General features: G+C 40.3%; 58 protein-coding genes and 1 tRNA gene (2 of these 59 only partly in view). 29 read left to right on the top strand and 30 right to left on the bottom strand.

The genetic code is table 11. The annotated features are described in order from the left end of the window. The 3 genes in view from K217_RS0105710 to K217_RS0105720 are tightly spaced (at most 1 nt apart) and all read right to left on the bottom strand, a layout consistent with a single transcriptional unit that may run on beyond the window. Positions 1-1,320, bottom strand: the 5' portion of a protein-coding gene (locus tag K217_RS0105710; RefSeq protein ID WP_038028129.1) for a DHA2 family efflux MFS transporter permease subunit. The gene continues 228 nt to the left of window position 1, outside the view; the window shows 1,320 of its 1,548 coding nt (coding positions 1-1,320); it begins with the start codon at positions 1,318-1,320; its stop codon lies beyond the left edge, outside the window. Further along, a complete protein-coding gene (locus tag K217_RS0105715) occupies positions 1,320-2,441 on the bottom strand; it encodes an HlyD family efflux transporter periplasmic adaptor subunit (protein ID WP_029552166.1) in 1,122 nt (373 codons plus the stop codon). Before K217_RS0105715 ends, K217_RS0105710 begins: the two co-directional genes overlap by 1 nt. A gap of 1 nt (position 2,442) precedes the next feature. Continuing rightward, positions 2,443-3,705 (bottom strand): TolC family protein, encoded by a 1,263-nt coding sequence (locus tag K217_RS0105720; RefSeq protein WP_029552167.1) that lies wholly within the window; start codon positions 3,703-3,705, stop codon positions 2,443-2,445. A 67-nt stretch (positions 3,706-3,772) separates the two neighbouring features. Between K217_RS0105720 and K217_RS0105725 the strand changes: the two genes are divergently transcribed. Next, positions 3,773-5,161, top strand: coding sequence for a deoxyribodipyrimidine photo-lyase (locus tag K217_RS0105725; protein ID WP_029552168.1), 1,389 nt, complete (start codon positions 3,773-3,775; stop codon positions 5,159-5,161). 72 nt (positions 5,162-5,233) lie between these two features. Here the strand turns inward: K217_RS0105725 and K217_RS0105730 are convergent, their stop codons facing one another. From K217_RS0105730 to K217_RS0105750, 5 genes are all read right to left on the bottom strand, one after another. Then, positions 5,234-6,454 carry a TolC family protein gene (locus tag K217_RS0105730; protein ID WP_197017598.1) on the bottom strand — a complete coding sequence of 407 codons (1,221 nt, stop codon included), beginning with the start codon at positions 6,452-6,454 and terminating at the stop codon, positions 5,234-5,236. An 8-nt stretch (positions 6,455-6,462) separates the two neighbouring features. After that, positions 6,463-7,515, bottom strand: a complete 1,053-nt coding sequence (locus tag K217_RS0105735) for an efflux RND transporter periplasmic adaptor subunit (RefSeq protein WP_029552170.1) — start codon at positions 7,513-7,515, stop codon at positions 6,463-6,465. A gap of 20 nt (positions 7,516-7,535) precedes the next feature. Continuing rightward, positions 7,536-8,162 (bottom strand): HAD family hydrolase, encoded by a 627-nt coding sequence (locus tag K217_RS0105740; RefSeq protein WP_029552171.1) that lies wholly within the window; start codon positions 8,160-8,162, stop codon positions 7,536-7,538. After that, positions 8,159-10,459 (bottom strand): ribonucleoside-diphosphate reductase subunit alpha, encoded by a 2,301-nt coding sequence (locus tag K217_RS0105745; RefSeq protein WP_029552172.1) that lies wholly within the window; start codon positions 10,457-10,459, stop codon positions 8,159-8,161. The genes K217_RS0105740 and K217_RS0105745 overlap by 4 nt, the downstream gene beginning before the upstream one ends. Positions 10,460-10,767: 308 nt before the next feature. After that, the gene (locus tag K217_RS0105750) at positions 10,768-10,989 is read right to left on the bottom strand and encodes a hypothetical protein (protein WP_029552173.1); all 222 of its coding nucleotides are present in this window, start codon (positions 10,987-10,989) and stop codon (positions 10,768-10,770) included. 140 nt (positions 10,990-11,129) lie between these two features. Between K217_RS0105750 and K217_RS0105755 the strand changes: the two genes are divergently transcribed. Then, positions 11,130-12,068: a DNA double-strand break repair nuclease NurA gene (locus tag K217_RS0105755; RefSeq protein ID WP_029552174.1), complete on the top strand. Its 939-nt coding sequence runs from the start codon at positions 11,130-11,132 to the stop codon at positions 12,066-12,068. Next, complete coding sequence (locus K217_RS0105760) at positions 12,061-12,930, top strand: AEC family transporter (protein WP_038028130.1); 870 nt, start codon at positions 12,061-12,063, stop codon at positions 12,928-12,930. The genes K217_RS0105755 and K217_RS0105760 overlap by 8 nt, the downstream gene beginning before the upstream one ends. A 2-nt stretch (positions 12,931-12,932) precedes the next feature. Here the strand turns inward: K217_RS0105760 and K217_RS0105765 are convergent. The 6 genes from K217_RS0105765 to secF form a co-directional block, all read right to left on the bottom strand. Continuing rightward, a tRNA-Met gene (locus K217_RS0105765) sits at positions 12,933-13,006 on the bottom strand. Positions 13,007-13,024: 18 nt separating this feature from the next. Continuing rightward, positions 13,025-14,107, bottom strand: coding sequence for a M24 family metallopeptidase (locus K217_RS0105770; RefSeq protein WP_029552176.1), 1,083 nt, complete (start codon positions 14,105-14,107; stop codon positions 13,025-13,027). Next, a complete protein-coding gene (locus K217_RS0105775; RefSeq protein WP_029552177.1) occupies positions 14,074-15,210 on the bottom strand; it encodes an RNA polymerase factor sigma-54 in 1,137 nt (378 codons plus the stop codon). Before K217_RS0105775 ends, K217_RS0105770 begins: the two co-directional genes overlap by 34 nt. Positions 15,211-15,220: 10 nt before the next feature. Then, positions 15,221-15,973, bottom strand: a complete 753-nt coding sequence (gene cdaA / locus K217_RS0105780; protein ID WP_029552178.1) for a diadenylate cyclase CdaA — start codon at positions 15,971-15,973, stop codon at positions 15,221-15,223. Next, on the bottom strand, positions 15,960-17,144 hold the full coding sequence (folP, locus tag K217_RS0105785; RefSeq protein ID WP_029552179.1) for a dihydropteroate synthase: 1,185 nt from the start codon (positions 17,142-17,144) through the stop codon (positions 15,960-15,962). Before folP ends, cdaA begins: the two co-directional genes overlap by 14 nt. Continuing rightward, a complete protein-coding gene (gene secF, locus K217_RS0105790; RefSeq protein WP_029552180.1) occupies positions 17,144-17,998 on the bottom strand; it encodes a protein translocase subunit SecF in 855 nt (284 codons plus the stop codon). Before secF ends, folP begins: the two co-directional genes overlap by 1 nt. Positions 17,999-18,028: 30 nt before the next feature. On the opposite strand from secF, the gene mobB reads away from it, so the two are divergent. Continuing rightward, a complete protein-coding gene (mobB, locus tag K217_RS0105795) occupies positions 18,029-18,445 on the top strand; it encodes a molybdopterin-guanine dinucleotide biosynthesis protein B (RefSeq protein WP_029552181.1) in 417 nt (138 codons plus the stop codon). Here the strand turns inward: mobB and K217_RS0105800 are convergent. Beyond that, the gene (locus tag K217_RS0105800; RefSeq protein ID WP_029552182.1) at positions 18,411-19,358 is read right to left on the bottom strand and encodes an SAM-dependent methyltransferase; all 948 of its coding nucleotides are present in this window, start codon (positions 19,356-19,358) and stop codon (positions 18,411-18,413) included. The genes mobB and K217_RS0105800 overlap by 35 nt on opposite strands. A 92-nt stretch (positions 19,359-19,450) precedes the next feature. Here K217_RS0105800 and K217_RS0105805 point away from each other — a divergent pair, with 92 nt between their 5' ends. From K217_RS0105805 to K217_RS0105895, 19 genes are all read left to right on the top strand, one after another. Beyond that, the gene (locus tag K217_RS0105805) at positions 19,451-19,687 is read left to right on the top strand and encodes a sulfurtransferase TusA family protein (protein ID WP_029552183.1); all 237 of its coding nucleotides are present in this window, start codon (positions 19,451-19,453) and stop codon (positions 19,685-19,687) included. Positions 19,688-19,699: 12 nt separating this feature from the next. Continuing rightward, positions 19,700-20,230: a DsrE/DsrF/DrsH-like family protein gene (locus K217_RS0105810; RefSeq protein ID WP_029552184.1), complete on the top strand. Its 531-nt coding sequence runs from the start codon at positions 19,700-19,702 to the stop codon at positions 20,228-20,230. 11 nt (positions 20,231-20,241) lie between these two features. Continuing rightward, on the top strand, positions 20,242-20,658 hold the full coding sequence (locus K217_RS0105815; RefSeq protein WP_029552185.1) for a DsrE family protein: 417 nt from the start codon (positions 20,242-20,244) through the stop codon (positions 20,656-20,658). Positions 20,659-20,762: 104 nt separating this feature from the next. Next, complete coding sequence (locus tag K217_RS0105820) at positions 20,763-21,491, top strand: 4Fe-4S dicluster domain-containing protein (RefSeq protein ID WP_038028131.1); 729 nt, start codon at positions 20,763-20,765, stop codon at positions 21,489-21,491. A 47-nt stretch (positions 21,492-21,538) separates the two neighbouring features. Then, on the top strand, positions 21,539-22,903 hold the full coding sequence (locus tag K217_RS0105825) for a heterodisulfide reductase-related iron-sulfur binding cluster (RefSeq protein ID WP_029552187.1): 1,365 nt from the start codon (positions 21,539-21,541) through the stop codon (positions 22,901-22,903). A 53-nt stretch (positions 22,904-22,956) separates the two neighbouring features. Continuing rightward, positions 22,957-24,015, top strand: a complete 1,059-nt coding sequence (locus tag K217_RS0105830) for an FAD-dependent oxidoreductase (RefSeq protein WP_029552188.1) — start codon at positions 22,957-22,959, stop codon at positions 24,013-24,015. Continuing rightward, positions 24,012-24,749 (top strand): hypothetical protein, encoded by a 738-nt coding sequence (locus K217_RS0105835; RefSeq protein WP_029552189.1) that lies wholly within the window; start codon positions 24,012-24,014, stop codon positions 24,747-24,749. The genes K217_RS0105830 and K217_RS0105835 overlap by 4 nt, the downstream gene beginning before the upstream one ends. 2 nt (positions 24,750-24,751) lie before the next feature. Further along, positions 24,752-25,510: a 4Fe-4S dicluster domain-containing protein gene (locus tag K217_RS0105840; protein ID WP_029552190.1), complete on the top strand. Its 759-nt coding sequence runs from the start codon at positions 24,752-24,754 to the stop codon at positions 25,508-25,510. Positions 25,511-25,523: 13 nt separating this feature from the next. After that, positions 25,524-26,483, top strand: a complete 960-nt coding sequence (locus tag K217_RS0105845; protein WP_029552191.1) for a CoB--CoM heterodisulfide reductase iron-sulfur subunit B family protein — start codon at positions 25,524-25,526, stop codon at positions 26,481-26,483. Positions 26,484-26,492: 9 nt separating this feature from the next. After that, complete coding sequence (gcvH, locus tag K217_RS0105850) at positions 26,493-26,948, top strand: glycine cleavage system protein H (RefSeq protein ID WP_029552192.1); 456 nt, start codon at positions 26,493-26,495, stop codon at positions 26,946-26,948. Further along, on the top strand, positions 26,949-27,206 hold the full coding sequence (locus tag K217_RS0105855) for a thioredoxin family protein (RefSeq protein ID WP_029552193.1): 258 nt from the start codon (positions 26,949-26,951) through the stop codon (positions 27,204-27,206). Then, positions 27,203-27,592 carry a DsrE family protein gene (locus K217_RS0105860; RefSeq protein ID WP_029552194.1) on the top strand — a complete coding sequence of 130 codons (390 nt, stop codon included), beginning with the start codon at positions 27,203-27,205 and terminating at the stop codon, positions 27,590-27,592. Before K217_RS0105855 ends, K217_RS0105860 begins: the two co-directional genes overlap by 4 nt. 24 nt (positions 27,593-27,616) lie before the next feature. Beyond that, positions 27,617-28,063, top strand: a complete 447-nt coding sequence (gene gcvH, locus K217_RS0105865; protein WP_029552195.1) for a glycine cleavage system protein H — start codon at positions 27,617-27,619, stop codon at positions 28,061-28,063. 5 nt (positions 28,064-28,068) lie between these two features. Then, complete coding sequence (locus K217_RS0105870; protein WP_029552196.1) at positions 28,069-29,076, top strand: radical SAM protein; 1,008 nt, start codon at positions 28,069-28,071, stop codon at positions 29,074-29,076. Positions 29,077-29,081: 5 nt separating this feature from the next. Beyond that, positions 29,082-29,477 (top strand): DUF2203 domain-containing protein, encoded by a 396-nt coding sequence (locus tag K217_RS0105875; protein ID WP_231476996.1) that lies wholly within the window; start codon positions 29,082-29,084, stop codon positions 29,475-29,477. Between the two features lie 39 nt (positions 29,478-29,516). Further along, on the top strand, positions 29,517-29,765 hold the full coding sequence (locus K217_RS0105880) for a hypothetical protein (RefSeq protein ID WP_029552198.1): 249 nt from the start codon (positions 29,517-29,519) through the stop codon (positions 29,763-29,765). Then, positions 29,755-30,492 carry an LOG family protein gene (locus tag K217_RS0105885; protein WP_029552199.1) on the top strand — a complete coding sequence of 246 codons (738 nt, stop codon included), beginning with the start codon at positions 29,755-29,757 and terminating at the stop codon, positions 30,490-30,492. Before K217_RS0105880 ends, K217_RS0105885 begins: the two co-directional genes overlap by 11 nt. After that, complete coding sequence (locus K217_RS0105890) at positions 30,485-31,639, top strand: metallophosphoesterase family protein (protein WP_029552200.1); 1,155 nt, start codon at positions 30,485-30,487, stop codon at positions 31,637-31,639. Before K217_RS0105885 ends, K217_RS0105890 begins: the two co-directional genes overlap by 8 nt. Continuing rightward, on the top strand, positions 31,620-34,487 hold the full coding sequence (locus K217_RS0105895) for an AAA family ATPase (RefSeq protein WP_029552201.1): 2,868 nt from the start codon (positions 31,620-31,622) through the stop codon (positions 34,485-34,487). Before K217_RS0105890 ends, K217_RS0105895 begins: the two co-directional genes overlap by 20 nt. 663 nt (positions 34,488-35,150) lie before the next feature. Here the strand turns inward: K217_RS0105895 and K217_RS0105900 are convergent. Next, a complete protein-coding gene (locus tag K217_RS0105900; RefSeq protein ID WP_029552202.1) occupies positions 35,151-36,176 on the bottom strand; it encodes a chorismate-binding protein in 1,026 nt (341 codons plus the stop codon). Next, the gene (locus K217_RS0105905; RefSeq protein ID WP_029552203.1) at positions 36,177-36,665 is read right to left on the bottom strand and encodes an ADP-ribose-binding protein; all 489 of its coding nucleotides are present in this window, start codon (positions 36,663-36,665) and stop codon (positions 36,177-36,179) included. Between the two features lie 21 nt (positions 36,666-36,686). On the opposite strand from K217_RS0105905, the gene flhA reads away from it, so the two are divergent. From flhA to mraY, 5 genes are read left to right on the top strand one after another with little or no spacing between them, the layout of a single operon-like run. Then, on the top strand, positions 36,687-38,723 hold the full coding sequence (gene flhA, locus K217_RS0105910) for a flagellar biosynthesis protein FlhA (RefSeq protein ID WP_029552204.1): 2,037 nt from the start codon (positions 36,687-36,689) through the stop codon (positions 38,721-38,723). Next, a complete protein-coding gene (locus K217_RS0105915) occupies positions 38,713-39,825 on the top strand; it encodes a flagellar biosynthesis protein FlhF (RefSeq protein ID WP_029552205.1) in 1,113 nt (370 codons plus the stop codon). The genes flhA and K217_RS0105915 overlap by 11 nt, the downstream gene beginning before the upstream one ends. After that, positions 39,822-40,652, top strand: coding sequence for a MinD/ParA family protein (locus tag K217_RS0105920; protein ID WP_029552206.1), 831 nt, complete (start codon positions 39,822-39,824; stop codon positions 40,650-40,652). The genes K217_RS0105915 and K217_RS0105920 overlap by 4 nt, the downstream gene beginning before the upstream one ends. Positions 40,653-40,667: 15 nt before the next feature. Next, positions 40,668-41,240 carry an RNA methyltransferase gene (locus K217_RS0105925; protein ID WP_029552207.1) on the top strand — a complete coding sequence of 191 codons (573 nt, stop codon included), beginning with the start codon at positions 40,668-40,670 and terminating at the stop codon, positions 41,238-41,240. A 1-nt stretch (position 41,241) separates the two neighbouring features. Next, on the top strand, positions 41,242-42,321 hold the full coding sequence (gene mraY, locus K217_RS0105930; RefSeq protein ID WP_029552208.1) for a phospho-N-acetylmuramoyl-pentapeptide-transferase: 1,080 nt from the start codon (positions 41,242-41,244) through the stop codon (positions 42,319-42,321). On the opposite strand, the gene K217_RS0105935 is transcribed toward mraY, so the two are convergent. Beyond that, positions 42,314-42,811: a shikimate kinase gene (locus tag K217_RS0105935; RefSeq protein WP_029552209.1), complete on the bottom strand. Its 498-nt coding sequence runs from the start codon at positions 42,809-42,811 to the stop codon at positions 42,314-42,316. The two genes, mraY and K217_RS0105935, sit on opposite strands and share 8 nt — an antisense overlap. After that, on the bottom strand, positions 42,808-43,596 hold the full coding sequence (locus K217_RS0105940; protein ID WP_155991125.1) for a polyprenyl synthetase family protein: 789 nt from the start codon (positions 43,594-43,596) through the stop codon (positions 42,808-42,810). The genes K217_RS0105935 and K217_RS0105940 overlap by 4 nt, the downstream gene beginning before the upstream one ends. 20 nt (positions 43,597-43,616) lie before the next feature. Between K217_RS0105940 and smc the strand changes: the two genes are divergently transcribed. Further along, positions 43,617-47,075, top strand: coding sequence for a chromosome segregation protein SMC (smc, locus tag K217_RS0105945; RefSeq protein WP_029552211.1), 3,459 nt, complete (start codon positions 43,617-43,619; stop codon positions 47,073-47,075). Here the strand turns inward: smc and K217_RS0105950 are convergent. The 11 genes from K217_RS0105950 to mnmL form a co-directional block, all read right to left on the bottom strand. Further along, positions 47,056-49,500, bottom strand: coding sequence for an ATP-dependent Clp protease ATP-binding subunit (locus K217_RS0105950; RefSeq protein ID WP_029552212.1), 2,445 nt, complete (start codon positions 49,498-49,500; stop codon positions 47,056-47,058). The two genes, smc and K217_RS0105950, sit on opposite strands and share 20 nt — an antisense overlap. 30 nt (positions 49,501-49,530) lie before the next feature. Then, complete coding sequence (locus K217_RS0105955) at positions 49,531-50,073, bottom strand: 4Fe-4S dicluster domain-containing protein (protein WP_029552213.1); 543 nt, start codon at positions 50,071-50,073, stop codon at positions 49,531-49,533. A 130-nt stretch (positions 50,074-50,203) separates the two neighbouring features. After that, positions 50,204-50,695 carry a phosphate-starvation-inducible PsiE family protein gene (locus K217_RS0105960; RefSeq protein WP_231476997.1) on the bottom strand — a complete coding sequence of 164 codons (492 nt, stop codon included), beginning with the start codon at positions 50,693-50,695 and terminating at the stop codon, positions 50,204-50,206. Positions 50,696-50,748: 53 nt separating this feature from the next. Continuing rightward, positions 50,749-52,158 carry a type I glutamate--ammonia ligase gene (gene glnA / locus K217_RS0105965; protein WP_029552215.1) on the bottom strand — a complete coding sequence of 470 codons (1,410 nt, stop codon included), beginning with the start codon at positions 52,156-52,158 and terminating at the stop codon, positions 50,749-50,751. Between the two features lie 21 nt (positions 52,159-52,179). Then, entirely contained in the window at positions 52,180-52,518 is a 339-nt protein-coding gene (gene glnB / locus K217_RS0105970; RefSeq protein ID WP_029552216.1) for a nitrogen regulator P-II GlnB, read from the bottom strand. 85 nt (positions 52,519-52,603) lie between these two features. After that, positions 52,604-53,344, bottom strand: a complete 741-nt coding sequence (locus K217_RS0105975; RefSeq protein WP_029552217.1) for a ZIP family metal transporter — start codon at positions 53,342-53,344, stop codon at positions 52,604-52,606. After that, positions 53,341-53,883 carry an orotate phosphoribosyltransferase gene (pyrE, locus tag K217_RS0105980; protein ID WP_029552218.1) on the bottom strand — a complete coding sequence of 181 codons (543 nt, stop codon included), beginning with the start codon at positions 53,881-53,883 and terminating at the stop codon, positions 53,341-53,343. The genes K217_RS0105975 and pyrE overlap by 4 nt, the downstream gene beginning before the upstream one ends. Then, positions 53,873-54,379, bottom strand: a complete 507-nt coding sequence (gene leuD / locus K217_RS0105985) for a 3-isopropylmalate dehydratase small subunit (protein ID WP_029552219.1) — start codon at positions 54,377-54,379, stop codon at positions 53,873-53,875. The genes pyrE and leuD overlap by 11 nt, the downstream gene beginning before the upstream one ends. 10 nt (positions 54,380-54,389) lie before the next feature. After that, positions 54,390-54,785: a tRNA (adenosine(37)-N6)-threonylcarbamoyltransferase complex ATPase subunit type 1 TsaE gene (gene tsaE / locus K217_RS0105990; RefSeq protein ID WP_029552220.1), complete on the bottom strand. Its 396-nt coding sequence runs from the start codon at positions 54,783-54,785 to the stop codon at positions 54,390-54,392. Then, entirely contained in the window at positions 54,786-55,934 is a 1,149-nt protein-coding gene (locus tag K217_RS0105995) for a cation diffusion facilitator family transporter (RefSeq protein ID WP_029552221.1), read from the bottom strand. Further along, positions 55,931-56,755, bottom strand: the 3' portion of a protein-coding gene (mnmL, locus tag K217_RS0106000) for a tRNA modification radical SAM protein MnmL/YtqA (protein WP_029552222.1). Its footprint extends 114 nt past the window's final position; 825 of the gene's 939 nt are visible here — the last part of the coding sequence; the start codon falls outside the window, past its right edge — the gene reads right to left on this strand; it ends in the stop codon at positions 55,931-55,933. The genes K217_RS0105995 and mnmL overlap by 4 nt, the downstream gene beginning before the upstream one ends.

A 56,755-nucleotide genomic window follows, 5' to 3' on the forward strand; every position in this document is an offset into this window, starting at 1 on the left:
GATGTTTTGGAGTTCCACCATTCTTTCATAACTCTCTGCTGTAGATCTTTGCAAATCGTTGGTGGCCAGCGCAGTTCCAAAGGAGCCACCCACAAACCTGATGTAGTGCATAAGGCTAACCCCAAGGGTAGTCTTTTCTCCCAAGTTCTTCAGTGCCAAGTTGGTGATGGGGGCAAAGAAAAAACCCATGCCAAGTCCAAGTATTGTCAAAAGCCATGCTGCGGTCCAAGAGGGAGTGTAGTAATTAAAGTCCTTAAGGATGAGGAAGATAAAAGATATATAAATTACGCTTGCTATGAGCAAAGGGGCAGTGCTTGACTTTTTGTCGCTTATAAACCCTGCTATAGGGGAGAAAAAGCCCACAGCCAAAGCTAACGGAAGTATATGAAGTCCTGCCTGAAAAGTAGTAAGACCCTTGAGCTTTTCAAAGTAAAGGGGAAGAAGATAAAAAACCTGATACATAGAAAAGCCAAGCACAAAGCAATATACCCACAGAGCTATAACAAACTCCTTAATCCTAAAGATAGAGTAATCCAACAGTTTTTGCTTTGAAAAGATCTCAGAGTAGGCAAAGAGCAAAAAGCTTGCTATAGACAGAAATGTTAGGTATCCTATCATTTCAGAGGCAAACCATCCCATCTGTTGGCCCTTAGAAAGAACGATGAGCAAAGACACCGTGCCTACAGATAAGAAAAAGAAAGACAGAAAGTTCAGGCGGAATGTATGAGAAGGTTTATACTCTGGCAAGAAAAAGAGAGCTCCTAAAAAGTTCAGAATTCCTATGGGAATGTTTATGTAAAAGATCCACCGCCAGTCTATGTGCTCCGCAATCCAACCGCCTAAGGTAGGACCAAGGGCAGGTGCAAAGCTCACACCAAGCCCGTATATGCCCATAGCCAAACCCCTCTTTTCCGGCGCATAGGCAGAGAATAGCATAGCTTCCGCACTTACCACTATCAAAGATTCTCCAAAGCCCTGAAAGACTCTTGCAGTTATCATCCACTCTAAGTTTTGTGCGTTGCCCGCAAAGAGAGAAGAGACAGTAAATAGAAAAATGCCCGCTATAAACACCCTCTTTAATCCTATTTTTGTTTCCAACCACTCCACCAGCATTATGGCAGTAGCTGCAGATGTCATGTAGGCGGTTATAACCCACTGCACACCGTATAGATCTGTAGAAAGAGGCGCTATCATTTTGGGAACTACTATATCCACGATGGTCGTGTCTAAGATAGCCATAAAAACTCCAACCATCAACGAGATCGTCAGAAAAACCCTTTGGCTTGTGCTAAGCGTTTGGTAAAAAGCCTCCTTTTCCATCACTCTCTCTTGATCTCCACCCTGCCACCCATACCTACCCTCAGCATGTCTTTATCTTTGTCCTTGAGCTTTATCTTTACTGGAATTCTTTGCACCACTTTGGTAAATTCCCCTGCGGATACGTCCCTTGGAGCCAAGGCAAAGGTGGCGGCAGATGCGGGACTTATTTCCTGGACCTCACCCTCAAAGACTATGTCAGGGTAGGCATCCAATCTCACGTAAGCTTTGTTGCCCTTTTTAATCCCTTTTAGTTTTGTTTCCTCCAATAGAACCTCCACATAAAGAGTTTCTGGATTTATCAGACTAAAGGCAGGCTGACCAGCCCTTACCACGTCCCCCACGTTTATAAATCTCTTGGCTATGTATCCACTGAATGGTGCTTCAAGGTGTGTATATTCCAAGTTTCGCAGAGCATTTTCTTTTTGTTTTTCCAAAGCCATTATTTCATGTTTTAAGGCTTCAACCTGCTTTTCCAACTCCGCTATCCTTGAAAGGGACACCTTTGCCATATCAACCCCAACTAAGGACCTTTTATAAGCCAACCTAAGCTCTTCTATGCTCTTTTGAAGAGCTTTTTTCCTTTCCAACATAGCCAAGTAGTTAGTATCCACTTCCTCATACCTTCTTTTGGATATAAGACCTTTGTCCAACAGATCCTTTAGCCTTTCTCTGTCTTTTCTGAGGAGTTCAATCTGCGCTTCCAAGTCGCCCATCTGAGCTAAAAGGGCTTCTTCTTTCTTAAGGAGCTCTTGGGATGCCAAAACGGAATTTTCCAAATTTAGCCTAAGTTCCTTTGACATTCTGTTTATCTGGGCCTGCAGAGCCTCTTTTTGAGCTCTTAAGGAATTTATCTTACTTTCTAAGGCATCCACCTGAAGCCTATAGTCTTCCGGTTCTATCTTTGCCAAAACCTCCCCTTTTTCTACCCAATCCCCCAAGTCTTTGTTGATTTCTACCACCTTGCCACTAACCTGAAAGGAAAGGGTTGCCATCTGCTCCGCTTTTACAAAAACCGCATCGCTAACCGCATAGTCCATCCGATGTTTTATCCACTTTACCGCATACACCAAAAAGACAAAGCTTATTAAACCAATCAGAATTAAACCCGCATACTTTTTCATCTTACTTTTCCAAACCAGAAACAAATAGTAGAGTATAATAAGCCTTTAGCAGTTGATAATAAGAAACTATCTTATCAACCCTCGCTTTTGTAAGACTGGCTTCGGCTTCTAAAAGCTCCCTTTGGCTTATAAGTTGGTTCAGATACTGCTCCTTTGAAAGCTCAAAGAACTTTTCCGCAAAGGCTAAGGCCTCTTCAGAAACTCTTAAGTTGTCCTTTGAAGTCAGCAGGTCCTCGTAGGCTTTTTTAACCTCTAAAACCACTTTTTGGAGAAGATCCTCGTATTCCCTTTGTGCCTTCAGCTCCATGTAGCCTGCAGACATTTCTTGATAGTAAGGCTTTATACCCTGGAAGCTTAGGTTCAAGCCTGCAGAAAAGCTAAAAATACCCTTAGGTCTGATGGCTGGGTTTTGGTCTGTGTAAGTGTAAGATGCTTCAAAAAAGAGCTTTGGAAAGAACCCGCTTCTTGCCAGTTTCTTTTGAGCTTTAAAAATGTCTATTCTTTCCCTTTGGGCCTTCAGAATGTTTCTATCTCTTACGTAAAGAAGATAATAGTCCAAAGGCTTTAACTCTACGTTTGATTTTGGCTCTTCAAGGTCTGTAAGTTCTTCTTCTGGCAAACCAGAAATTCTGGAAAGATTGGCCAACGCCAATCTATAGTTTCCTTCTGCCTTTCTCAGCTCTCTTTCTACCTCTGCCAGCCTAACCCTTGCCTGCAAAACATCCGTTATGGCTACCAATCCCTTCTCGTAAAAAGCCTGAGCGGTATTTAACTGAAGTTCTACAACTTCCCTTTGCTTTCTTATAGTTTCCAAAACCGCCTTTGCAGACAGCGTGTCCAAGTAGGCATGTATCACTTCCAGCCTTAGACTTCCAAGTTTTTCCTCGTAGAGGAGTTGCTTTACTTTTAGTTCCAAAGCAGAGCTTTCCACTATACCTGCCCTTGTTCCTCCGTCAAAGAGCACATACCTTATCCCTCCCTGAAATAGGCTATAACTTTGTTTTGAGCTTTTTACCTCTAAACCAAAGGGTACGCTTAGACTTTGCTCTTGGGAGCTGTAGCTTAACCTGTAGTTTATGAAAAATTCCGGAAGATAGAGCTGTTTTTGGGCATTTAAAGAGGCATTTGTGGAAAGGATTTCCTGTCTTAGAGCTTCAAGTTCTTGATTTCTCTCTATGGCTTTCTCAAGCACGTAATCTAAGGACTTTCCAAAAGAGGCTGTAAGCATGACGAGAATGAAAAATAAAACCTGGTGATTCCTCATTTTATTCCACCTCAGTATAAATACACCATCTTTATCGTCTATAAAATATTTTAAATAGGAGGAAAGAATGGAATTTGATCATGATTTAGCATTTAGAAATAGAATAAAACTAATAAATGATAAAACTATCGATAGAACTAAGAAGTACATTATTTATTGGATGGCCCATAGCCATAGAGCTAATTTCAATCATGGTCTTGAATTTGCTATAGAGTTATCAAATAAAATTAAAAAACCTCTTTTAGTTTACTTTCCAATAACAGATAGATACAAGTTTTCTAACATAAGATATTACAAATTTATGTTAGATGGTGTGTTAGAAGCAAAAAAATTTATAGAAGATAGAGGTATAAGGTTCGTTATAGAAAAAGTAGAAGATGTACAGCAAAGAGTTATAGAGCTATCAAAAGACTCTGCTGCTTTGATTACAGATAAACCTTATCTAAAATATTTTAGAAAGCTTCAAAAAAATATAGCAGATAGCTTAGAAATACCAGTCTTTCAAGTAGAGTCTGACGTGTGCGTTCCTGTAGAAATCGTATCCTACAAGCAAGAATTGTATGCATTTAACTTTAGACGTAAAATCTATAGCCTTTTAAGCTCGTATTTGATCCCACTAAGTGCAAGAGAACCGAAAATAAAATCTATTAATTTTGATTTTAAAGTAAATGAATTAACTTTGAAAGACTCTTTAGAGATTATAGATAAACTTAGTATAGATAAAAGCGTGAGTTTGTCACCCTTTGTAGGTGGTTACACTCAAGCAAAAAGATTTTTGAAAGAGTTCATAGAAAATAAGCTTTTTAAATACAAAGAATATAGATCTCATCCAGAACTTGACTATCAATCAAATCTTAGCCCCTACCTACACTTTGGTCAGATTTCTCCGGTAGAAATTGTTTTAGAAATACTTTCAAACTACAAACATGTTGATGATAATATAAACAGCTTTTTCAACGAATTGATAGTTTGGAGAGAGCTTGCAAGGAACTTCTGCTACTACAATCCAAACTACAACCAGTACGAAGGTATTCCAGATTGGGCTAAAAAAACATTAGAAGAACATAAAAATGACAAAAGAGAGTATGTGTACACATTGGAAGAATTTGAAAATGCAAAAACTCACGATGAATACTGGAATGCTGCACAATTAGAGCTTTTAAAAACTGGAAAGATGCATAACTACATGAGAATGTATTGGTGTAAAAAAATCATTGAATGGACAGAAGATCCAAAACAAGCTTTTGATATAGCGTGCTATCTTAATGATAAATACGAGCTTGACGGAAGAGATCCAAATAGTTACGCTGGAATATCTTGGTGTTTTGGAACCTATGACAGACCCTGGAAAGAAAGAAAAATCTTTGGGAAAATTAGATATATGAGTGCATCAGGCTTAGAATCTAAGTTTGATATAAAAAAATATGTTGAAAAAGTAAAAAGAATAAAAATTTGAGTGCTTGTAATGGTTTTGTGATGAAGAAGAGAAAGAGTAAGGTGGAATATTTTGAGCAATCACCTAAAACCTTCATTTCACAAGCCTTTCTAAAAGAGCAAGTGTGGAATTTTGTTGATAGAGTAAAAAGTAATAGGTTGCAAGCAGATTGTTATAGTTTGCTCTGGACTCAAGCATTTCCAACTGACTTGCTATTCCTAACCTGTATCTTTCGGTGGATAACCTCAAAGCCTCCTGAGCGGTTTCCAAGGAAGCTTTTACTGCGTTTATCTGCGATGTTATGGAATTTAGGGAAATGAGAACTTTATTCAAAGTAGCTTTTAGGTTGTATTCTAACTGCAGGTGATTTTCTCTTTGCTTTAGCAGTTCAAGCTCAGCTAAGGATACATCTGCCTTTCTTGAAAATCCGTCAAAGAGCCTGTAGTTTAGGCTTATGCCAAAAGAATATCCGCTCAACCACTCTGTGTTTCCTCTTAGATCCTTTCTGCCCGTGAATGCTTGATAGGAGGCGGAAGCGCTGAGGGTTGGGTAATACTGAGCCTTTTTCAACTCTACATTTTTCTCAGCCAACTCCACAGCCTTTCTGGAAGCTCTTAGGGTAGAGTTCTTTTCCAAAAGGGCTTGAAATAGTTTCTCTTGGTCTAATTCTACTTGCCTCATCTCCAAAATGCCCTCTGGGTCGGAGAGCTTTTCCAACCTTAGAAGGGACTTTAGTTCTTCCAGTGCCTGTAGGTATTCTCCTTTTGCCTGTTCCAACTGAGCCTTTGCTTGCTGAAGTTGGGACAATGCCCTTAGCAACTCAACTTTTGGCACAATCCCGGCGTTAAACTTTGCCTCCACGGTTTTGTAGTTTGCCTGCCAGTATTGAAGGTTTTCCTCATACAAGCTGATAAGTGTTTTTCTATACAGCAGGGCGTAAAAAAGGTCCTTTACCTCATACTCTAAGGTTCTTTCCACATCTTCCTTTAGAAGGATCTGAAGCTCCCTTTGAATGTTGGCTGACTTTATAAGCTCAAAGATTGTCTTGTCAAAAACGGTTTGATTTATCTGAAACACCGCTGTGTGCCTGTTGTTAGGTGTAGCACCAAGAGCTAAATCCTGACCTAAGTAGTTGTAGCTATACGAAAGGCTAACCTGAGGTAAAATATTAGCCTTGGCCTTTCTTAACTGCTCTTCAGCTTTTTTTATCTCAATTTCCGAAAGCTTTATCTGATTTGCCTGTTTTTTTGCTATCTCAACAGCTTCCTCTATGGTGATCGCAAAGGAAAGGCTAAGGTAAAAAAGAAAAAGCATTAAAAAACTCATTGTTTTATCTCCACTTTTGCACCTTCTCTAAGTATGGAAGCATTTTCGAGGGCTATTCTGTCCCCATCCTGAAGGTCCCCCTTTACGTAAGCTATTGCCCTTTCTTGTCTGAGCACCTGCACTTCCACGGGAACCACGCTACCGCCTTCTTCCACCTTCCATACTATTTTCTTTGTTCCTCTAAGGACTAATGCCCTTTCTGGCACCGCAAAGGCAGAGACTTTTTCCGTTGGCAAACTAACCACCGCAAACATACCGGGCTTTAGAAGATTTTTTGAGTTTTCCAACCTTGCCTTTAGTGTGATTAACCTGCTTTGGTCCGCCACAGGAGAGACAAAGATTATAGAACCTTTGAAAACGCCAACACCATCCACTTCCACATCAACCAAAGTTCCAAGCTTTGCAAAAGAAACAAACTCCTGAGGTATTTGGAAAACTACTTTTATAGGGTCCAAGGTAACAAGCCTAAAAGTTTGGGTTTGGGTAGTCACATAATCGCCTAAGCTCACCAACCTTTGGGCTATGTATCCAGAAAAGGGCGCTCTCAGGGTCGCTTTTGAAAGCTGGAGTTTTATGTTTGCTATCTGAGCGTTTATGGAGTTTATTAGCTCTTTCTGAACTCTCAGCTGGACCAAGGCGTTTTCGTACTCCTCTTTGGCTATTAGGTCTCTCTCAAAGAGCATTTTTCTTCTTTCCACCAAAGCCTTTTGATTTTCATAGTTTGCTTTTGCCTGAGCCAGTTGAGCTTCCAGCTGTCTTAAGGTATTCTCGTATTCGGAGGAGTCTATCCTCAAAAGAGGCTGTCCCTGTTTGACAAAGCTTCCCTCCTCAACGTAAAGTTCTACTACTCTACCGGAAACCTCTGGTTTTAAGAAAACGTCCTTAAAAGCTTCAAAGTATCCTTTGGTCTGATAATACAGCTGTACCTCTTGGGAAGATAGGGTGTAGGTGGTTATAACCGTTTTTTCTGTTGGCTTTTGGGAATTATTTTTTGTCTCATTTTTGGCACAGGAAAAGACCAATAGAATGAAGAAAAGGAGAGCCAACATTTATGAAAGATTATAACATGTTAGATTAGCTCCAAAAGCTGATAAGGATGGGTTAGTGTATAGTCGGGGGTAATTTCTGGCGGTTTGTATCCCCAGCTGACATGGGCTGTTTTCATACCAGCCCTTATACCTGCCTCAATATCAGTTTTTGAATCTCCCACCATAAGTGCTTTTGCAGGCTCTACTTTCAACCTTTTTGCTATCTCCAAAAGGGGCATAGGGGAAGGCTTCTTCTCTGGCAGAACATCTGCTCCTATCACTTCGTGGAAGAAATCAAGCATATTTAACTTTTCAAGCACCTTTAGGGTTATGTCATGAGGCTTGTTTGTAGCGACCGCAAGAAAAACGCCCCTCTCTAAAAGTCCTTTAAGCGTTTCCATTATACCTTCGTAAGGCTTGGAATATACCACAGGTTCTGCCCTGTAATTGGACAGGAACATTTCCAAAGCCTGCTCTAACTCCTCGGGCTTGAAGAAATTCATCAGAAGGTTTCTTGCACCGTCTCCTATATTGCTTTTGATTTCTTCCAGAGGAACCGCTTTACCTTTTAGCTCCAATAAAAGTTTATTAACGTGTAAGGCTATATCCTGTGCAGAATCTACCAAAGTGCCATCAAGGTCAAAAATAACAAGCTCTATCAATCTCATGTTGCACAACTTTCACACTCTTCTATATCAGTTAAGCTTTTGCTTCTGCAATAATAAACCGTCTTCAGACCAAGTTCCCAAGCAAGTTCATAAAGTCTTGAAAGAGTTGGGCCATCTATGTTTTCTGGATCTATAAACAAGTTTAAACTTTGAGCTTGGTCTATCCATTTTTGTCTTTCAGCGGCCGCTTTTATAGACCACTCTTGGTTTATGTTGTAGGCAGATTTATAGTGCCAAAAGTATTTGTCTATTTCTGGTGGAACTTGTGGAAGTATGCCTGACATGTTTTCTTCTTTGTAAAACTTTGCAAAAATTGGATCAATTGAAGGAGTTGCACCAATAATAAGCGATGTAGAACCTGTAGGCATTAACGCAAGTAAGTAAGCATTTCTCATTCCATACTTTTTAACTTCTTCTGCCAAATTTATCCAATCAAGATAGTTTTTATTTTCTTCAGATAGTTTTTGATTTTCTTGGGCAGTTCTTCCAAAGAATATACCTTTGCTCCAATCTGAACCTTCAAACAATGGATATTTACCTCTTTCTTTTGCAAGTTGATTAGAGCCTTTTATAGCATAATAGGCTATTCTTTCAAAAAGTGCGTTAGCAAATTTTAAGTGTTCTTCACTTTCCCACTGAATACCATTTTTTACAAGACAATAATGATAGTTGCTTACTCCTATACCTATAGCTCTGTAGCGTTTGTTTGTATATTCTGCTTCTTTTATCGCATAAAAGTTCATTTCAATAACATTGTCAAGCATACGCACAAGCAATGGTACAACCTTTTCTAAGTCTTCTTTTTTCCAAACTTTACCAAGATTTATAGAACCAAGATTACACACTACTACATCGCCAGATTTTTTCGTATGAGTTATAGTTCCATCTTCAGAAAGTGTTTCTGATATATGTTTAGTTATACTTTGATTTTGCACTATTTCATGGCAAAGATTAGACGAATAAATCATTCCACAGTGTTTATTTGGATTTAGTTTGTTTGCAGTATCTCTAAAGAATATATATGGTTCTCCTGTTTCAAAAATAACTGTTAATAATCTTTTCCAAAGTTCAAAGGCAGGAATAGTTTTCTTTGCATAATCTGGCAGTTCTTTTTCAAGTTTTAAGTAAAGCTCTTCAAATTCCTCTCCATAAAAATCTTCAAGATTTTTACCATCTTTAACATTTTTACAGTAGTATGGATCAAAAAGTGTCCAATTTTCACGATTTTTAAGCCTTTTCATAAAAAGATCAGGTATAGCTATCGCAGGATGTATATCGTGAGCTTTCTTTCTTTCATCTCCTACATTAGTTTTTACTTCTAAAAAGTCAAGAACATCTTTGTGCCATATATCAAGAGTTATTGACGCAGAACCTTTTCTCATACCAAGTTGATCTACATAAACCATCACATCATTAAGAATTCTCACTATTGGAATAACTCCTGAACTTGCTCCTTTAAATTTCCTAATTGGTGCTCCTGTAGCTCTTATTTTACCAAGATATACACCAAGACCTCCTGCAAACTTTGATATTTGACTTGCTTTTTGAACATTATCAAAAATATCATACAAATCATCATCCACAGTTAAAACAAAACAAGAACTAAGTTGAGTGTGCGGTCTTCTTGCATTCATTAAAGTAGGCGTTGCGAGAGATACTTCGTGCTTAGAAAGTAAATCGTAAAATTGTTTTGCATACACTAATCTTTCTTCTTTCTTTTCAGGAATAGCAAGCGTCATCGCAATAAGCATATACATTTCTTGTGGCAACTCTATAACTCTCCCTTCTTCATCTCTAACCAAATATCTATCAAAAAGCACTTTTATACCTGTGTAATTAAAAAGCAGATCTCTGTCAGGTTTTATGTATTTTGCAAGCTCATCTATTTCTTCTTTTGAATAGTTGTTGAGCAAATATTCTCCGTATATACCTTTTTCTGTGTAGGTTTTTATAAGTTGATAAAAACTTTCAGGATTGTATGGTTTGTATTTTCCGTTTATTTTGTCTTTTACTTTGTAGTTTCTTAGATGCCCTACATCTTTGTATAAGTCATACAAAAGCAATCTTGCTGCAACAAAAGTCCAATCAGGGTTTTCGGGAGAAACTTTTTCAGCGGCAGTTCTTATTAAAAGCTGTTGAATTTCTTTTGTTGTTATGCCATCTCTAAACTGAATTTGTGCATCCAGCTCAAGCTCCATCGGATCCACTCTCAAACCTTTACATGCAAAATCTATTACTACACGAATTTTTGATATATCAAGTTTTTCAGCCGAACCAGATCTTTTGATAACCTTCATGTGCCACCTCCTTGGAATCCATTTTTTTATGAAGTGTTTTTTAGTTTAACCTTATAACTTCTTTGAGAGGGCATTTTCAAAGAGGCTAATCACATAGGTAACAAAGCTCACACTCTACATTTTGGTTTTCCCGTGATTTTTGTACTGAGGTTGTTCGAAAAAATCCCCTCATTGGGACGTCCCCCCAACCTCTAAGGGAACTAACCTTCTCCTCATCCTGTCCCACAGGGCTTCCACAAGCACAAGCGGAAGAGGAGAAAGGTCCCTTGGTAGAACCTTTCTAAGAACAGGGAAGAGGAGGGCGGACTTCAGAACTTGCCAAGCATTTTGTAGATAGCAGAGTCTATGTATCTGGTAGGTAGGTCAGGAAAAAGTTGTCTTAGCTTTTGGTATATTTGGTTATGGGAGTTTTTGGTTTTTAGCAGTTTATAAGCTGATCTTATGACAGATGATCGCTTATGCATTAATTCCAAAAGCTTTTTTCTGTCAGGACTATTCAATTGAAGTTTAAACTGCACGCTTACATACATCAGGCTTTTATTATAACTACTCAGCACTGCCTGAAGGATTTTTTCGAACAGCCTCTTTTTGTACTATACTTAATTTTTATGCCTTTATTTCCAGCTTTCATAGACATCACAGGCAAAACAGTAATCGGAGAAAATGAAAGATGGTATATAAGGTAAGCCTGAAGGCATGGGAAGTGGAAGATATAGAATCTATTGAATACGAAGAGTCTGAACAATTTGCTGGCTTGGCTGAAGAAGAGCGCCCCTATAAAGGTTATCTGCCGGAGGAAGGTTTTACCATAGCCTTTGTGGATGGAGTTAGGCGTATAGACTACATGGCTTACGTATGGGACGATAGGGCTAAAACTTCCTACAGAGGTGTCTTTGCTACCCTTGGAGCTGGGGCAATCCTTCTAAAAACGAACAGTTTAAACCTTTTGAAAGATGCACTTTGTGAAACAACGGTCAAGAAGATCTTTGCTATAAACGGTCCAATAGAGGAAAAGGCTTTTGAAAACTTAGACTATGAGATAAAAATTATCATGGACACTGAATTATCTTTGGGTCTTTTGGGTTTGCTCAGGGAAGAGGAGGCGAAGGTGGCAAAAAGCTTGTGGGATAAGAAAAAGCCAGACTTAATAGTATGCGATGGCACGCTAAGGTATAAAATAAAAGGTGCTAACTGCATAGGAATTATAAAGACTATGAAAAAACTTTTTGTAAGCAGGGAATATGCTTATTTACTCCAAGAACTAAAGAAAGGGGAGAGGACACCCATTATAAAGGTCCATCACCAAGAAAAGATTGAGGAAAAACAGGAGTGGGAGAAGTATACTTGGTATGTAAAGCTTAACGATAGTGAAGGGATGGGTGGTTTGGTAAGAATAGAGATGTTCAGGGAACAAGACTTTGAAAAGGTAAAAAAGATCGCAGATTGGACCGCAGGATTACTACCTTTGTATGCAAGCAGTCCCTTTCAGGATACAAGATCTCCTCAAAATCTGTTGCCCATAAAGTATTTGGAAGATGCCCTAAGAAAACATCTTGGTTTGCCATACATGGCAAAGAGAAAACTACAAGAAGCTTTTCCAAATGCTTGAAATAATCATTCCCGTGTTTGGCGCAAGCCTTTTAAAACATATTGGAGTATTCAAAAAAGGACAAGAAAGGGTGCTTATAGACTATGTCCTTTTCTTTTCTTTGCCCATTCTATCCTTCAAAGCGGGATACGATATAAAGATGAACGCAGATATCCTAAAGGTTTCTTCTGTTGCTTGGATCTCAATACTGGCTTGTATGTTCTTTGCTTTTACCATCGCAAAGCTACTAAGACTAAGCAGTAAAGATACAAAAACTTTTCTTTTAGTGTCCTCCTTTGGCAATACCGCCTTTCTCGGCTATCCTTACGCTTACACCTACTTTGGACAAGAAGGGTTGCAGATTGCCATAATCTACGACAACATCGGCTCCTTTTTGTTAGTATCCAGCTTGGGTATTATGATTGCCAGCGGTAAGCCTAACCTGAAGGAAGTTCTCCTATTTCCACCCTTCTTAGGATTGGTTCTCGGTTTAATAAAGATTTTTGAAATACCCCCCACCTTAGCTGAAGCTTTGGATTTTGTAGCGTTATCCACACTACCTGTAGTACTCTTTGCCTTAGGTTTAAGCGTTGATTTAATGGGAATAAAAAAGAATCTTAAGCTTTCTTTCTTGGCAGTATTTGTAAAAATCTTTGTAAGCTTTTTTGTTTCGCTCGCTGTGGTAAAGCTTTTTAAGTTGCCAGAAGTTGCTGCAAAAGTTTCTGTATTGGAATCTGCAATGCCACCTATGATGTTTTCTGCAGTGCTTGCACTTAGGTATAACCTAAACCCAAACTTTGCCTTTTCTGCTGTAAGCTTTGGGATGATGCTTAGCTTTGTGTATGTGCAATTTGTAGTGGAAATTATGAATCACTTCCTTTAATATTGCGGGGGCGGGATTTGAACCCGCGACCTTCGGGTTATGAGCCCGACGAGCTACCAGGCTGCTCCACCCCGCGTATAGAAATTATTATATCTTAAATCTCCACAAGGTCAAGGGAGATCTCCGAAAGCACATTTCCTACTCCACCTTTGACAACCACCATGTTCTCAAGCCTTACTCCAAACCTTCCAGGTAAGTATATACCGGGCTCTATAGTAAAAACCATACCCTCTTCTATGGGAACAGATGCATCCTTTCCTTTGGAATAAACCCTTGGAAATTCGTGTATCTCTATACCCACACCGTGCCCAGTGCTGTGGGTAAAATACTTTCCGTATCCCTTTCTCTTTATGTAATCCCTTGCGGCTTTATCCACCTCACCTATTGGCGTTCCAACCTTTACCTTCTCTAAGGCGTAAAGATGGGCATCTCTGACTATTTGATATACTTTCTTGAATTCATCGTCCGCCTTCCCTATGAAAATAGTTCTTGTAAAATCTGTGCAGTAGTGATTGTAAAGAATGCCCATGTCTATCAAAAGGGGACCTTTTCCCTCTATTCTTCTGTTGGATGTTTCCCAGTGAGGCACCGCAGAACTTTCCTTAAAAGCTACGATGGCAGGGAAACTCTCGCCAAAGGCTCCTAAGCTCAGCGCTCTACTCACTATAAAGGATCTTACCTCCAATTCGCTCATACCCTGCTTTATGAAACTCAAAAGCTCTCTGTATATTTCGTCAGATTTTCTCACACCTTCCCTCATTACGTTTATTTCCTCTTCCCCTTTGACAGCTCTAAGCTTGCCTATGAAGTTAGAAAAGCCTCTCCAGATTATTCCCTTGGACCTAAGAGACTCCCTGAGGGCACAGCTTACCCTATCCTTCTCAAAACCTACAACCTTTAACCCCTGATTTTTTATAGTTTGCTTTATGGTCCTTAGAGGTTTTGACTCTAAAAGCACAAGCTCCCAACTTTCCTTAAGCTTCTGCTTTGCCCTCTCATAGTATCTTGCGTCTGTAAAAAAGTAGAATTTTTCAGCAGTAGCAAGAACATAGGCATTTGAGGATCTAAATCCTGAAATGTAGAGCACATTTGCCTGAGAGCTAAAGAGAAAACCGTCCAACCTGTGCTCTACAAGAAGTTTTTTTATCCTCTCTCTAACATCCTTCTGTATTTGCATACCGTCCTCCTTGCAATGTTTATCCCTCTTTCTCTTAAAAACTCACAGATTTTGGCATCACTCAAGCTTTTCCCCTCCGCTAAAATCTCCTTCATAGCATGAAGTATTTCCTCTTTGCTAAGCCCATCCTTTGTCCTCCTTTGGAAGAAGAACCTTAAAGGATAAACGCCCACCGGAGTTTTAACATACTTGTTGGACACCACCCTGCTTACTGTTGAAAGACTTACGTTAAGTTCTTGAGCCAGCTCTCCAAGATTCAATGCCCTTAAAGGCCCCTTTCCAAGCAAGAACTCCTTTTGCCTTTCAACTAAAAGCTCTGCAGACTTTCTAAGGATCCTTCTTCTCATCTGTAAAATTTCCCTTATCCTTAGTGCTCTGTTTCTCTTTTCTTTTTCCTCTTCTGTGTTCGGCGCTCTGTCATCTACAGAAAACTCCACAAAATCATCTGCCAAAAATATAAGCCAATCCTCCTGATCCCTCTCGATGACTATATCCACACTTCCTCCGCTGTATATTACATCCACATAGTCAAAGGGTATAAGCCTAAGATTTTGCAGAAATTTTTTTAAATCTTCATACATCTTACCAGTTTTAAAGTATTCAACGATCCTTTCCAAAAGTTCAGGCCTTTCCGGGTACATCTCCTTTATCTGAACTAAGATGAATTCTTGATAGTCTTTTGATGCAATGCCAACGGGCTCCAGTTCGGTCATAATAAACTCTCTAATATCTTCTACCACATCCCTGTGGACATTAAAACGTTTTGCAATCTCCTCCTCACTTCCCACAAAAAAGCCCCTATCGTCCAAGTTCTCAAGAATAGCCTGAGCTATTTCAAACTCAAACTCATCCAGCTCTACTCTTAGTTGGTTTAAGATACTTTCCCAAAGTTGTTGCCGTGCTGGAGGTTCTGCCAAGGGTAACTTTTCGTAGAAAAAACTTCTGAGTCTTTTACCGGAAAAATGAATTACGTAGCTGTTTTCCTTTTCTTCCTTCTCCAATTCTTCAAGGAGGGCACCAATACTTTTGCTCAAAAGTTTTAGTTGGGGTCCGAGCAATACCGCCAGGTTAGTTTTCGTCTTGAGGACCTGTTTGAGCTGCATAAATTTAAATTTATTTATTAACTCCCAACTCTTTAAAGAGCAATAACTTTAGCCCTTCTGGGTCTAAGTTCCTGTGAAGTTTGCCACCAACCGCTACGGATATCTCTCCAGTTTCTTCAGAAACTATTATAGATACTGCATCCGATTCTTCCGATATACCTAAACCAGCCCGGTGTCTTGTGCCGTATTTTTTTGGTATGTCTTGGGACTTAGAGAGAGGAAGGACACAGGACGCATAAGCTATACGATCTCCCTTGATGACCACCGCACCGTCGTGCAAAGGAGTCAAAGGGTCAAAAAGTGTTATAATTAGCTCTATTGAGACAATCGCATCAAGCTTGACACATCCCTCCAACAGTGGCTCTAAATCCTGATTTCTCTCTATCACTATCAAAGCTCCTATTTGTCTTTCGGACATAAAAGAACATGCACGAACTATTCTTTCAATGACCCTTTCTTCTACAGAACTTGAAGGAGAAAACTTTGTAGCTTGCCCAAGCCTGGTAAGAGCTTTTCTGATCTCCGGCTGAAAGATTACGATAAGGGAAAACAATCCCACAGTCCAAAACTTTTCAAAGATGGTGGAAACCGCCTTCAGGTCTAAAAAGAACGCTATGGCCCAAACTATGGCAATCAAGATCAATCCCTTAAGTATTTGCATCCCTTTGGTTATCCTGAGAAAGTAAAGGACTGTATAGACGATTACAGAAACACCGAGTATGTCTAAGATATCTTTGTAAGAGAAGAATTTAAAAATCTCCATAGGTTCTAACCGTGTCCAATAGGGCAAGAAATTCTCTTGTTTGTGCTATGTCATGCACTCTTACTATGTGCGCTCCTTTTATAACTGCAAGGGCAAGGGCTCCCAAGCTTCCGTATAACCTTTCCTTTGGCTCTGTCTTCTTTTTCAAAAGCCCCTCCAAAATCAAACCTATGAAGGACTTCCTTGAGACCCCTATCATAAGCGGTGCCCCAAAGATCCTGTATTCGTTAAACCTTTTGATTATCTCCACGTTGTGCTCTGGTAGTTTCCCAAAACCTATGCCCGGGTCCAAGATAAAACTTCCTCTGTAGCCTTTAGCCTTTAAGTTCTCTATCCTTTCCCAAAACCATTGAATGGATTCATAAACCACATCGTCATAAACTATAGGCATTTTCTTCCAGTCTTCTGGCCTTCCTTTTATGTGGTTTATGACGTAAGGACAGTTGTATTTAGATACCACATCATACATCCTTTCATCAAAAGTTCCACCGCTTATGTCGTTTATCATGTCCGCCCCTTCTTCTAAGCACACTTTGGCTACGCTTGCTTTGTAGGTGTCTATGGATATCCAAACCTTTGGTAGTTCTTTTCTTACTTCCCTCAAAACGGGCAAAATTCTTCTTAGCTCTTCCTCTTCATCTATTCTTTCCGATCCGGGCCTTGTGGATTCTCCCCCTATATCTATTATGTCTGCTCCTTCCTCCACCATCTGCACCGCCCTTTTTACTGCGGTGTTTTTATCGTAATACAGCCCACCGTCAGAAAAAGAGTCCGGTGTAACGTTTAGCACGCCCATGATGGCAGTCTTTATGCCTAAGGGTAAGATTTTGTAGTTATACTGAAGCTTAAAGGACTTTTTTCTGTATCTTATGAGCGCCTCCAAAATTTGAACGGAGAGATCCTTGTAGTATGCAGAAAGACAACCACAAAACTGTCTTATCTGCGCTTCTGTCCCAGAAAGGGCAAACTTTTTCTCGTTAAAAAAGGCATGGACTCCCGCCTGCCGAGCGCATTCAAAGACCTTTGAAGGATCCAAGTCTTTTTCCAAATAGACAACCCTATGAATACCTTCAAAACTTCTCTGTTCGGCCTCTTTAAAAAAAACACCAACCCTTTCCTTCAGAAACCTATAAAAATTGTCTTTATCGTCAAACTCTTTGATCAAAAGCATCAGGTCACTTCTTCTTTTACCACCAGTCTTTTTATATCCAACACAAAAGCACTTGCTACAAATATAGAAGATAGCGTTCCTACCACCACACCCACCACAAAGGCAAATATCACCTTAGAGAGTGCAGGACCTCCAATGGCAAAAAGCACTGCTGAAACAACAAAGGTGGTTACAGAGGTCATTATTGTCCTCGAAAGAGTCTGATTTATAGACAGGTCAATGACCTCTTTTAGCTTTAAACCTTTCCTGATCCTCAGATTTTCCCTAATTCTGTCAAAAACAACCACCGTATCGGTTACCGAATACCCAGCAACTATCAGCACAGAAGCTATAACATCCAAACTAACCTCAAGTTGAGTTAAAGAGTAGGCTCCTACTACGATAACAACGTCATGGGCTAAGGCAAGAATGGCACCTAAACCCCAAATTGGTTCAAACCTATAGGCAAGATACACAAGAATCCCAAGAAGGGCTGTTATTATGGCCCACAGAGCTTTGCTTCTTAGCTCTTTACTTATGACCCCTCCTATGCTTTCTACTCTAAGCACTTGATGTTCTCCAAAGCCCTTGAGGGAAGAAATAGCCTTATCCTTTGGCTCATCAAGCCTTAGCCTTATTATAACTGTGCCCTGAGCAGTATCTTGAACTTGAAAGGCTTTAATACCAACTTCCTCCAATCTCTTCCTTATTTCCCCCAAGCTAACCTGTTTTTCAAACTTTACCTCAATAAGGGTTCCCCCAGTAAAATCCAAACCTAAGTTTAGACCTTTCCAAAAGATCAAAAAAACAGACAACAGCACAAGTGTTAAGGAAACCGCATAGGCATAATTTCTGTATCTCATGAACTCTATCATTAAGAAATTAGTTTAACATTAATAACCGCTATGCCCAATCTTATCTTCTTCGTTGGCCATCACAACAGTGGGAAAACTACGCTAATAGAGAAAGTGTCCAAAAAACTAAAGGAAATGGGATATAAAGTAGCATACATAAAACACGATCCTAAGGGTCACGCACTTACAGACAAAGAAGGTAGCGACACTCACAGACTCTTTAGCATTCTACCCAAAGTAGCTATTCTGTCTCAAAACAAACTAACAGTTTATGAAAGGACGGAAGAGGATATAGAGGATATAGCAAAAAGGCTTTTTCCAGATTTTGACTTCGTGCTTTTGGAAGGTTGGAAGTCAAAGAAGGGTTTTAAGAGGATAAGCCTAAGCCAAGAGCTGGAGGGCTTTCCTGCTTACGAAAAAAACTTTGAAGAAATTATGCACTACATTTTCTCTGAAGAAGAACCTTAAACCTTTCTCCCATGCTTATAAGCATTGTCTTTATCCTTGAAAGTCTTTCTATGCTTTCTGGATCTTGTCTTTCGGTCAAACGTTCCAACTCCCTTTTGAAAACCTCAGAAAAAAGAAGAAAGTCCCTCTGATTTTTAAAGAAGACCACCTCAAGGCCAAAGTCCTTTCCATACTCCATCAAAGCTCTGAAATTTACACCTGCGGTTATGTCAAAAACCTCTTCTGAATACAAGTTTTTTACGAGCCTATGTCCTTTGTATCCCATCACTGTACCCAAAGCAGGCGGTTCAAGGTATCCATAATCTATGGTAAGTATGAAGCCCTTTTTTAAGCTCTTTGAGAGTCTCTCTAAAAAATCCACACAATCCAAACAGATCTCATAAACCACACCGGGATTTCTTAGGTTCAACCTCGTCATGTACTGTTTAACCCTTTCGTCACTTAAAGGCAACCAAACCTCTTTTCCGTCTTCTAAGTAAAGCTCAGTTTCATCTTTTACCAACTTTACTGGAAAACAGTCAAAAAATTCGTTGGACAACACCAAGCCAGAGAAGGATGGAAGCTCATCTACCCAGCCAACTTTATCCTCAAAAACCTTTAAAACTTGCCTCTGTCTTTCTCTGAGCTTTGGACTAAAGTCGTATATAAGATACCTTATCCTTTCAAAAAAACTGGGATGGTTAGTTTTTAAAAAACTCAGTATATCGTAGGCAAGAGTTCCCCTGCCAGCCCCAAGCTCAAGTATGGTGGGATTTTTGTAGTCTCCAATAAGCTTAAAGATCAGTTCTCCGATAGCGTGCCCAAATATACTGTCAAGCTCAGGAGAGGTAAAAAAGTCTTTCCCTATATCTTCGCACTCTGTATAATATCTAAGGGATTTTTCTTTCATAAACTGATAGAAGCTCTTTCTCATAAGCTTAACTTATAATAGCATAAAGAATTTCTATTAGAATACAAGCTTTGCAGGATTTATAATAGTTTATTAAACCTTAAGGAGGTATTAAGATGGCTACAGTTACACCTGACAAAACCTTAGATGCATCTGGTCTAAATTGCCCTCTTCCAGTATTAAAGACAAAAAAGGCTTTGGAAGAGCTTCAATCTGGTCAAGTGCTGGAGATAATAACCACAGATCCAGGAGCTAAGGCGGACATACCCGCTTTCTGCAACAGGACGGGACATCAGTTATTAGAAGTTGTAGAAGAAGGCGGTAAGATAATCTTCTACGTAAGGAAGAAATAGGGAGGGATAGATATGCCAGAAAAACTGGCTATAATAGCTACAAAGGGAACACTCGATATGGCTTATCCGCCGTTAATACTGGCTTCTACAGCCGCATCCCTTGGTGTGGAAACCGCTATATTCTTCACCTTCTACGGGCTAAACATCATCCACAAGCAAAAGATGCACCAGCTAAAGATTGCCCCCATAGGCAATCCAGCAATGCCTATGGCTTTTCCACCTTCCATGCAAAACCCAATTACCAACGCTATATCTTCCATATTTCCAGGTCCTCCACAGATAATGGGTATCATTCCGGGTATGACGGACCTTATGACTTATATGATGAAAAAAACCATAAAAGAGCATGGCGTAGCCAGTATTCCAGAACTTTTGGAAGCTTGTAAAGAAGCGGACGTAAAGTTAATACCTTGCCAAATGACTATGGAGCTTTTCGGCTACAAATATGAGGACCTTATAGATGGTCTTGAACCTCCTGCAGGTGCGGCAACATTTTTTAATTACGTCTTAGATTCCGAAAAACCGATGATAATCTTTGTGTAAGGAGGAGACATATGGCTTACGAAAAGCTGCTTTTTTACATCCTCACTGTGCCTTTTTTTGAAAGGGCAGAGCCAACCACTGGTGAGCTTATCAACCCACAGGCAGGTGCGCCATTCTTCTTGGCAACTGCCGCCACCACTATGGATTACGAAGTGGAGATGGTCATAACGTCTGAGGCTGGATTTCTGCTTATGAGGGATAATGCCAAAAAGGTTAAGGTAAGACCTGGTGTGGAGCAAACAGTTTATGATTTTATAAAGATGGCTAAGGAAGCAGGCGTGAAGATCTACCTTTGCGTGCCTTCTTTGGACCTAACAGATATCTATAAGAAAGAAGACGTAAACCCTGAACTGTGCGACGGTATAATAGGTGGTGCGGCCTTCTTGGACAAGCTTATGAGTGGCGAGTATGCGGTTATTACCCTATAATTTTTTTGGCGTATTTATAAGCAAATCTTTATATATTTATAAGCAAAACTTAATTGATTTTTTCGAAGTTTTTCATAAGTTTATAAAGCGTAGGAGGTTATGCTATGGATGGCCACAACTATGGATACAACCTACCCATTTCTGAAAAAACCAAAATGGTTCCTTGGGAGGAAAAGGTTAGGATCATAGAAGAGGTAAAATCAGATTTTAGGTTTAAGGAGTACATCTTTGGCTGTCTCAACTGTGGCGTATGCACCGCATCCTGTCCTTCCAATAGATTCTTTGATTATTCTCCAAGGGAAATAGTTCAGAGGTTTTTGGAAGACGACGTGGAAGTGCTATATGATATGATGCACGAATACATATGGGCATGCTCTCAGTGTTTTACCTGTTGGATTAGGTGTCCCTTTGTGAATAATCCAGGTGGATTAGTTGCCATAATGAGAGAGGTTGCTGTGCGGAATGCCTTTGAGGCTACAAAGGACCTTCTAAAACCTTACGGAAGGGTTCTTCTGAAGGTCATGACAACAGGAAACCAGCTCTCTGCGGACATGCTTCAGCCAGACTTCTTCCCGGACTGGGGTCCAAAGATGGCAGACAACATGGAAAACCTAAGAGCCAAAAGGCTTGCTATACCCTTTGACGTAGGAAAATCCGTCAAAACCGCATGGGAAGTTTCTCTGGAGACTGCCATAGAAATGTACACCATCTGGAGAGAAACTGGTATTTTTGAAATGCTTGAAAAACTTGACCCAAATCTGTACAACGTCATTATGGACATCGTAGAAGAAAACGAAGAAAGGTACGAAGAGCTCTATGGAGAAGAAGAGTAAGCTTACAAAAGGGTTTAAAGCCCAAAAAACTTAAGGAGGTGTTTATCATGGCACATGCCAAGTTAGAGTCTAAATGGGGTTACGTTAGCCGTGGGGGTATTCTCAGATACCCCGAAGAGCCACCCTTTCCCGTAAAGGAACACGACGCCCATTACGACCACATCTTTGAAATGATGGAAGAGCTGGAAGCAAAAGGAGAAATTCTCATACACAGGATCACAGAAGAACACAAGCCTATAGCGGTTTATACAAGGACTGGAAGGATAAAGCTTATTCCCACCAACAAACTTTGGCATCATAAGTCCTGTGGGCAATGTGGAAACATTCCCGGATATCCAGCGTCAATTTTCTGGTTTATGAACAAGTTTGGACTTGACTATCTAAACGAGCCACACCAAACCTCCTGCACCGCTTGGAACTATCACGGTTCTGGCACTTCTAACCCGGTAGCCCTTGCAGCAGTTTGGCTCAGAAACATGCACCAAGCTTGGAAAACAGGATACTATCCGCTCATTCACTGTGGAACTTCCTTTGGTTCTTACAAAGAAACTAGAGAACAGCTCATAATGAACAAAGAACTCAGAGATGCGGTAAAGCCTATTCTAAAGAAACTGGGAAGGCTCACTGAAGATGGAAGAATAGTCATTCCTCAGGAAATAGTTCATTACTCCGAGTGGGTCCATGCAATGCGTTACCACATAAAAGAGCTGTACGAAAAAGAAGGAAAGGCAAAAGGAATAGATGTTTCAAACGTGAGGGTTGCCATACACAACGCATGCCATACCTACAAAATGATCGCAGATGACTATCCTTATGATCCAGAGGTTTATAACGGTCAAAGACCTGCTGCATCTACCGCTGTGGTGAAAGCCTTAGGAGCACAAGTGGTGGATTACTCTACCTGGTATGACTGTTGTGGTTTTGGTTTCAGGCACATTCTAACAGAAAGAGAATTTACCAGGTCTATGGCTATTCAAAGAAAACTCAAAGTAATCGCAGAAGAGGTTAAGGCGGACCTGATAGTAACCCACGATACAGGATGCACCACTACCTTTGAAAAGAACCAATGGATAGGAAAAGCTCACGGGATGTATTACCCGGTAGCGGTTATGTCTGATGTTATGTTTGCAGCGTTGGCTTGTGGAGCACATCCGTTTAAAGTGGTCCAACTTTACTGGAACTGCTCTAATTATGAACCACTCCTTGAAAAGATGGGTATAACCAACTGGAGAGAGCTAAAGAAAGAGTGGGAAGACACGGTCAAGTACATAAGCGAGCTTGAAAAGGCTGGCAAATACGACGAGCTTATGGAATTCTTCAAGGAGTATGACCTTTACGAGCCTTACAGCAGAACTTCCACCGGAAAGCCGAAAGCTTCTGCCACTGCCAACATACCGCTGTTTAAGTCCTAAGCTTTTTTGGGGGCTATGCCCCCATTTTATAAACAACTTTTGGAGGTTTTGTTATGGCAAAGAGTGTATTGGTTATAGGTGGCGGTCCTGCAGGTTTGGGTGCAGCGAGGATTCTCGGAAGGCTTGGCATCCAAACCATCCTATTGGAAAAGGAAGACAGGCTGGGTGGTAACCCTGTGCTCAATCACTACCACACGCTAATACCCAGAAAGCTAAAGCCGGAGCAAGTGCTGGGTCCCTACATAAGGGAAGTGGAGAGCAATCCAAACGTGCAGGTGAAGTTAAGAACCGAACTAGAAGCCTGCGAAGGAGAACCCGGAAGCTACAGAGTCAAACTTTCCAACGGTGAAACTCACGAAGTGGGTGCAATAGTAGTTGCAACTGGTTTTGAACACTTTGACCCCAGAAGAAAGGGAGAGCTGGGATACGGACTTTATCCAGACGTGATAACCAACTTAGAGCTTGAGCAAATGTTCTCCAAAGAAGGAAGGCTTTACAGACCTTCCAACGGTCAGCTTCCAAAGAGGGTAGCCTTTGTGTTCTGCGTAGGTTCCAGGGATAGACAGCTTGGGGTAACGAACGTGCACTGCTGTAGATACGGTTGCGCTCTGTCTGGACTTCAGGCAATGGAGATAAGACAGCACTATCCAGATGTAGATGTTTTCTGCTATTACATGGATGTGAGGACCTACGGCACTTGGGAGTATCCTTTCTATTGGGCACCTCAAGAACAATACGGTGTTAGGTATGTCAGAGGTAGGATTGCAGAAATCACCTACAGCCCTGCGGACGGAAGGTTAAGGGTAAAGCATGAGGACACCATAGTTCAAAGACCCTCCGAGGTTCCCATGGACCTTGTGGTTCTCGTGCTTGGAATGGAACCTTCTGCAGGCACAAAGAAGGTTGCCAAGATCCTTGGACTCGCCCAGGACCCAGACAGCAAGTTCTTAATTCCTTCTGAAGAATCAGGCTCTAACATAATATCCAACAAGCCTGGTATATTTATAGCTGGAGCCTGTAAAGGTCCCATAGATATAGAATCTTCTCTCTCTGAGGGTGAAGCTGCAGGAGCAGAGGCTGCTGCGTTTCTTAATGCAAAGGTGACTGTATGAGAAAGGTTACTACCTTAGACGATTTTTTGGTAAGGGACTATTTGATAAAGATCTTAGGAGAAGGTGAGGAGTTTGTCCAAGAGTTTTACAAGGACCTCCTTGCCAAGTCCCTGTTTTTTCAAAAGACCCTCAGCAAGGAAAGGCTTGCTTCTTTGAGCAAGGAAGATCTGGACCAACTCTTAGAAAAGGTTTTTTCCGTAAGAAGGAAAAGGCAAAGGTTGATAGAGGAGACGGGTGTGGAGAATCTGAAGAGGGCAATAAGCGACCTGCTTTATGGAAAGGCAAACAGCTGGGAAGAAAGGGTGGAAAACTTTGTAAAGTCCATAAGGGGTGTGGATAGAAAAGCAGCCAAAGACCTGGCCTCTGAACTTTTGCACTTTACCTTCCCAGAAGATTACGTTCTTTGGACCAGTTGGATATGGGATCCAGAAAGCGAAAGTGGTGCGGTGGTCTTCTTAAAAGAGGAACCACCCAAAAGGCACATGTACGGAGAAACTTACGAGGAGTTTGAGCAGATCTACAAGCAAATTCAAGAAAAGCTCTTAGACTTTGGTATAAAAGTTAAAGGCTATCTGTTCGTAGATATCTTCCTTGCCATGATATACGCCACTTACGTTGATTACATGACTTTATCTACCATGCACAGTGCCAAGGGATTTTTCCCTCCCGCTGGCGTTATGGCAAGGAGGCTCCTGGGGGTCCAAAGACCAGAAAACATTAAGTTGGAGGTTTAAACATGGCTATACACGAAAGAAGCTTGGTAGAGCCAGAAAGAATTGTAAGGAAAGAAAGACTTGTTATTGACGGGGTGGATGTGTCAGGAGACTGGAACCTGATCATCCTCCCAAGAGTGATAAACGACTACGACCTTGACTTTGCAAAGGAGATAATGGAGTCTCCCGACGGAAAGACTATAGTTCAGTGTTATCAGTGTTCTTACTGCACCGCATCTTGCCCTGTGCACAACTATTGGGACGAAAGATACAACCCAAGACACTTTATATACTTGGCAAGGCTTGGGTTGATAGATGAGCTTCAAAAAAGGGCGGATGTAATGTGGAGATGTGTGTCCTGTCATAAGTGCACCCACAGGTGTCCAAAGGGTGTGCTTGTGGAAGAGGTGCTAAAGGTTATCCTAAGGGTTATGGCAAAGAAAGGACTCATTGACGAATATCCCTCCAAAAAGTTTGACAAGTTCTTCACAGAAAGCGTGCTTGAATATGGAAGGATAGAAGACGGAGAACTACTTTTTGGATGGATAGAAAAGCAAGGTTACAAAGTGGTTAAAGACCCAATCCTCAAAAAACCCATACCTTTTATGGGTGAAACTCCAGAGTGGTTAAAGCAATTGGTGTTAAAGCCCATAAAGTCTATGAATGTGGATTTTCTTATACTGAACGCAAAGCACATGCTCTTCCATCCAAGGACCAAAAACTGGAACAAATTCAAACAAGTTCTAAGAAAGGTTATGAAAGAAGAAGGAGTATTAACTTGAAGGAGGTTTAAAAATGGGTGTTATAGGAAAAAAAGTGGCGTATTATCCTGGCTGTTCCTTAGAAGGTGCAGCAAGGGCTTACGATGTTTCTACAAGAATAGTAGCAAAAGAGCTTGGTTTGGAACTGGATTATTTAGAGGATTACAACTGCTGTGGTGCTATGGAGTCAAAAAACGTAACCTTTATGGGAACCTTGCTCTTGAATGCCCGAAACATGTCTTTGGCAAGAAAGCAAGGGCATGATGTGATAGTGGCACCTTGCAATGGCTGTTCCTTCTCACTGCAAAGAACGGAATACTTCTTAGAAACTGACAGCAAAGTGTTTGAAAAGGTAAATGCTTTGCTGAAAGAAGGTGGAGTGGATCCATTGGACAAAATACCGCAAACCTATCACATTCTTGAGTGGTTCTACCACGAGGCAGGTCCCCAAAAGGTTAAGGAAAAAACCAAAAAACCACTCAGAGGTCTAAAGGTTGCTAACTATTACGGTTGTCTTTATACAAGACCGCACTTTTACGCAAGAACCTACGCCCACGCAGGAGGACAGGAAGAGGAAGCAAGACCCAGAAGGAGAGAAACTGCGGACGATGACGAACATCCATACTACATGAACGCCTTATTGGAAGCGGCAGGAGCTACCAGCGTACCCTTTGAGCCTATGCATACTCAGTGCTGTGGAGGACCTCACTCTCTGTCTGATGAGCAAGTTTCTGAAAAGTTTGTGATGATGATCCTTCAAACTGCTAAAAGGAATGGAGCGGATATAATAGCTACAGAATGTCCTCTGTGCCATGCTTCCTTGGAGATGTATAGACACAGGCTTATGATGAAGGGAGTGCCAGATGTGGATGTACCTGCGGCGTACTTTACTCAGCTTCTTGGCTTAGCTTTTGGATACAGCGCAAGTGACGTAAAGCTCAAAGACAACCTTTCTGATCCTCTTCCCGTGCTGAGAAGGTTAGGTTTGGCCTGAGGCTAAGATATGGAGAAGGAGTGGGAATACAACGGATGTATTATTCCACTTGATCTTTATTACGAGATAGAAACCCAAACTTGGTTAAGGGTAAACGAAGACGGAACGGTTACTATGGGCTTGACGGATGTGGGGCAAGTGCGCGCTGGGCGCTTGCTTCATGCCCGTATAAAGGACATAGGTAAGTTTATAAAAAAAGGCAAACCAGTTGCTTCCCTTGAAAGTGGCAAATGGGCTGGACCTATAAATGCCTTAGTGGAAGGGGAAGTGGTGGATAGGAACGAAAAGGTTTTGGAACAACCTGATATAATAAACTACGATCCATATGGCGAAGGTTGGATAGTTAGAATGAAGCCTGTGGATTTGGGAAGGGATTTAAAAGATTTGCTTTATGGACCTCAGGCAATAGAAAAGATGAAAGAATACATAGATGAATGGGATATAATCTGTATGAGGTGTACATAGATGGCAGCGAAGGACAAGCACGTCATACTTTTGGTATCCCAGTGGTGTGCTACTTGTCCGGATGCGGATGCTCTTTGGCAGAAGCTTCAAAAGGAGTACGGTTTTAAGTATGAGGTTTTGGATGTAGCCCAGCCTGAAGGTAGGATGTGGGCAAAGAAGCTTATGGTGCGCGCTGTGCCTTCCACAATAATAGACGGAAAGCTAACCTTTGTGGGTGTTCCTTCAGAAGAAGAAGCAAGGAGGGCAATAGAATCGTGAAGGTGATTATTCTAATGACCAGCGGACCAAAAACTCCCTGGAGATGTGCCTCCCCCTTTTACATAGCAGCTTTAATGGCTTCTAACGATGCGGATGTAGAGATGTTTTTTAACATGGATGGAACCAGGCTTTTAAAAAAAGGTGTGGCAGAGAAAATACTCCCTGCGGAACCAAATTGTCTTAGTCCCAACGGGAAAAAATTAAAAACTGTCTATGACTTTATGAAGGATGCTAAACAGGCAGGTGTTAAGTTTTATTCTTGCAAGCAAGCAATAGACTCTTTGGGATACAAACCCGAAGAGCTTATTCCAGAGCTGGACGGTATTGTGCCAGCCAGTGAGTTTGCCCTTAGGGCAATGGAGGCAGATAAAGTGCTAACATTTTAAAATCTTATAAAAGGAGGGTGTAGTATGGCAGTAGTTAATGGATGCAACATTCCAGAAGATTTGCTCTATGATGTAGACCCAGAGGCTAATGCCTTCACCTGGGCAAAGGACAACGGTGATGGCACCTATACCATAGGACTAACATCCATAGCCGCAGCAATGGCTGGAAGGTTGGTCGCTTACACACCCAAAAAGGTGGGTAAGGTCATAGAAAGACGCAAAAGCGTAGCGACCATAGAGAGCGGTAAATGGGTAGGGCCGGTTCCCACACCCTTAACTGGAGAGATCGTGGAAATCAACGAAGCTTTAAAAACAAACCCTGCTTTGGTAAACGATGACCCATACGGTCAAGGATGGATCGTTAAGATAAAGCCAACAAACCCGGATGAGATAAACAACCTTTTGACGGGACAAGCAGCGGTGGATGCTTTAACGAAGGTAGCCAACGAAAAGGGTATAAAGTGTGGATAAAACAGATGCAGGAGGGGATTGTTCCCCTCCTTGAAGACACAGGGTTAGATTACAACCTCTTGGAGCGTTTGCTTGAAGGTTTCAGAATAAGGGAAGAAAACTTTGGAAAGAAGATCCACTTTTACAGCCCAGGATTTAAACACTATCAGGTGGACGACTTTTACATAGAAACCACTCCTAAGTTTGTGGATGTTTCCATAACTGGAAGGAACTGTGAGTTAATGTGTGATCACTGCGCATCCAAAATTCTCTGGCACATGATACCCGCCACCACACCCGAAGAGTTAAAAAGAGTGGGAGAGGAGCTAAAGGCTAAAGGAGTAGATGGGATCCTCATATCCGGTGGTTCCAATAAAGACGGTGTTGTAGAACTTTATCCCTTCTTTAAGGCTATAGAATATCTAAAGAAAGAACTAAAACTTTTGACCACATGCCACGTTGGGTTGGTAGACAAAGCCTTGGCTGAAGGGCTAAAGGAAGCAGGGGTGGATGCGGTACTCATAGATATCATCGGAGACGACCGAACTATAAGAGAGGTTTATAAACTGCCCCACAAATCCACAAAGGACTACGAAGAGTCTTTGAGGCTTCTCAAAGAATACGGACACAGAATAGTCCCACACGTGATAATAGGATTGCATTACGGAAAGATATTGGGAGAGCAAAAGGCAATAGACATAATATCCCAATTTGACCCGGACGGTTTGGTTTTGGTGGTAGTTATGCCCTACTACGGAAAGGCAAAGTTTCAGCTTTTGCCCCCACCAAAGGCCGAAGAATGTGCAGACGTCATACTTTATGCGAGGAAAAAACTGCCCAAAACTCCCGTTGTGATAGGGTGTGCAAGACCTGCAGGACCTGAAAGGACAAAGCTTGATCTTTACTCCCTTTATGCTGGTGTAAACGGTATAACCTTCCCAGCGGAAGGCATTCTAACACACGCAAAACAGATTGGTTTAGAGCCTGTAATATCTCCAAACTGTTGCTCAACCGTAATATTTCCCATAAATTAATTTCAATGCGGATGAAGGTTTTTGATTTGGACACCGCAAGAGAAACCCTCGTTTTAATAAAGCCTATAGTAGAAGAGATAAACCTAAAAAGAATGGAGTTGGCCGAGACCTACGAAAGATTTCAAGAAGAGGAAGACGAGCTTGAAAAGATGTATCTTGAGTCCCACATAAAAGAGTTGAACAAGCTGATAGATTCTCTTTTTAGGAAGATAGAAGCTTTGGGAGGAGTAATAAAGGGTGTGGATCCAATATTGGTTGATTTTCTCAGCTATCACAAAAACAGATACATATGGCTATGTTGGAAGGAAGACGAGGAGACTATAATGTACTGGCATGAGCTAAATGAAGGATTTGCAGGAAGAAAACCTATAAGCCTCTTAGAGGAAGAAAATCTGTGGTAAAATTTACCTACCTCCAAGCGGGGGTAAGGAGGTATTGATATGAGAAAGATTTTAAGCTTTTTATTGATGCTTTTAGTTATTTCCCCTGTGGTTCCTTTTGCAAAAGAATCTAAAAATAACTCAAAGATATTACAGGAGAAAACACATAAGCATAAGGTTTCAAAGAAAAGTAAAAAAAAGAAGTTGGCTAAAAGGCAAAAGGTTAGGACAGCGCAGAACATAAACAAACCCAAGGAAGGCGAAATATTAAAGATAGAGGCTATGGTAAAGGACATAAATGAACAATAAGCAGTTAAAACTTATAGAAGAGCTAAAGTTAAAGCAAGGTGATACTTGGAGAGTCCTAAAGATAATGAGTGAATTTGTGGAGGGGTTTGATGCACTTTCAAAAGTTGGTCCTGCAATAACCTTTTTCGGAAGCTCACGCCTAACTCCAGACAGCCAGTATTACAAACATGCTTATAGAACCGCCTTTCTCTTAGGAAAATTAGGCTTTCACATAATAACAGGAGGTGGTCCTGGAATAATGGAGGCGGCAAACAGAGGAGCTTACGATGCAGGCACGCTATCTGTAGGACTGAACATCCAAATACCTACAGAGCAAAAACCTAACAAATATCAAAACCTTTCTTTAAAATTTGAATACTTCTTTGTGCGCAAGGTGATGCTACTTAAGTATTCCATGGCATATCTTATCTTTCCCGGTGGTTTTGGCACCTTTGACGAGCTCTTTGAGGCATTAACGCTAATACAAACAGGTAAAGTTTATAGGTTCCCCATAATCCTGTATGGAAGCCTTTTCTGGGATCCGCTCATAGATTATATGCAAAAAACTATGGTAAGCTTTGGTGTGATAGATAGGTCGGATATTGACCTTATATCCTTTGCAAACACACCGGAAGAAGCGGTTGAAATAATCAAAAGGGAAGCAGAAAAAAAGTTAAACCTTTTGAAAGAAGAAGACCCTTTGAACCCAATGGTGGAAAAACTTCATGCGATCTTAAAAAATGCGTAAGATATTACACATTTCAGACCTTCATGCAGGAAAGAGCTTAAACAAAATATCAAGAAACCCAGACCTAATATACGCTTTGAATCAGGTTTCCCAAATATGCAAAGAAGAAAAAGTAGAACTTTTGCTAATTTCCGGAGATATTTTTGACAAACCCATTCCAGATTACGATTCTGAATTTATAATCCTTGAATATTTGACGGAATGGAGCAGGAGCAATATTCAGGTTGTTTTAATATCTGGCAATCATGACAGTTATGATAAGTTAAAGGCATACAAAAACTTAGAAAAACTTGCAAAGGTGCGCATATTTGATAGACCAAATCCAAATGTATCCGAATCTGTATTTGTCTACGACAACATAGCAATAGCCTGTTTGCCATACCCAAGCGAAAGAATACTAACTAAGGGTTCGGAGGATACATACAGAAGCTATACCCAAAAAGTAGCTCAGTATCTAAGAGCGCTGGCAAAAGCTGTAGAAAACTACCAGTATAGAATCCTTTTATCTCATATTATGGTAGAAAAGGCAATAATAGCTGGCTCGGAAAGAGAAGCAAGCGTTAGTGAATTTTACGCCATAAGACCAGACCAAATACCAGAGGTGTTCGATTATGTAGCCCTTGGACATTTGCACATTCACCAAAGGATAAAGCAAGCAGTTCCCAAAACCTACTATGCTGGGAGTTTATACCAAATAGACTTTTCTGAAAAGGATAGGGAAAAGTTTGTAAATCTTGTCATCATAGAAGATAAGGATATAAAAGTTAAACCTATAAAGCTATCTTTGTATAGAGAACTTAAAGAGATAAAAATAGAAAAGTCTCAAAGCGTAGATCGGGCTTTGGAAGAATTAAAAAATAGAAACGCCATTTTCAAGGTAATCTTGGAAAGCGAACTAAATGATCCGATGTTAAACATAAAAGTCCAGCAAATTCATCAAATCTTGGGGGATAAACTGGCGTTTTTAAAGTTAGATTTTCCGGAGTATTTTCAGACAAACATCACAAAAGATACAGAAAGTTTAAATATACTGGACCTTTATAAAGCTTACTACAGGCATGCATACAAAACTGATATGCCAGAGAATTTAGAGAAAGAGTTGTTGAGTATTTTACAAAGGGTCCAGCATGAGGCCGATCAAGCTTGAGCTTGAAAACTTTACCGTATTTAAAGGGAAAAATACCATAGATTTTTCCGGTTTGAGGTTCTTCATCATTCAGGGAAGAACTGGCGCTGGGAAGACAAGCATAATAGACGCAATGTGCTATGCGCTTTACGGTAGAGTGCCAAGACACAGCAGAGAAAACATTCACGAAAACGTAATGTCAAAAGGAACAAACAGACTTAGAGTGTTTTTTGAGTTTTCTGTAAGAGGTAAAAATTACGCGGTGGAAAGGTTCGTAATAGGAGGAAGGCCAGGGGTAAGATTTTATGAAGGCGGAAAACAAAGAGATATAAGAATGAACGATATTCCACAAATCATAAAAAGAATATTAGGTGTAGATTATGATACCTTTACGAAGGTTATACTCTTACCACAAGGGCAATTTGACAGATTTTTAAAACCCGAAAGACCACAACAAAGAAGAGAAATACTAAACAAGCTTTTGGGGATGGATACACTGTTGCAAAAGCTAAGCGAAATAATAAGAGATACTAAGAGGCATATTGAGAACGAGCTGGCTCAAGTGGAAACAAGCTTAAACGAGCTAAGATATGCAACGGAGGGGGAGCTTGAGAGGATAGAAAAAGAAATAAAGCTCGTGGAAGATAAGCTAATGTTTCTGAACTCAAATAAGAAAGAACTGCAAGAAAGACTAAAGTTAGCCATACAGAGGGATGCTATAAAAAGAGAACTCTTTGAGTGTGAAAGGGAACTGGAAGTGCTACTTGAAAAAAAGCACGAAATTGAAAAGTTAAAGGAAGTGATCCAAGTTATGGAGGAGGCTTCTTTTTACGCTCCTTACGTGCAAAACTTCAAAAGGCTATCTGTAAGAGAGGAAGAGGAAAAAAGGAGACTAAAAGATTTAGAAATAAAGATGATTAGGCTAAGTCAAGAAAAAGAATTAAAGCAGAAAGAAAAAGAAATTTACGAAAAGGAGTGGAAAAACATAGACAAATACGATGCTCAGATAGAAAGTCTTGGAAAACAGATAGAAAACGTTAAGTCCGCACTTGAAAGAATAGAAGAGAAGAAAAGAAAAGAAAAGGAGTTAGAACAAATCTTGGAGAGATTAACAAAGATAAATCAGGAAATACTAACTCTGCAAGAAAGAATTAAAAAAGGTGAGCAGATTGTAAGGGAAAAGGAAGAGCACATTCAGACGTTGGAAGAACAACAGAAATTGTTTTTAGAATACGCACCTATAAAGTCAAAGCTTGATGATGTAAAAAAAGAAAGACAGATATTTGAAAAGGTCCTTAAAGAAAACGAAAACTTAGAACAAAACCTTGAGCAAGTAAGAATACAAATAAAACAGAAGGAAGAGGAGATTTTGGCGTTTAATGTTTATCAGATAAGACTTCATCTAAAAGAGGGAGATGTATGCCCTGTGTGTGGCAATGTGGTAGGAAAACTACCTATAGAGGAGGTTCAGGGGGATTATGAAAAGATCAAAAAGGAGTTGGAAAAACTTAAAGAACGTGAAATAGAATTGCTTGAGAAAAAGGCTAAACTTGAAAATCTACGCAATAACTTAAAGCGCAAGGAAGAGGAATTAGCCAATCTACTAATGGGAAAACAGGAGCAAGAGTTTGAAACGGAATATGAAAGGCTAAAAGGTGTTAGCGAGGAGTTAGAAAAGGAGAAAAGAATCTTAAAGCTTGCCAAAGAAAAACTTGAAAAGTTGAAAGAAGAGTTAAATGAAAAACTAAAAGAATACTCTTCTGAAGAGGCAAAGAAGGAAAGATTAAAGCTTGACATTTTAGAATTGGAAAAATACCTAAGGGACTCTGGCTCAGAACACTTAACGGTGCAACACTTGGAAGCCTTAGAATACAAACTTAAAAACCTAAGACAAAAAAGGGACGAAATAAGAAGGAAATACACAGAAATATCGGAAAAATTAAGGGAGATTGAACTAAAAGAACAGGAGTATATAACTATGCAATCTCAAATAGAGAGAAACATAGGAAGTATAAGGGAAGAGAAAGCAAAACTTTCTAAGGATCTTGAGCCTGCAATAAGGAAATTTAATAGCATACAAGAATTAGAAAAGTATATAAAGCCTAAGGAAGAAATAGAAGCACAAAAAAAGAAAGTGGAAGATTACGAAAATAAAGTTAGCTTACTTATGCAGAGATCAGCGGAACTCAAAGAAGAATTGAAAAATTACGAAAACATAGAGGATACAGAAAACATCAAATCAAAGCTTCAAGAAATTGAGAATGAACAAAATAGATACAACGTAGAGCTTGGGCATTTAAGAGAACAAAAGTTGAGGGTAGAAGAGGGAATAAAGAGAAAACAAGAACTAAGCAAACGCAAGGAAGAACTTGCGGTCAAAGAGCGTATTTATAGCATACTTGAGAGGGATTTTAGAGCAGACAGACTGCAGGAATTCATCAGTCAGATAATGCTTCAAAACATCGTAGGAAGGGCGAACTACTATATGCAAAAATTCACTTCAGGCGCTTATGAGTATGATATAGAAAATTCAGACATTGTGGTTATAGATAGGGTGTCTGGACACAAAAGAAGCGTAAGCACCTTAAGTGGGGGAGAAACCTTTTTGGCAAGTCTTTCCTTGGCTTTTGGCATAAGCGACGTGCTATCCCACAACGCACCCATAGAAAGTCTGTTTATTGATGAAGGTTTTGGAAGCTTAGACAAAGAAACCAGGGAAGAGCTTTCCCAGTTTTTTGAACTCATAAAGCTAAACACGGATAGGGTGGTAGGGATAATAAGTCATTTGGAAGATTTAGCTGAAAAGTTTGAACAAAGAATAGAGGTGATAAAGAGGGGGGACAGGTCTTTTATCAATGTGATAACATAAAATCTCTCAAATTTCACATACATTACACAATATTTGATTATCAATAGTTTAAAAGTATGACAAATATCATACTACTTAAGGCTTTAGACAGGCAAAAGCTTATCAATCAAAGAAAATTTAATTTTTCACTGTTAATATAATCTCCCTCTTTAAAAGTCTTGTTAATCTAGGCTCAAGTTGATTTTTCACACCCTATTTGTAAGTCTTAGAAAATCCATCACTTTTTTTGCCAAAATTTCACACCCTTTTTTCACAATTTCACACCTTCTGCAGTGACTAAAAGCGCCCCTTTGTAAGTTCTGTAATTTCCGACATTTTTTGAACAACTTTTTCACATCAACAAAAACAAGTATTGGTGCGGTTTTGAAAGAATTTTCACATTTCTGTTTGTAAGTATGGCTATTTCCGTAACTTTTTTCTTAAAAAATGTTTAGGCTTTTTCCTAACTTACAGCCAGACCTGTGAGATTGTGAAAATTGTTCCTAAGTGCTGGAATTTTCTAAACATTTTTCAGATCAGTAAAGCTTAGAAAATCAACAACCTTAGGTATGGGGTGTGAAATTCTTTTTCGGAAAGCCAAGAAAATCAAGCACTTGAGAATCTCTGGCTTTTTAAAAGGCGGGTTTTTAATATTATTAAAAGATTAAAAGAAAAAAAATCAGTTTAATAAGAAGAAAAAGAATAGAAGGCTTGGATCTTAGAGAGTGTTTCCTTCCACTCCTCCTCTTCCTGTGAATCATACACTATTCCAGAACCGGCAAAATAGAATAGTTTTTCCTTTGTGCCAAAGGCTGTTCTTATCAGCACACTTAGGGTAAAGTCATCTTCCAGTCTAAAGCCTGCGCATCCGCAGTAGTAATCCCTAGGGTGGGGCTCCAAAAGGTCTATAATCTCCACCGCCTTTTTCTTTGGGGCACCTGTTACAGATGCTGGCGGAAAAGTATTCAGCAAAATTTCCTCAAACTTTGCATTAGTTTTAGCGCTCACTGTAGAGTGCATCTGGAACAAGGTAGAGTATTCTTCTATCTTGAAAAGCTCCTTTACCTCTACAGTGCCTACCATTGCGATCTTTGAAAGATCATTCCTCATCATATCCAAAATCATCAGATTCTCCGCTTTATCTTTTAGGTTTTCTTCAAGTATTTTCCTATTTTTGGCAGTTCCTTTTATTGGCTTGCTTACTATGGTATCACCCCTTTTTTGAAGGAAAAGCTCCATAGAACCGCTGATTATAAAAAAATCCTTCAGATCTAAGAAGAAGGCATAAGGCGTTTTTTGTGTTTGAAAGAACTTTAAAAACAAATCTAAGGGCTGACCTTCTAAGAAAAAGTCTATCTTCGTTGAAAGGTTAATCTGATACACAACACCCTTTTCTATTTCTCTTTTTATCTCCTTTACTCTTTGAAGGTATGCCTCTTTGTTTAAAGAAAAGCTCACAAACTCCAAAATTACAGGCTCATAAGTTTTGTTAAATTCTTTGACTTCTCCTATTTTTACAAAGATTATTTTAGGAAGGTCAGAGCTTTTGACTTTTACTCCTATGGTTTCTGCAGAAAGGCTGTAAGAAAAAACAAAAAAACCGTTTTCCTTTGGAATATCTTTTAAGGAACTGTAGAATTCTATACCCTTTATCTGAAACTGGTAAAGTTTCCAAGGCTTGTCAAAAAAGCCACCACAGACAACAAGCATTCATAGATTTTCTTTCCAAGCACGAACCATATCTTCATCCACATCCACTAGTATTACTTTTTTTAAACTGTTTGGCTTAAAAGCCTTTATCTCTTCTATCATAGCCTTTGCGGATACTTCTTTGGGCAATCTTCCCACTCCTGTGCCCATACCTGGCATTGCTAAGCTTTCAAATCCAAGCTCATCTGCCAACTTAAGTGCTGCTCTAACCGCCTTCCTTACCTTTTCCTCCGTTGTAACCATGGCAGGCTCTTCCATGGTGGGAGCGTGTATAACACCCTTGAATTTCAAGGCACCTGCAGAGGTCAGTATGGCACGTCCTACTTCAATTGGAGCCTTTTTAACCGCTTCCTCTTCTATCTCCTTACCTCCAAACCTTTTTATCAAACCCGCAACTCCACCACCCATCAACCCAAGAGAATTGGCAGGATTAACTATAACATCCGCATCAACTTCAAGCAGGCTACCTTTTACGACCTCTATATCCACAGATTAAAATTCTATCATATCATGACTTTAACTCAAGGTTGGATAGTATTAGCCTTTGTGGTTATATTGAGCGCAATAGTTCTTCCCATACCTGCCCTACTGCTTGATATACTTTTAACACTTAGTATAACCTTTGCCTTAACTGTTTTAATCCTTACGACCTTTATAAAAGAACCTTTGGAACTTTCAGCCTTTCCCTCTATCTTACTTTTGGGAACTTTACTAAGATTATCCTTAAACATAGCTGCCGCAAGGCGCATACTTTTACACGGACACGAAGGCACATCCTCTGCGGGACATGTAATAGAGGGTTTTGGTAAGTTTGTGGTAGGTGGGGATGTGGTGGTTGGTTTGGTGGTTTTCCTTATCTTTATAGTCATAAACTTTATCGTTATAACAAGGGGTGCGGAAAGGGTTTCTGAAGTTGCGGCAAGATTTACCCTCGATGCAATGCCAGGTAAGCAGATGAGCATAGATGCGGACCTCAACGCTGGGCTTATTACAGAAGAAGAGGCACGTAGAAGAAGGGAACAGTTAGAGCAAGAGGCATCCTTCTATGGTTCCATGGACGGTGCAAGCAAGTTTATAAGAGGAGATGCCATCGCAGCTTTGATAATACTCTTTCTAAGCTTGGTGGGTGGTCTAATAATAGGCATAGTAATAAAGGGACTATCCTTTTCCGAAGCAATAGCCACATATACCCTACTAACTGTTGGAGAAGGATTGGCAAGCCAAATACCAGCTCTTATGCTTTCTACCGCCGCAGGTATAGTGGTCACAAAGTCATCCTCTAAGGATCAACTCGGCCAAGTTTTTCTTGAAGAGTTCTCCAAAGAACCAAGGGTGTTCTTGTTTTCTTCAGCCATTTTAGCATTTATAGGTCTAATTCCAGGCTTTCCCAAAGTGCCCTTCTTTTTTATGGCTGGTGTGCTTGGAGGTTTGTATTATCTTCTAAGGAAAAGTCTTAAGGAACAGGAGCTGAAAGAGTTAGAAAAGCTCTTTGTGGAACAAAAAAAGCCTGTGGAAAGAACAGAGGAGGAGCTAATAACACAGCCGGAAGCTATAGCCTTTGAAATAGGCTATGGATTGGTGCCTTTGGTAGATGAGGCTCAAGGTGGAGACATACCGGAAAGGATCAAATCAATGAGAAGACAAATAGCCCAAGAGTTTGGAGTAATAGTACCATTGGTGCATATAAGGGACAACCTAAGGTTAAAGCCTTATCAGTATAGGATACTTATAAGGGGTATGGAGGTTAGCAGTTATGAGATAGTGCCAAACAGATATTTGGCAATAGATTTGGGTAGCACTAAGGGTCCGATAGAAGGTATTGAAACCAAAGATCCTGCCTTTAACTTAAAAGCTTACTGGATAACGGAAGATCAAAAGGATAAGGCTCAGAGGTTGGGTTATATGGTGGTAGATGTAAGCACCGCTATAATAACCCACCTTTCTGAAGTAATAAAGAAAAACCTACATGAGGTATTAGGCAGAGGGGAAGTGATGGATTTAGTGGAAAATCTGACAAAAAAATATCCGAAGGCTATGCAAGGACTAATACCTGATGTGATACCAATATCCATACTGCACAGAGTATTGCAAAATCTTCTAAAGGAAGGAATACCTATAAACGACCTGCTTACTATAGTAGAAACCTTAGCAGATTATGTAGAGCAAACAAGGGATGTGGAAATATTAACGGAGTATGTAAGGCAAAGACTTTCTAAGAGGATAACCAGACTATACCTTACAGATAAAATTCTGTATGCTTTAATAATCGCTCCAAGGTTGGAAGCCAAGTTAAGCGCCTATTTGCAAGAAGGTAAAGAAGAAGAATTCCTTGACGTTCTTATAAACAAAGTATACCCAAAAATCAGCTCTGAAATTTCAAAGTTTGTTCAGTATCAAGCTAAACCAGTTCTTATAACCGCTTCAAACTTGAGGAGGCATATAAAGAAAGTTCTTGAAGCCTATCTTCCTCAGTTAGCTGTCCTATCGTATAATGAACTTGATAGACAGGTAAACTTAAAGGTTTTAGGAGTCATAGATGAAGATTAAAAAATTACTATTTGGGTCCCTTCAGGAGGCTGTGGAGGAAGTGAGAAACCTGTATGGACCAGACGCAACCATACTCTCCACAAGGATCGTAAAAAAAAGATTAATACCCTTTTTACCTTATCCTTATCGTTCCCAACTGGAAGTTACCATAGGCATACCGGATAAAGAGGATTTCCCTTCACACTTGAGGGAACAGGGACATGTTTATGAAGAGATAGCAAAGCTTAAAGAAAGCTTAAGGGAAGTTGTAGAACTGGTAAAAAGACAGAAAACGGATGCAAGCGAAGATATAAAACCTATGGAAAGCGAATATTCCCTCAGAGCCCTTAACCTTATGAACAAGCTTATAAACAAGGGTATGAGTAAGGAGGTAGCTAAGGCTATAGTTGATGCGTCTTGCGGTTATGATTACGAGCTAAAAAAGCTTGACCTTAAAGGAGAAACCTTTGAGTCTTTAAAAATGGGGCTTGAGAGCACGATACCCACACTAAAGAATTTTAGGGAAAATTTAGAAGATTTTAAGATCATAGCTCTTGTGGGACCAACGGGTGTGGGGAAAACTACCACAATAGCAAAGCTAGCCTATGTCATAAAAGAATTCGGTAAAAAAGTTGGTGTTGTAACCATAGACAGTTATAGAGTTGGTGCAGTTCAACAGCTAATGACCTTTACAAGCATAATGGAACTGCCCTTTAGAACTGCAGACACACCGCAAAGATTTAGAGAGTGCATAGGTGAGTTGTCCTCTTTGGACGTTATCCTTGTGGATACAGGTGGAAGGAGCCATTACGATGAAACAAGGGTAAAGGAGCTTGTTCCTTTCTTTAATAAGTTACCTGCTTTAGAGGTCTATTTTACAGTAAGCGCTAACATAGAAGAAAGGGTTATGGTAGAAGCTCTTGAGAGGTTTAGTGTTTTACCCATAAACGGTTTAATCTTTACAAAGATGGACGAAACATTATACTACGGATACGTTTTAAATCTTGTTTACCGTACCAAACTTCCCATACTCTGTTTTACAACTGGGCAAAGGGTTCCCAATGACATAGTTATGGCGGATTACAATTACTTAGCGGGATTATTTTTAAGAATGGAGGAATGATGGAGAGGCAGGCGCTTCCACTGAAGATATTAGAAGGTAAAGAAAGGTCTACGGGCTATATATCTGTGGCAAGTGGGAAAGGAGGTGTTGGAAAGACACTAATTACCATAAACATGGGTAGGATAATGTATTCCAGAGGTAAGAGAGTGCTTCTTATAGATGGAGACCTTGGTCTGAGCAATATTCACCTAATGTTGGGAATAACTCCACCCAAAAACTTATACCATTTTTTTTCTGGAGATGCTGCCATTGAGGATATAGTAGTACCAATAGAAGAAGGTTTTGACTTTATATCAAGTGGTAGTGGTATAAGGGAATTGGTAAGCATGCCCTTTAGCAAACTAAAGACACTTCTGTTAAGGCTTCAAGAATTTGCGGAAGGCAGATACGATTGGGTGATCTTTGATACCCCACCTGGTATCCATTCGGATACACTCGCCATAGTGTCTTCTTCCCAAATACCTATAGTTATAACAACACCAGAACCTACCGCTATAGCAGATGCTTATGGATTAGTTAAAGTTATGAACTCAGGCGAAGGTCTTAAGGAGTTCTTTCTTATAGTAAACAAAGTCTCAAACGAATACGAGGGGAAAAAGGTTTACGAAAGTATAAGGGTTGTGTGTGAAAAATACACAACTGCGGAGCCTAAGTATGCAGGTAGTATAAGATATTACCCCAATTTGATAAAAAGAATAATCAACCAAAATCCTTTTGATAACAACTTGATAAGAGAACTCAGCCAAATTTTAGGCAGATTGTCCTTAGTTCAGAACGTTTCTAAGGGAAGTTTTTGGGAGAGGCTTTTAGCAAAGTTAAGAAGGTGATTAAAATAATCTAAGATGCTGAACGATAATGTGTTTATTGCCTTACTGCACTTCCCGGCTATGGACAGAGATGGAAAAACCATAATAACCTCTTTTACTACCATGGATCTACACGATATAGCCAGACCTGCCAGAGCTTATGAGATAAATACCTACTACATAGTCCAGCCTGTGGATGCCCAAAGGGCGGTGATAAAAAAACAGATAGAATACTGGTCTTCGGAAGAAGGTTTAAAGACAAATCCCACAAGAGCAGAAACGGTAAAATTGGTAAAACTTGTTTATACCTTTGAGGAGGTTCTAGAAGACATTCAAAGTCTTCGTGGAAGAAAACCCATAGTAGTTGGCACAGACGCAAGAAACTATTCAAACACTGTGAGCTATGATTTTTTGAGAAAGGAAATAGAAAAGAGGGAAAGGGATTTTCTTATAGTCTTTGGGACAGGTTATGGCATACCGCCAGACCTTATGCGAACCTTTGACTACATTCTTGAGCCTGTATATGGTGCGGGGGACTGGAACCATCTGTCTGTAAGAAACGCTTGCGCCATTATATTAGACAGACTTTTAAGCAGAAACAGGTGCTGAAATGCTCTATCATCTGTCTTTTTACCTCAAAGATCTTTTCTTTGGCTTTAATGTATTCAAATACATAACCTTCAGATCCTTCCTTGCTGTTATGCTTGCCTTCTTTATAACACTACTTTTATCTCCTGTTTTTTTAAAGAAGATGAGAGCAATTCAAAGGCTGTTTAAGGGCTACATCAGAGAATATACGCCAAAGGGACACGTAACAAAAAGGTTAGTTCCCACAATGGGAGGGTTGGTGATTATTCTTTCTGTTCTACTTTCTTCTTTTTTGCTTATGAGGTGGGACTTAAACTATTTTTGGATCATTTCTTTCTGCATCGTCGGATTTGGTCTTATAGGACTGTGGGATGATTACACAAAGCTAAGGAACAAAAAGGGCATATCTGCAAAAGCCAAGTTTTTAGCTCAGTTTTTTTTCGCAACAATCACCGCATTAGCCATATATTACTTTACAGATGTAGGCACAAAGATATATTTTCCCCTTTTTAAGAACCTTCAGATAGACCTTGGCCTTTTCTACATACCTTTTGCGGTATTGGTGATAGTAGCAACATCTAATGCGGTGAATCTAACGGATGGTTTGGATGGTTTGGCAGTAGGTCCAGTGATGACAACCGCTGCATCTCTTGGCATAATAGCTTACGCAGTTGGACATTTGAGTATAGCCAAGTATCTGAACATACCCTATGTGCCCTATGCTGGAGACTTGACTGTTCTGTGCTTTGCTATAATCGGGGCCTGTCTTGGTTTTCTTTGGTTTAATGCCTATCCAGCTCAGATGTTTATGGGAGACGTAGGTTCCTTGTCCCTTGGTGCTGCATTGGCTGTAATTGCGCTGATAGCAAAGGCTGAACTTGTGCTTCCTATAGCGGGGGGTGTGTTTGTCTTTGAAACTTTGAGCGTTATACTTCAGGTTGCTTACTTCAAACTTACAAAAGGAAAGAGGCTTTTTAAGATGGCTCCCTTCCATCATCATATGGAACTATCTGGCATTCCAGAACCTAAGATAGTGGTTAGAATGTGGATAGTGTCTATCCTTTTGGCGGTTTTGGCGGTTGCTACGCTAAAGCTTAGATAAGCTTCTGCAATATTTGGTCTATCAAGTCTTTACAACTTTTTCTGCCGTCCAATCTCAAGTCTGCCAAACTGTAAATCTCCTTTCTTCTTTCCATAAGTTCTTTGACGTAATCCAAGCCCTTCTTTAACAGAGGCCTTCCTTCTGAGTTTGAGCACCTTTTTAAAAAGGTTTCAAAGTCTATGTCTAACCACACAACAAAGCCTGCGGACTTCATCTTAAGCAATGCGTCTTTGTTTGCTCCAAGCCCTCCTCCAGTGCTTATCACCACCTTTTCTTTGTTTAGAAACACCTCCAAGGCATTCATTTCAGCCTTTCTGAAATACTCTTCGCCGTAGTTTGAAAATATTTCTTCTATACTCTTTTTTTCTTTGGTTTCTATATACTCGTCTAAATCTACAAAAGAATAAGAAAGCTTTTGTGCCAAAAGCTTTCCCACCGTGCTTTTACCACTGCACATAAAACCTATAAGAAATATCCTGCTTGGTATCATAGAAAGGACCTTAGGATATACTCCATCTCTTCTGTCCACAGGTTTAGGGACTTGAGCTTTGATATAACTTCTTCTTTCTTTACGTTTATCTCATCCTTTAGTTTTTCTCCGAGCAAAGAGTAAAAGCCGTCTTTGTCTTTGTAGTCGTCGCACATCTGAAAAAGCATTCCAAAGGACAGTCCTACATCCTCAAGCTCTGAAAGCATGTCTTCTTTTTTCGCTATAACACCGCCCGCTAAAAAGCAAGCTGAAAACAATTGGGCTGTTTTTTTGAGACTTATCTCTTTTAGATCTCCCAATCTCCTTATGTCCATCACCTGCCCACCCACCATTCCCTTTGCACCTGCCTTTTTACTTATGATGTTTATGATCAACAGCAATCTTTCCGAATCTAAGGTTTGGAAGTTTTTTACGTCTGAAAGTATTTCAAAGGCTAAGGTCAAAAGGGCATCTCCAGCCAAAAGGGCAACATCCTCTCCATACACTACATGACACGTAGGTTTTCCTCTTCTGTAGTAGTCGTTGTCCATAGAAGGAAGATCGTCATGAACCAAGGAGTAGTTGTGAATGAGCTCAATGGCACATCCAACCACGATCGCATCTTGAACGTCCCCACCGTAGGCTGAAGAGACCGCACACACCAGCAAGGGTCTAATTCTTTTTCCTTCTTGCAGTGGATAGTAAGATATAGCTTCCTGAAGTATTTTAGGCTCAAAGGAATTTAGAAAAGTTACAAGCCTTTTTTCTAATTCCTTCTTCCACTGAAATATCTTTTTTTCTTCCACCAAGTCTATAATTATAATTCGTGAAAGGATACATAGAAAAAATAGTCATAGAAGGGTTTAAATCTTACGGAAAAGAAAGGGTGGAGATTCCTTTTGGAGAGGGGTTTATTGCAATAGTTGGTCCCAACGGCTCAGGGAAATCAAACATAGGAGACGCCATATCCTTTGCTTTGGGTATAGCAACTTCAAAGGCTTTAAGGGCTAAAAACCTGTCCTATTTGATATTCAGCAAAGACGGAGATAAAGCGGATTATGCCTATGTGGAAATACACTTTAAAAACCTCGGAGCCTTTCCTGTCCCAGAAGAGAACATAATCATATCAAGGAAAGTTTATCAGGATGGAAGGAGTGTTTTTAGATTAAACGGTCAGGTCGTGAGAGAAAGGGAGCTGAATGATTTTCTTTCTAAGGCTGGTATATACGAAAATGGTTACAACGTGGTCCTTCAGGGAGATATAGTTAGGTTTCTTAAGATGACGCCTGTTGAGAGGAGAAAGCTTATTGAAGAAATAGCCGGGATAGGAGAGTATGAAGAAAAGAAGCAAAAGGCTCTTGCTCAGTTGGGAGAGGTGGAGCTAAAGCACAGGGAACTAAGGCTGTTAATAGACGAAATGGAAGTTCAGATGGAAAGGTTAAAGGCAGAAGTTGAAAAGATAAAACTCCACAGGGAACTCTCCGAAAGGAAAAGGGTTTTGGAGCTAAAGCTTTATTCTAAGGATCTTTTAAAGACCATTGATGAGAAGAACAGACTACAGCAAAGCTTACTTTTACTTGAAGAAGAGTTAAAGGGCTTAAAAGAATCTAAAGAAGAACTAGAAAATCAGGCACAGTCTTTGGAAAGAGAGCTTTCTCAGTTGAAGGAGACCCTTTTGCCTTTCAGAGAGAAGACAGGAAGGCTGAGTGAAAGGTTAGAGTTGATAGAAAAGGAAACAAAAAATCGGTATAAGGATCTTGACAGACTTTACAATGAAAAGCAGAACTTAGAAAAAAGGATTATACACTTGGAGAGGGATGTGGAAAGTTTGATTGTAGAAGAAAGGCAGTTGGAGGATTTGCTTAAAGAAAAGGAAGAGGAAGTTAAGAAACTACAGGTGGAGTTTGAACAGGTAAGTGAAAGGTTGAAGGAAAAGGAAAGGGAGATGAAGGCATCCTTTGAAGAAATCCAACAAACTGAGGAAAAGCTCAATGTCCTTTTGAAGTCCATTCAAGAAAGGAAAAGCCAAATATCAAGCTTAGAGCTAAAACTGAAAGAATTGGAGCTAAAGGAAGAAAGGGTAAGAGAAGAGGTAAAGAACTTGGAAAGTGAGCTAAGCAGTCTAAGAAGTGCTTTGGGGGAAGAAGCTCTGAAAAAAGAAAATTATCAGAAAATGTTAAAGGAAGAAGAGATAGCCCAAAGAAGGCTTAGGGCAAAGATGCTGGAATTGGAAGAAAGGCTTAAAAAGATAAGGATGGAGAGGGAGGAGATCCTTCAGGAGTTGGCGGTTCTTAGGTCAAAGCTCAGAGAAGCGGATAGCTCCCTTCTTCCCTTTGAAGGTATAGAAGGGGTCTACGGTAGAGTGGCAGACCTTATAAAGGTAAAAGATTATGAGTATTTAAAGGCGGTGGAAGTGGCGGGAGGCCAAAGACTTTCTTATGTTGTGGTAGAAAACGATGAGGTTGCAAAAAGGTGCGTTCAAAGGCTCAAGGAAATAAAGGGTGGTAGGATGAGTTTTATACCACTTAGCCATGTGAGAGATATTCCTCTTCCATCCTATCCACGGGTAAAGGGATACATCGATTTTGTAGTTAATCTTGTTGAGTATGATAGGAAGTTTGAAAAGGTTGTTCGTTTTGTTTTTGGAGATACACTGGTTGTAGAAGACTTTGAAAAGGCAAGGATTTTAGGCATAGGCAATTATAGGATGGTGAGCTTGGATGGTGAGCTTTTTGAAAAAAGTGGGGTTATAAGCGGGGGATACTGGGAATCAAAAGGGGCACTCAGCAAAAGTTTTTACGAGGAAAAAATAGCTGAGTTAGAGGGTATTTTGGATAGACTGAAGCAAGAAGAAAGCGAAAAGGAAAGAGAATACAAATCTTTCAGAGATGAACTAATGGAAAAGGAAGGGATAATAAAAATCTTAGAAAGAAGGATAAAGGAGGTAGAACAAAAGGATAGGGAAAGCTTTGAAAGGATAAAAAAATTAGAAGAACGAATAAGAAATGGGGAGGGGTATCTAAGGGTTTTAGCTCAGCAAAGGGAAGAAATCTTGGTGGAGAAAGAAAAGTTAGAGGAGGAACTCTCTTATCAAGAGGAAAAGCTTGAGAATTTGAGGTTTAGATACTCATACCTTCTGGGGATAGCTAAGGAGTCTGGTTTGGAAGAACTAAGAGAAAAAGCTGAGAAATATAGAAAATTTTTAGATAGGAAAAAGGAAGAAGTCTTTAACCTTAGGCTAAAGCTTCAGGAAACCCAGCAAAACAAGCAAAAGGTTCTTCAGGAGATAAAGCAAAAAAGGGCACAGGTAGAGGACATTCAACAGACTATAGAGGAGATTAACCAAAAGATCGAGCAGCTAAATCGGGAAAAAGGAAGAGTAGAAGAAGAGTTAAAGAGTATAAACCTTCAGGCTTATGAACTTTACAGAAAAGTAGATTCTTTAGATGAGGAGCTCAGAAATATTACCGCTTTGTTGGGACAAAAAAGATTGCTTATTGAAGTTAAGATGGAGGAGAGGATAGAGATAGAAAAAGAGTTGGCAAAGCTAAGGGATAAAGAGGAGTTTCTATTGGGAAAAATCAGAGAATTGGGGGAAGAAAAACCTATGGCGGAGGTGCAGGAAAGTTATGCACGCTTGAAGGATGAGCTTTCAAAAGTTGAGAAGGAGATAAGCATGCTTGGAAACATTAACTTTAAAGCTATGGAAGACTACGAAGAATTTAGCCAAAGACACAGGGATTATGTAGAAAGGGACAAAAAGCTTTTGGAAGAAAGAAAAGCAATAAAAGAAATGATAGAAGAAATAGAAGCAAAAAAGTTGAACGCATTTATCAAGGCATACGAGCAGATAAACGCAAGTTTTAGAAAGATCTTTGCAAGACTTTCTCCCGGGGGTAAGGCTCGGATGGAGCTTGAAAAGCCAGAAAATCCTTTTGAAGGCGGTATAAATTTGGTGGTAAAACCAAGGGGAAAGGAAGTGCAGTATTTGGAAGCCATCTCCGGTGGAGAAAAGACCCTGGCGGCGCTCTCTTTAATATTTGCTTTGCAGGAATACAAACCATCAATTTTTTATTACTTTGACGAAGTGGATGCCCACCTTGATGAGACAAATGCTAAGATCGTGGGGGAACTAATAAAAGAAAAATCAAAAACCGCTCAGTTCATAGTGGTAACGCTTAGGGAAGTTTTAGCATCCTATGCGGAGAAACTCATAGGTGTTAGTAGCAGGGGGGGAATATCAAAGGTATTCCCCCTGAGGAATCTTACTCACTCCCTTGACTAAAAACAGCTTCCAGCTTTTCCTTCTTCTTGATGGGTTTTATATATGGTTTGTCGTCTTTCACTTTTATTTCTACCGTATCCACGTCTCGGAAGGTGCCCTTTAAAAGCTCTTCTGCCAGTAAGTCCTCCACGTGCTTTTGAAGAGCTCTCTTTATGCTCCTTGCTCCGTATTCAGGCTTGTATTCCTTTTCTACCAGCCATTCAGCGAAGCTTCTGTGTAGCTTTACCTTAATATTCCAATCCGCAAGATTCTTGTTTATTTCTTCAATCTGCAGGTTGATTATCTTAATTACATCTTCCTTTTCTAGTGCTCTGTAGACTATTATCTCATCCAAGCGATTCAGAAACTCTGGACTAAAGGATTTTTTAACTTGCTCCATTACGTTCTTCTTCATTTGCTCAAAGTCTATCATACCAAATTTCTGTTCAAAGCCCATCTTTCCACCGTGAACTATAAGCCTTGCTCCAAGGTTGGAGGTCATGATTATGATGGTGTTGGAAAAATCTACTGTCCTACCCATGGCATCCGTTAGCCTTCCATCGTCAAATATCTGAAGGAATATGTTGAACACATCCGGATGGGCTTTTTCTATTTCATCAAAGAGTAAAACGCAATATGGCCTTCTTCTTACCTTTTCTGTAAGCTGTCCGCCCTCTTCGTATCCTACGTATCCTGGTGGTGCTCCCACAAGTCTAGAGACGGTGTGCTTTTCCATATACTCGGACATATCAAACCTGATGAGTGCCTCTTCTGTGCCAAAAAGGTATTCAGCCAAAGCCTTTGCAGTTTCCGTTTTACCTACGCCAGTTGGTCCCAAGAAGAGGAAAACGCCTATGGGTCTGTGCCTGCCCTTTAGTCCAACCCTTGACCTTCTTATGGCTCTTGCAATAGCCTTTATGGCTTCGTCTTGCCCTATTACCCTTTTCTTTAGCTCATCCTCTATATGCAAAAGCTTTTGGGTGTCGCTTTCTTGCACTCTTTTAACTGGAATGCCTGTCCATCTTGCAACCACTTCAGCGACATCCTCTTCTGTAACTTTTGGTCTATTCTTCATGATTTCTTGCTTCCACTTCATCTTCATGTTCTCAAACTTTGCCCTTAGCCTTAGTTCTTCGTCTCTGAGCTTTGCAGCTTTTTCGTAATCCTGTTCGGCTACTGCGGAATCTTTCATAGCCTCTATTTCCTTTATTTTTTCTTCCAGTTCCTTTAGTTCTGGAGATAACTGATACACCCTCAACTTTACCAAAGCTCCAGCTTCATCCAAAACGTCTATAGCTTTATCTGGTAGATGTCTGTCTGTTATGTATCTTTCGGACAACTGCACAGCCTTTTCTATAGCTTCTGGTGTATATTCCACGTTGTGGAATTCCTCAAACTTGCTCTTAATACCGTATAGTATCCTTATGGTATCTTCTTGGGTAGGTTCTTCTACTAAAACTGGTTGGAATCTTCTTTCCAAAGCTCCGTCTTTTTCTATGTATTTTCTGTACTCGTCTAAGGTTGTGGCACCTATAACCTGTATTTCACCTCTTGCCAACGCAGGCTTTAGCATGTTGGATGCGTCTATGGAACCTTCGGCAGAACCGGCACCAACTATGGTGTGGATTTCGTCTATGAAGAGTATTACGTTTGGTGCCTTTTCAAGCTCTTTGAGAATATTTTTTAAGCGCTCTTCAAACTGTCCTCTGTATTTTGTGCCTGCGACAAGCGCTGCCAAATCTAAAGCGACAACTCTCTTATTGAGCAGAGGTTCTGGTACCTCTTTGTTTGCTATCCTCTGAGCCAAACCTTCCACTATAGCGGTTTTTCCAACTCCAGGGTCTCCAAGGAGAACTGGATTGTTTTTGCGCCTTCTGACAAGTATTTGAATTACCCTTTCTATCTCCCTTTCCCTTCCTATCACTGGATCCAGCTTACCTTCCCTTGCCATTTGGGTTAGGTCCCTTGAAAACCTATCCAAGTTTGGAGTAGGTGCATACTTTGTGGTTTCCTGAGGTGGTAGCTCTCCTAAAAACTGAAGCACCTCCCTTCTTACAGAATATTCGTCCAACCCAAAGCCCCTCAAAATCCTTCCACCAAGACCTGTCTTTTCCCTAACAACCCCTATAAGTAAATGCTCAGGACCCACAAACTGGTGGTGGAGTATGCGCGCTTCTTCTACCGCAAACTCCAAAACCCTTTTTGCATCTGGGGCAAAAAGGATCTCCCCTGAATGGCTACCCTTTGTTATTTGACCAAGCAAGGCACGGCGTACCTTTTCAGCAGTCAGACCAAACTTAGCAAGTATTAGAGTTGGCAGATCTTCCTCCTTTATAAGAGCTAAAAGTATGTGCTCGCTACCTAAGTATGTATGACCTAATTCTAATGCTTCTTCTCTTGCCTGAAGAATAACTTGCCTTGCCTTTTCCGTAAACTTTTCAAACATGGCTTACACCTCTTGAATATTAAAGATAATTTAATGTTCTTCAAATTTCAATGTGTCTTTGTCATACAAGAAAAGCTTTTCAAATAGCCTATCAAATGTTCTTACTGCTTTATGTCTTTCCTTTGGCACTTCCTCCAGCTCAACAAAGTATAGACAGTTGGTAACACATTTGGAAACGCAGGAAGGAAGAAGACCCTTATCTACCCTTTTGTAGCAGTAATCACACTTTTCAACTTTCATGGTGTTAGGATTAAAACTTATAGCTCCGTAAGGGCAGGCTATTATGCATGCCTTACAGCCTATGCATCTTAGCTCCTCAACATAGACTATGCCATCCTGTCTTTTTCTCATAGCGGATGTAGGACAAGCAAATACGCAGGGAGCAGGCTCACAGTGAAAGCAGTTCATAGGTAAAAAGTAAGCTGAAGGTTCTTCGGCTACACCCTCTACTCTAAAGACCTTCATAGGTCTTATGTCAAAGGTTTCCAAACCTTTTTCCTGAACGCACGCCACTTCGCAAGAAAGACATCCTATGCACCTATCCACGTCTATGAGCATAATCGGTCTTTTCATGGTAGCCTCTTCCAACTGTTATAATAACACAGAAAAACCGTATTAAAAAATTTCCAAAAAATTGATCGTTGTCGCTGACAGGCTTTTTAAGTCGCATAAGTTCCCCGTAAACCTAAAGGCAGAAAAAGATTTAAACCTTCGATGCCCAACGAAAGAAGCTAATAGTCCTTGCACCTATAAGGGATACGATTCCCAAAGACCAAAAGAACACCTCCATTCCAGACAGTTTTCCCTCAAAGAGATGTAGCATAAATTCCCTTATAACAAATGCTACTAAGACTTCTAAGAGTATGTCCATTCTAATTCTTTCGTGCTCAAAAAATTCTATAAAAGCCCTTATAAGTTCAAGCACTATAATCAAAGAAAGCACGTTGGTAACCAACTCTTTAAAACCTAACCTAACTGTAGCTTCAGTGACGGTAAGACCAAGTTCTGAAATGGTTCTGAATATTCCTACAAAAAGGCCAATTATTAGAACTATTATGGTTACATTAAAAGCCAACCTAACGAACTGCTTGTATAGTTTGGACACAAACTCTTGAACCATCTTCAAGGGTTTATATTTTAATATCCTAAGTGGAGATGCAAAAAACCTTAGAGGTTGGCATATTTTTTTGAGCAAAGGCTAGTTTTTGCTCCTCCTTTGCCCAGCCAAAAGGCTGGGCGGTTTTTTAGTTAAATGTCAAAGTAAAGTTCAAACTCCTTTGGATGGGGGATAAACCTCATTTCGTCTATCTCTTTACGCTTGGCTTCTATCCAAGTTTGCAGTAGGTCCTCTGTAAATACCCCACCTTTCAGAAGAAACTCATAATCGTTCTCCAGAGCTCTAAGGGATTCCTCCAAAGAGCCGGGCAGTTGAGGAATGTCCTTTAGCTCTTCCGGTGGTAAAGAGTATATATCTTTGTCAAGGGGCTCTCCTGGATGGATGCGGTTTTCTATACCGTCTATAGCTGCCATGAGTATGGCAGAGAAAGCTAAGTAGGGGTTGCAAGTGGGATCTGGAAATCTGATCTCTATCCTCTTTGCCTTTGGAGATTGGGAATACATAGGGATCCTTATGGCTGCAGAGCGGTTTCTTGCGGAGTAGGCAAGCCTCACAGGTGCCTCAAAGCCCGGCACAAGCCTGTGGTAAGAGTTGATGGTGGGGTTAGTAAAGGCTGTTAATGCTGGTCCATGCTTGAGAATGCCCCCTATGGCATAAAGGCAAAGCTCAGAAACTCCTGCATACTCAGACCCTGCAAAGAGGTTTTGACCTTCTTTCCATATGGAAAAGTGGGTGTGCATACCTGAGCCGTTATCGTTTGGAAGGACTTTGGGCATAAAGGTTGCAAACTTTCCGTGTTTGTGGGCAACCATCTTAACCACGTACTTGTATATAAAAAGCTTATCTGCTTGGTTTACGAGTGAATCATACCTTATATCTATTTCTCCCTGTCCTGCAGTGGCAACCTCGTGATGGTGGAGTTCTACAACAATTCCAAGCTGGGACATTATGGACACCATTTCACTCCTAAGGTCGTGAGTTTTATCCAAAGGTGGCACTGGGAAGTAACCCCTCTTGTGTGGGATCTTGTGTCCAGATGAGCCTATTTCTCTGTTCCACCATCCTTCCTCCGAATCTACCCTCCAAAAGGCATAGTTGGAAGATGTACCAAATTCAACGGAGTCAAATATAAAAAACTCGGCTTCTGGTCCATAATAGGCGGTATCACCAATGCCAGTTTGTTTTAGATACTGCTCCGCCTTTTGGGCTATATAGCGTGTGTCTCTTCCGTAGCGTTCCCTTGTTATCGGATCGTATATATCGCATATCATTACCAAAGTCTTAGGTTCCATAAATGGGTCTATGAAGGCTGTAGCCGGGTCAGGAACGGCAAGCATGTCAGATTCATGTATAGATTGCCAGCCTCTTATGGAAGATCCATCAAAACCCCTTCCGTTTTCAAAGGTATCCAAGGAAAGCTCATAGGCTGGTATGGTCAGATGTTGCCATTGACCAAAAAGGTCAGAAAACCTCAGGTCCACATATTGGACCCCTTCCTGCTCGATGAGATTTAGCACCTCTTCTGGCGAATACTTGGGCATGTTTAACCTCCTTTATAGATTTTATATTGCTTGCTCACCTCTTTCTCCTGTCCTTATCCTTATAACGTCTTCGACGGGAATAACGAATATTTTCCCGTCTCCCACCCTTCCAGTCTGTGCGGTTTTCATGATGGTTTCCACCACCTTTTCCACGTCTTCATCTTTTACGACCACCTCAATCTTTACCTTGGGCAAAAAGTCTATAACATATTCCGTCCCTCTGTAGATCTCTGTGTGTCCTTTTTGCTGACCAAAACCCCTGACTTCTGTAACCGTCATACCCCCTATGCCTATTTCTACGAGGGCATCCTTAACCTCGTCCAGCTTAAAAGGCTTGATAATGGCTTCCACCTTTTTCATAAGAAAACCTCCTGTAAGTTTTCTTGTAAAAAACGTGCCAATTTAACACATCTTGTATATTCCTATTTTAAAGTCCTTTTACCGATTAGAAAAATACAATTTCCAAGGTGTCAAGAAAGAGCATAACAAGCATGCCAAAGAGAAAACTTAAAGTAGTGTAAAAACCGCTACCCTCTGAATATGCCTCTGGAAAGACTTCCTTCACAGTTACATAAAGCATAGCACCACCACCAAAGCCTAAGCCTACCGCAAGTATTTCCGCAAAGCTCTTCATAAATAAAAAACCTGCAAGGGAAAACAGTCCTTCAACTAAGCCACTGAAAAATCCCAACATTATAGCTATGCTTACCGAACCTGTCAGGGCGTAGATAGGAAGGCTAACCACTAAACCTTCTGGAATATCCTGAATAGATATGGCAAGTGCTGTTGTAAATCCTTCTTTGTTTGAATAAACGGTAGATATACCTACGCTCAAGCCCTCCGGTATGTTGTGGATCGTTATTCCGATAACTAAAAGTGTAAGCCTTTTCACTCTTAGTTTCAAAAGCCCTTCCCTACCCATAGAGACGTGCTCATGAGGAAATAACCTTTCTATAAAGCCCATCAAGGCAAAGCCAAGGACTATACCTAAGGCAGTCTTAAAAAAGCCACCTGTTTCAATACCCGGTAGTATAAGACTGGTAAAGCTGGCGGTTAGCATAACTCCCCCAGCAAAAGCCAAACTCACATTAAGGTAAGAAAAGGGCTTTCTTTTGATAAGGATCAGCAGGCTACCTACAGTGGTTCCAACAATCAGCAAAAAAGAGTTTATAAGTATATCCATCATAAAAGCTGGGAGAGTTTAAAAAGAGAATAAAGCTTCATGCCTTCTTTGTTTATGTTTTCCTCTCCCCCTTCTTGCCTATCAACTACTGCAAATACACCTATCACCTCTAACCCTTCCCTTCTACAGGCTTCCACCGCCTTCAAAGAAGAACCTCCTGTAGTTATCACATCCTCTACCACTGCCACCCTATCACCTTTTTTTAAAAGCCCTTCCACTTGCCTGCCCATGCCATGTCCCTTTGGCTCTTTTCTGACCACGAAAGGTTTTATCGGATTGCCATCCATATAAGAAACAAAGGACACCGCATATGCTATTGGGTCCGCGCCAAGGGTTAAACCACCTACGCCATCCGGTCTAAATTCTCTGATAAGCTCATACATAAGCTTGCCGATTAGGTATGCTCCCTCTGGGTCAAAGGTCAATTGCTTTAGGTCTATGTAATACCTGCTCAGCTTTCCTGAAGACAGCTTGAAAATAGGTTCATCGGCAACCTTAATACATCGCTCAATTATCAGATTTTTTAACCTGTCAGCCAGCATTACCAGTTAGCTTTTTCTTTGCATATTCCATCAGACCACCTGCCTTCAGTATAGCCTGCAAGTCTTCTGGAAACTTGGTAGCCTTGTACTCTTTGCCTGTTGTAAGGTTCTTTATTGTTCCGCTTTCCAAATCCACTTCTATCTCGTCTCCATGGTTGATCTCATCTACCGCTTCGGGTGCCTCTGCTATAGGAAGCCCGATGTTTATGGCATTTCTAAAAAAGATCCTCGCAAAGGATTTGGCAACAACCACCGGCACTCCAGCATACTTTATAGCTATTGGTGCGTGTTCCCTTGAAGAGCCAGAACCAAAGTTTCTGCCTGCTACTATTATGTCTCCAGGCTTGTGTTCCTTTGCAAAGTTTGGATGTTCTGAGTCTTCCATCACGTGTTGAGCCAGTTCGTAAGGGTCCGAAGTATTCAAGTATCTGGCAGGTATTATTTGGTCTGTATCTACGTTATCTGAAAATTTCCAAACCCTACCTCTAAAACGCATGATGCTTATTTTAACACTTCTTCAAAACAATCCTTCTTCCGTTTTTCTCAAAGTAAAATTCCAAAACATAATCGCACAAGCTTAAATCCCTTGGCCATTCCACCACTATCAACCCCTCTCCCAAGAAAGACTCTAAATCAAAGTTATCCACTCTGTAAAAATCTACATGTATGAGCTTACCTTTTTTAGTAGGATACTCATTAACTATCGTAAAGGTGGGACTTCTGACCTGATAACCTTCCTCTATGCCCAAGCCTTGAGCTAGACCCTTCACAAATGTAGTTTTACCTGCCCCTAAGTCTCCAATGAGACATATAACTTCTGTGCCTTTGAGCTTCTTGGCAAAGCTCCTCCCAAGCTCTATTGTATCCTCTTCCTTTTCACAAAAAAATTCTTGAAAGTCCATCTAAGATTTCCCTAAACCAATTGATATTTGCGAGAGCACTTTGTATGGATTTTTCTCCTCCGTTTCCCAGACAAATATTCCAGCTTTGCTTAGTATTAGCTTGGCTTCCTGTCCTTCCGGATGGTGTCCGCTAACCAGTATGTTTATACTATGCTTTACCACTTCTTTGGAAATTTCCAACTCATCCTCCGGAAGGCTTTCTATAAACCTACTACCACCGTTGCAAAATATCAGAAGATGCCGTGTTTCACCAAATTTAGAAGCAACTTCCTTTTCCGAGTTTAAAAGGATTCCGATCTTTGGTGTGCAACCTTCCGCCGGCTCGTAGTGTATAAAAACCATCTCAAGCTCATTAATTTCTTCTTTTAGCGTCTTTTCTAATTCATCAACCAAAGAATGCATCCTTTCAAAATTCATACCCGAAAGAGTTATAGTTATGTCCGCAAACAGCTTTCCCCCAGAAGATCTAACAAAGAGATTTTTTATTTCAACCACATCCTCAAAACTGAGTATTATTTCCCTTATTCTCCGAAGAGTTTCTTCGTCTGCAGATACATCAAGGAGAACGTTCATTTCCTTTTTAAGTATCCCAACCGCAGTCCAAACTATAAGCAGACCAACTGCCAAAGCAAAGTATCTGTCTAACTGATATCCTACATAAGCGCTAAGAAAGCTCATGAGCACCAAAGAAGAGCCAAAGGCATCGGTAAGGGTATGGTAAGAATCCGCAAGAAGAGTGGGTGAATTATACTTTTTTGCAGCTCTCCTTTCAAGAAAAGAAAGAATCAAAGAGCTGAAAAGAGAAAACACAACCACACCAACACCAAAAAACCAACCTTCTTCCTTTATGCTTATCTTTTCAGTAAGCGCTCTTTTTATTATCTCATAAGCTGCCAAGAGCAAGAAAATACCTATGATAAAAGAGCCTATGTTTTCAAGCTTGTAAAGCCCGTAAGGGAAACGGGCAGTTTTCTTGCTTGAGAACTTAAGGGTTAAATAAGCAACAACAGAGGCAAAGGAGTCAGAAAGGGAATGTATAGCCTCTCCTATAAGAGACAGACTGCCGGACAATATACCCCCTATAAGTTTCAGAAAGGTTTGAAGTAGATTTACAGAAAGTGAAAGCAAAGCCCAATGTTCCTTTTTCATCTTACAAACGCACTTTTACAACCTTGGTAGCTACCTCTTTTTTCTAAGACTTCATTTATGGCTTTAATAACCTCTAATTTCTTTTTGTAGGTGCAATAATCCGGCGCAATCAACCTATCCTCCTCCACTTCTCCAGTAAGCCTGTGTATTACTACGTTTGGAGGGAGTATTTCTATTATATCTGCTGCTCTTTCTGCATACTCTTCCAAAGTTAAGACCTCAAACTCTCCGTTTAAATACTGCTGTGCCATCTTAGTTCCCTTTATTATGTGCAAAGGATGAATTTTAACCCCGTCTATTGGCAAAGCGCTCAAGAGTTTTCCAGTTTCCAGCATGTCTTCTTTGTCTTCAAAGGGAAGCCCAAGAATTATGTGGGCGCACACCTTTAGGTTTCTTCTCTTAGTTCTTAAAACCGCATCCACAAAGTCAGAAACTCCGTGAGCCCTGTTTATGAACCTAAGAGTTTTAAAATTGGCAGATTGAAGCCCATACTCTACCCAAACCTCCAAGCCCTTTTCTGTATAGCTTTCCAAAAGGTCAAGGACCCATTCAGGAGCACAGTCAGGTCTTGTGCCCACATCTATTCCCACAACTTCGTCAAATTCCAAAGCGGTATCATAGATAGACTTTAGATAATCCTTTTCTCCGTAAGTGTTTGAGTAGGACTGATAATAGACAAAGAAAAGAATATTTTTACCGTATTTTTCTTTTGCTCTACGTATGCCTTCTTCTATCTGAGTTTTTAAGGGCACGGAAGGGTTCAGATGAGCTGGTCTGGTGCCAGAAAAACAGTAAGTACATCCCCCATAAGCTTTTGTCCC

The sequence above is a fragment of the Thermocrinis jamiesonii genome (assembly GCF_000702425.1).
Classification (GTDB): Bacteria; Aquificota; Aquificia; order Aquificales; family Aquificaceae; genus Thermocrinis; species Thermocrinis jamiesonii.

What these genes read in the sequence shown, in the direction of transcription:
- K217_RS0105715 (WP_029552166.1), bottom strand. Translation starts at nt 2,441, where the DNA reads ATGAAAAAGTATGCGGGTTTAATTCTGATTGGTTTAATAAGCTTTGTC.
- K217_RS0105720 (WP_029552167.1), bottom strand. Translation starts at nt 3,705, where the DNA reads ATGAGGAATCACCAGGTTTTATTTTTCATTCTCGTCATGCTTACAGCC.
- K217_RS0105725 (WP_029552168.1), top strand. Translation starts at nt 3,773, where the DNA reads ATGGAATTTGATCATGATTTAGCATTTAGAAATAGAATAAAACTAATA.
- K217_RS0105730 (WP_197017598.1), bottom strand. Translation starts at nt 6,454, where the DNA reads ATGCTTTTTCTTTTTTACCTTAGCCTTTCCTTTGCGATCACCATAGAG.
- K217_RS0105735 (WP_029552170.1), bottom strand. Translation starts at nt 7,515, where the DNA reads ATGTTGGCTCTCCTTTTCTTCATTCTATTGGTCTTTTCCTGTGCCAAA.
- K217_RS0105740 (WP_029552171.1), bottom strand. Translation starts at nt 8,162, where the DNA reads ATGAGATTGATAGAGCTTGTTATTTTTGACCTTGATGGCACTTTGGTA.
- K217_RS0105745 (WP_029552172.1), bottom strand. Translation starts at nt 10,459, where the DNA reads ATGAAGGTTATCAAAAGATCTGGTTCGGCTGAAAAACTTGATATATCA.
- K217_RS0105750 (WP_029552173.1), bottom strand. Translation starts at nt 10,989, where the DNA reads ATGTATGTAAGCGTGCAGTTTAAACTTCAATTGAATAGTCCTGACAGA.
- K217_RS0105755 (WP_029552174.1), top strand. Translation starts at nt 11,130, where the DNA reads ATGGTATATAAGGTAAGCCTGAAGGCATGGGAAGTGGAAGATATAGAA.
- K217_RS0105760 (WP_038028130.1), top strand. Translation starts at nt 12,061, where the DNA reads ATGCTTGAAATAATCATTCCCGTGTTTGGCGCAAGCCTTTTAAAACAT.
- K217_RS0105770 (WP_029552176.1), bottom strand. Translation starts at nt 14,107, where the DNA reads ATGCAAATACAGAAGGATGTTAGAGAGAGGATAAAAAAACTTCTTGTA.
- K217_RS0105775 (WP_029552177.1), bottom strand. Translation starts at nt 15,210, where the DNA reads ATGCAGCTCAAACAGGTCCTCAAGACGAAAACTAACCTGGCGGTATTG.
- cdaA (WP_029552178.1), bottom strand. Translation starts at nt 15,973, where the DNA reads ATGGAGATTTTTAAATTCTTCTCTTACAAAGATATCTTAGACATACTC.
- folP (WP_029552179.1), bottom strand. Translation starts at nt 17,144, where the DNA reads ATGCTTTTGATCAAAGAGTTTGACGATAAAGACAATTTTTATAGGTTT.
- secF (WP_029552180.1), bottom strand. Translation starts at nt 17,998, where the DNA reads ATGATAGAGTTCATGAGATACAGAAATTATGCCTATGCGGTTTCCTTA.
- mobB (WP_029552181.1), top strand. Translation starts at nt 18,029, where the DNA reads ATGCCCAATCTTATCTTCTTCGTTGGCCATCACAACAGTGGGAAAACT.
- K217_RS0105800 (WP_029552182.1), bottom strand. Translation starts at nt 19,358, where the DNA reads ATGAGAAAGAGCTTCTATCAGTTTATGAAAGAAAAATCCCTTAGATAT.
- K217_RS0105805 (WP_029552183.1), top strand. Translation starts at nt 19,451, where the DNA reads ATGGCTACAGTTACACCTGACAAAACCTTAGATGCATCTGGTCTAAAT.
- K217_RS0105810 (WP_029552184.1), top strand. Translation starts at nt 19,700, where the DNA reads ATGCCAGAAAAACTGGCTATAATAGCTACAAAGGGAACACTCGATATG.
- K217_RS0105815 (WP_029552185.1), top strand. Translation starts at nt 20,242, where the DNA reads ATGGCTTACGAAAAGCTGCTTTTTTACATCCTCACTGTGCCTTTTTTT.
- K217_RS0105820 (WP_038028131.1), top strand. Translation starts at nt 20,763, where the DNA reads ATGGATGGCCACAACTATGGATACAACCTACCCATTTCTGAAAAAACC.
- K217_RS0105825 (WP_029552187.1), top strand. Translation starts at nt 21,539, where the DNA reads ATGGCACATGCCAAGTTAGAGTCTAAATGGGGTTACGTTAGCCGTGGG.
- K217_RS0105830 (WP_029552188.1), top strand. Translation starts at nt 22,957, where the DNA reads ATGGCAAAGAGTGTATTGGTTATAGGTGGCGGTCCTGCAGGTTTGGGT.
- K217_RS0105835 (WP_029552189.1), top strand. Translation starts at nt 24,012, where the DNA reads ATGAGAAAGGTTACTACCTTAGACGATTTTTTGGTAAGGGACTATTTG.
- K217_RS0105840 (WP_029552190.1), top strand. Translation starts at nt 24,752, where the DNA reads ATGGCTATACACGAAAGAAGCTTGGTAGAGCCAGAAAGAATTGTAAGG.
- K217_RS0105845 (WP_029552191.1), top strand. Translation starts at nt 25,524, where the DNA reads ATGGGTGTTATAGGAAAAAAAGTGGCGTATTATCCTGGCTGTTCCTTA.
- gcvH (WP_029552192.1), top strand. Translation starts at nt 26,493, where the DNA reads ATGGAGAAGGAGTGGGAATACAACGGATGTATTATTCCACTTGATCTT.
- K217_RS0105855 (WP_029552193.1), top strand. Translation starts at nt 26,949, where the DNA reads ATGGCAGCGAAGGACAAGCACGTCATACTTTTGGTATCCCAGTGGTGT.
- gcvH (WP_029552195.1), top strand. Translation starts at nt 27,617, where the DNA reads ATGGCAGTAGTTAATGGATGCAACATTCCAGAAGATTTGCTCTATGAT.
- K217_RS0105870 (WP_029552196.1), top strand. Translation starts at nt 28,069, where the DNA reads ATGCAGGAGGGGATTGTTCCCCTCCTTGAAGACACAGGGTTAGATTAC.
- K217_RS0105875 (WP_231476996.1), top strand. Translation starts at nt 29,082, where the DNA reads ATGCGGATGAAGGTTTTTGATTTGGACACCGCAAGAGAAACCCTCGTT.
- K217_RS0105880 (WP_029552198.1), top strand. Translation starts at nt 29,517, where the DNA reads ATGAGAAAGATTTTAAGCTTTTTATTGATGCTTTTAGTTATTTCCCCT.
- K217_RS0105885 (WP_029552199.1), top strand. Translation starts at nt 29,755, where the DNA reads ATGAACAATAAGCAGTTAAAACTTATAGAAGAGCTAAAGTTAAAGCAA.
- K217_RS0105890 (WP_029552200.1), top strand. Translation starts at nt 30,485, where the DNA reads ATGCGTAAGATATTACACATTTCAGACCTTCATGCAGGAAAGAGCTTA.
- K217_RS0105895 (WP_029552201.1), top strand. Translation starts at nt 31,620, where the DNA reads ATGAGGCCGATCAAGCTTGAGCTTGAAAACTTTACCGTATTTAAAGGG.
- K217_RS0105900 (WP_029552202.1), bottom strand. Translation starts at nt 36,176, where the DNA reads ATGCTTGTTGTCTGTGGTGGCTTTTTTGACAAGCCTTGGAAACTTTAC.
- flhA (WP_029552204.1), top strand. Translation starts at nt 36,687, where the DNA reads ATGACTTTAACTCAAGGTTGGATAGTATTAGCCTTTGTGGTTATATTG.
- K217_RS0105915 (WP_029552205.1), top strand. Translation starts at nt 38,713, where the DNA reads ATGAAGATTAAAAAATTACTATTTGGGTCCCTTCAGGAGGCTGTGGAG.
- K217_RS0105920 (WP_029552206.1), top strand. Translation starts at nt 39,822, where the DNA reads ATGATGGAGAGGCAGGCGCTTCCACTGAAGATATTAGAAGGTAAAGAA.
- K217_RS0105925 (WP_029552207.1), top strand. Translation starts at nt 40,668, where the DNA reads ATGCTGAACGATAATGTGTTTATTGCCTTACTGCACTTCCCGGCTATG.
- mraY (WP_029552208.1), top strand. Translation starts at nt 41,242, where the DNA reads ATGCTCTATCATCTGTCTTTTTACCTCAAAGATCTTTTCTTTGGCTTT.
- K217_RS0105935 (WP_029552209.1), bottom strand. Translation starts at nt 42,811, where the DNA reads ATGATACCAAGCAGGATATTTCTTATAGGTTTTATGTGCAGTGGTAAA.
- K217_RS0105950 (WP_029552212.1), bottom strand. Translation starts at nt 49,500, where the DNA reads ATGTTTGAAAAGTTTACGGAAAAGGCAAGGCAAGTTATTCTTCAGGCA.
- K217_RS0105955 (WP_029552213.1), bottom strand. Translation starts at nt 50,073, where the DNA reads ATGAAAAGACCGATTATGCTCATAGACGTGGATAGGTGCATAGGATGT.
- glnA (WP_029552215.1), bottom strand. Translation starts at nt 52,158, where the DNA reads ATGCCCAAGTATTCGCCAGAAGAGGTGCTAAATCTCATCGAGCAGGAA.
- glnB (WP_029552216.1), bottom strand. Translation starts at nt 52,518, where the DNA reads ATGAAAAAGGTGGAAGCCATTATCAAGCCTTTTAAGCTGGACGAGGTT.
- K217_RS0105975 (WP_029552217.1), bottom strand. Translation starts at nt 53,344, where the DNA reads ATGATGGATATACTTATAAACTCTTTTTTGCTGATTGTTGGAACCACT.
- pyrE (WP_029552218.1), bottom strand. Translation starts at nt 53,883, where the DNA reads ATGCTGGCTGACAGGTTAAAAAATCTGATAATTGAGCGATGTATTAAG.
- leuD (WP_029552219.1), bottom strand. Translation starts at nt 54,379, where the DNA reads ATGCGTTTTAGAGGTAGGGTTTGGAAATTTTCAGATAACGTAGATACA.
- tsaE (WP_029552220.1), bottom strand. Translation starts at nt 54,785, where the DNA reads ATGGACTTTCAAGAATTTTTTTGTGAAAAGGAAGAGGATACAATAGAG.
- K217_RS0105995 (WP_029552221.1), bottom strand. Translation starts at nt 55,934, where the DNA reads ATGAAAAAGGAACATTGGGCTTTGCTTTCACTTTCTGTAAATCTACTT.